Below are 46,635 nucleotides of genomic sequence, written 5' to 3' on the forward strand. Positions count from 1 at the left end.
ATAGTTCACTGGTGATCGCCGCCGCTGCCGGTATAATCGCCGGTCTTGCCGTTTGCCCTGCCTGTTTGTGAGCCTATGCACCTTATTCCCGAAATTGATGCGTTCCTTGGTTGCCGTACTCCCGATGCCTGGGTCCAGGCGGCGCTTGCCGACCAGGAAACCCTGCTGATCGACCACAAGAACTGCGAGTTCAAGGCCGCCAGCACCGCGCTGAGCCTGATGGCCAAGTACAACACGCACCTGGACCTGATCAACATGATGTCGCGCCTGGCCCGTGAAGAGCTGGTGCACCATGAGCAGGTGCTGCGCCTGATGAAGCGCCGCAAGATCGCCTTGCGCCCTTTGTCGGCCGGGCGCTATGCCTCGGGCCTGCGCCGGGTGGTGCGTACCCATGAGCCGGTGAAGCTGGTCGATACCCTGGTGGTCGGTGCTTTTATCGAGGCGCGTAGCTGCGAACGTTTTGCCGCGCTGGTGCCGCACCTGGATGAAGAGCTGGGCAAGTTCTATCACGGCCTGCTCAACAGTGAGGCCCGGCACTATCAGGGTTACCTGAAGCTGGCTCATCAATACGGTGAGGCGGCGGATATCGAACGGGTGGTGGAGAAGGTCAGGGCGGTTGAGGCCGAATTGATCAGTAGCCCGGATGAAGAGTTCCGCTTTCATAGCGGTATCCCGGCCTGAATCAGGGCTGCTTTTGCAGCCCTTTTTATCGGCAAATTAGTAAGCAGGCTAATCAATGTCTTGACGTTAGCTGTCTAGGCAGTAACATTATGTTACTAACTGCCTAAGCAGGTATCGCCTTCATGCCGCACTTCACCCCCGAAAACTTCCAGACCTGCATCATCGGCATGCTCCTGGGCCGTGCCGCGATGGTCAAAGACCGCATTCTCGACAGCCACCTGCAGGACTTCGGCGTTACCGCCGCGCAGTTCAAGGTGCTGATCATCGTCGCCCAGTACGGCGTCGATACGCCTGCCGAATTGTGTCGTTTCCTGTCCCTGGACAGTGGCTCGATGACCCGCATGCTTGATCGCCTAGAGCAAAAAGACCTGATCCTGCGCCGCCGCTGCCCGGATGATCGCCGCCAGGTGCGCCTGGCGCTGAGCGAGGAGGGCCAGAAGCTCGCTGATCAGTTGCCGCAGATCGGCGCGGCGGCGATGAATGAACTGGTAGGTGTGCTCGCCGCAGATGAACTGGCAACCCTGGAAAATCTGCTGAGTAAGGTGCTGCTCGCGGCTGGCGACACCCTGACAGCCCAGCGTATAGGTGCCAAATGAACACGCCGGAAAGTGCCAGCACAGCGCAAGACCTCAACAACACCGGTAAACGCAAAGCCTGGCTGCTTGGCCTTGCTTTGCTGGTGGTCGTCGGTGGTGGTGCAGTCTGGGCCTGGCACGAGCTGTACGGGCGCTGGAATGAAGAGACCGACGATGCCTATGTCAACGGCAACGTCGTGGAAATCACCCCGCTGGTGACCGGTACTGTGGTCAGTATCGGTGCCGACGACGGTGATCTGGTGCATGCCGGGCAGGTGCTGATCGAGTTCGACCCCAGCGATGCCGAAGTCGGGCTGCAGTCCGCCGAAGCCCAGCTGGCCCGTGCAGTGCGCCAGGTACGCGGCCTGTACAGCAATGTCGATGGCATGAAGGCCCAGGTGGCGGCGCGTCAGGCCGAGCAGACCAAGGCCCAGGAAAACTACAACCGGCGCAAGACCCTCGCTGCCGGTGGGGCCATTTCCCTGGAAGAGCTGTCCCACGCCCGTGACGACCTGTCTTCGGCGCAGGGCGCGCTGCTCAACGCCAAGCAGCAGCTCAACACGACCAGCGCGCTGGTCGATGACACCGTGGTTTCCTCGCATCCGCAAGTCATGGCCGCAGCTGCCGACTTGCGCCAGGCCTACCTGGCCGTCGCCCGCACCACCCTGGTGGCACCGGTCACCGGCTACGTGGCCAAGCGCACCGTGCAGTTGGGGCAGCGTCTGCAGCCGGGTACTGCGACCATGGCGGTGATTCCGCTGGACCAGCTGTGGATCGACGCCAACTTCAAGGAAACCCAGTTGCGCAACATGCGCATCGGCCAGTCGGTGGATATCGTCGCCGATCTGTACGGCAGCGAGGTCAAGTACAGCGGCACCATCGACAGCCTCGGCGCCGGCACTGGCAGTGCCTTCGCCCTGTTGCCGGCGCAGAACGCCACCGGTAACTGGATCAAGATCGTCCAGCGGGTGCCGGTGCGCATCCACATCAATGCCGAACAACTGGCCGCCCATCCGTTGCGTATCGGCCTGTCGACCCAGGTCACGGTCGATCTGCACGACCAGAGTGGGCCGGTGCTGGCGCAGTTGCCGCCACAGAAGGCATCGTTTGCCACCCAGGTGTATGACCGCCAGCTGGTCGAGGCCGATACCATGATCGCACGGCTGATCCATGACAACAGCCAAGGCCCTGGCAAGACGGCGCAGCGATGAGCGGCAACGCTTCATTCAGCCCGCCAAGCCTGCTGTTGACCACCATCGGGCTGTCGCTGGCGACCTTCATGCAGGTGCTCGACACCACCATTGCCAACGTCGCGTTGCCGACCATTTCCGGCAACCTGGGGGTGAGTGCGGAGCAGGGCACCTGGGTGATTACCTCGTTCGCGGTGAGCAACGCCATTGCCTTGCCGCTGACCGGCTGGCTGAGCCGGCGTTTTGGTGAGGTGAAGCTGTTTATCTGGGCCACGCTGCTGTTTGTGCTGGCGTCGTTTCTCTGCGGTATCGCCCGCTCGATGCCGGAACTGGTGGGTTTCCGGGTGCTGCAAGGTATCGTTGCCGGCCCTCTGTACCCGATGACCCAGACGCTACTGATCGCCGTCTATCCGCCAGCCAAGCGCGGTATGGCGCTGGCGTTGCTGGCGATGGTCACGGTGGTGGCGCCGATTGCCGGTCCCATCCTCGGTGGCTGGATCACCGACAGCTACAGCTGGCCGTGGATTTTCTTCATCAACGTACCCATTGGCCTGTTTGCCGCAGCGGTGGTGCGTCAGCAGATGCGCACCCGGCCGGTCACGACCCAGCGCCAACCCATGGACTATATCGGCCTGCTGACCTTGATCATTGGCGTCGGTGCCCTGCAGATCGTGCTGGACAAGGGCAATGACCTGGACTGGTTCGAGTCGAGCTTCATTGTCGTCGGCAGCCTGATCTCGGTGGTGTTCCTGGCGATTTTTATCATCTGGGAACTGACCGACAAGCACCCGGTGGTCAATCTGCGGCTGTTCGTGCACCGCAACTTTCGTATCGGCACCATTGTGTTGGTCGGCGGCTATGCGGGTTTTTTCGGCATCAACCTGATCCTGCCGCAGTGGCTGCAGACCCAGATGGGCTACACCGCCACCTGGGCCGGGCTGGCGGTGGCGCCGATCGGCTTGCTGCCGGTGCTGATGTCGCCGTTTGTCGGCAAGTACGCGCATAAGTTCGACCTGCGTTTATTGGCAGGACTGGCGTTCCTGGCGATCGGCACCAGCTGCTTCATGCGTGCCGGGTTCACCAATGAAGTGGACTTCCAGCATATCGCCCTGGTGCAGCTGTTCATGGGTATTGGCGTGGCGCTGTTCTTCATGCCGACCTTGAGCATCCTGCTCTCGGACCTGCCACCGCACCAGATCGCCGATGGCTCGGGGCTGGCCACCTTCCTGCGCACCCTGGGCGGCAGCTTCGCGGCCTCGTTGACCACCTGGATCTGGATTCGCCGGGCTGACCAGCATCATGCCTATCTCAGTGAAAGCATCAGCACCTATGAGCCTGCCACCCGTGAGGCACTCAATCAGCTGGGCGGTGCGAACGTGCAGTCTTACGCGCAGCTGGAGCGCATGCTCAGCAGTCAGGCGTACATGATGTCGACGGTGGATTACTTCACCCTGATGGGCTGGGTGTTTGCTGGGTTGATTCTATTGGTGTGGCTGGCCAAGCCGCCGTTTGCGGCTAAAGCAGGACCGGCGTCGGCGGGGCACTGAGCAAAAGCATCGCTGGCAAGGCCAGCTCCCACAGGGATTGCATGCACTGAACCATTGTGGGAGCCGGCCTTGCCGGCGATAAGGCCCGAAGGGCCTTCAATCAGGGAAACGCAAACGGCTGCAACTGAAACCCTTGCTCATCCACCTGCAACGCCCAACCCTGACGGTCCCAATCCCCCAGTACGATACGTCGCGCCGGTTGGTCCTCGACCATCAGCTTGTGGATCGCCGGTCGGTGGGTGTGCCCGTGGACCAGGGTGTGCACGCCATATTCGGCCATGATCCGCGGCACTTCTTCCGGCGTTACGTCGACAATGTCGTTGGCCTTCATCCGCGTCTGCGCCTTGCTTTCGCTGCGTAGCTTGCGCGCCAGCTTCTGCCGGGTGCCGAGGGGTAGGTGGCGGAGGATCCACAGGCTCAGGGGATTGCGCAGGTATCGGCGCATCTTCATATAGCCGATGTCCAGGGTGCACAGGCTGTCGCCATGCATCAGCAACACCGATTCGCCGCCCATGCGCACCACGCTGGGGTCGGCCAGCAGGGTGGCGCCCGCCGCCTTGCAGAAGGCGTCGCCGATCAGGAAATCACGGTTGCCATGCATCAGGTAGACCTGCGTGCCGCTGTCGCTCAAGGCGCGCAGGGCCTGGCAGATCGTGCTCTGGAACGGCGTCATGGCATCGTCGCCGATCCAGGCTTCGAAAAAGTCACCGAGGATGTACAGCGCCTCGGCGTGGCGCGCACGACCGTCGAGCAGATCAAGAAACGCCCGGGTAATGTCCGGGCGTTCTTCTTGCAGGTGCAGATCAGAGATCAGCAGTATCACTCAATGATCTCGGCTTTCTCGATGATCACGTCTTCAACCGGTACGTCCTGGTGGCCGGACTTGGAACCGGTGGCAACGGTCTTGATCTTGTCGACAACGTCGGTGCCTTCGGTGACTTTACCGAATACCGCGTAGCCCCAACCCTGAACGTTCTTGCCGCTGTGGTTGAGGAAGCTGTTGTCGGTGACGTTGATGAAGAACTGCGCCGAAGCCGAATGCGGCTCCATGGTGCGGGCCATGGCGATGGTGTACTTGTCGTTGCTCAGGCCGTTGTCAGCTTCGTTCTGGATGCTTGGGCGCTTGTCTTTCTTTTCTTTCATGCCTGGCTCGAAACCGCCGCCCTGGATCATGAAGTTACCGATGACGCGGTGGAATACGGTGTTGCTGTAGTGACCAGCGTTCACGTACTCGATGAAGTTGGCCACGGTGATCGGGGCTTTCTCGGCATTCAGTTCGATGACGATGTCGCCATGATTGGTGCTCAGTTTGACTTTGGACATGCTGGAATTCGCTCTTTCAAGGCATTTGAAATAGGGGTCGCGCAGGATCGCGATACAAACCTGACGCACAGTCTACAACCCGCGATACGTGGCTTGCGGCAGTTTTTTTGCTGCCAGTACCGAATATAGGGCCAGTTTGTCGGCCGGACGCTGTCGGCAGCTCGACCGCTTCGGCTATGATAAGCGCTTTGATTCAGTCGGCCTACCCAGGCCGTGTACCCGTATTTCAAGGATCCTATGAGCAAGCCCACTGCCGACACCGCTCCCAACGCCGCTGCCAAAGGCGCTCCCGCCGTCCCTGCGAACTTCCTGCGTCCGATCGTGCAGGCCGACCTGGACTCGGGCAAGCACAGCAGCATCGTCACCCGTTTCCCGCCTGAGCCCAACGGTTACCTGCACATCGGCCATGCCAAGTCGATCTGCGTGAACTTCGGCCTGGCCCAGGAATTCGGCGGAGCCTGTCACTTGCGTTTCGATGACACCAACCCGGCCAAAGAGGACCAGGAGTACATCGACGCCATCCAGAGCGATGTGCAGTGGCTGGGTTTCCAGTGGACCGGCCCGGTGCGCTACGCCTCCGAGTATTTCGACCAGTTGCACGACTGGGCTGTGGACCTGATCAAGTCGGGCAACGCCTACGTCTGCGACCTGACCCCGGAGCAGGCCAAGGAATACCGTGGCAACCTGACCGAGCCGGGCAAGAACAGCCCGTTCCGCGAGCGCAGTGTCGAAGAGAACCTCGACCTGTTCGCCCGGATGAAGGCTGGCGAGTTCAAGGACGGCGAGCGTGTACTGCGGGCCAAGATCGACATGGCCTCGCCGAACATGAACCTGCGCGACCCGATCCTCTATCGCATCCGCCATGCCCACCACCACCAGACCGGTGACAAGTGGTGCATCTACCCCAACTACGACTTCACCCACGGTCAGTCGGACGCCATCGAAGGCATCACCCACTCCATCTGCACCCTGGAGTTCGAAGGCCATCGTCCGCTGTACGAGTGGTTCCTCGAGCACCTGCCGGTGCCGGCCAAGCCGCGCCAGTACGAGTTCAGCCGCCTGAACCTGAACTACACCATCACCAGCAAGCGCAAACTCAAGCAACTGGTCGACGAACAGCACGTCAACGGCTGGGACGACCCGCGCATGTCGACCCTGTCCGGTTTCCGCCGCCGCGGCTACACCCCGGCCTCGATCCGCAACTTCTGCGAAATGATCGGCACCAACCGTTCCGACGGCGTGGTCGACATGTCGATGCTCGAGTTCAGCATCCGTGACGACCTCGACCGTACCGCGCCACGCGCCATGTGCGTGCTGCGTCCGCTGAAAGTGGTCATCACCAACTACCCGCAAGGCCAGGTCGAGAACCTCGAACTGCCTCGCCACCCGAAAGAAGACATGGGCGTGCGCGCGCTGCCGTTCGAGCGCGAGATCTACATCGATCGCGACGACTTCATGGAAGAGCCGCCAAAAGGCTACAAGCGCCTGGAGCCCGCCGGTGAAGTGCGCCTGCGTGGCAGCTACGTGATCCGCGCTGATGAAGCAATCAAGGACGCCGACGGCAACATCGTCGAACTGCGCTGCTCCTATGATCCGGACACCCTGGGCAAGAACCCTGAGGGCCGCAAGGTCAAAGGCGTGATCCACTGGGTGCCGGCTGCGGCCAGCGTCGAGTGCGAAGTGCGTCTGTACGACCGCCTGTTCCGCTCGGCCAACCCCGAGAAGACCGAAGATGGCGGCAGCTTCCTCGACAACATCAATCCCGATTCGCTGCAGGTACTCACTGGTTGTCGTGCGGAACCTTCCCTGGGCCAGGCCCAGCCAGAAGACCGCTTCCAGTTCGAGCGCGAAGGTTACTTCTGCGCCGACCTGAAAGACTCCCAGCCGGGTCGCCCGGTATTCAACCGGACTGTGACCCTGCGCGATTCGTGGGGCAGCTGAGGAACGCTCGTGCTTACCATCTACAACACGCTTAGCAAGACCAAGGAAGTTTTCAAACCGCTCGACGGCAACAAGGTGCGGATGTACGTCTGCGGCATGACCGTGTACGACTTCTGCCACCTGGGCCACGGCCGCAGCATGGTCGCCTTCGACCTGGTCACCCGCTGGCTGCGTTACAGCGGCTACGACCTGACCTACGTGCGCAACATCACCGACATCGATGACAAGATCATCAACCGGGCCAACGAAAACGGCGAGTCGTTCGACGCGCTGACCGCTCGCATGATCGACGCGATGCACGAAGACGAGCGCCGCCTGAACATCCTGCCGCCGGACCAGGAACCGCGTGCCACCGACCATATCGCCGGCATGCACGCGATGATCCAGACCCTGATCGACAAGGGCTACGCCTACGCGCCAGGTAATGGTGACGTGTACTACCGGGTCGGCAAGTTCGTCGGCTACGGCAAGCTGTCGCGCAAGAAGATCGAAGACCTGCGCATCGGTGCGCGGATCGAGGTCGACGAAGCCAAGCAGGATCCACTCGACTTCGTCCTGTGGAAGGGCGTCAAGCCGGGTGAACCGAGCTGGGAGTCGCCTTGGGGTCCGGGGCGTCCGGGTTGGCACATCGAGTGCTCGGTGATGTCCACCTGCTGCCTGGGCGAGAGCTTCGATATCCACGGCGGTGGCAACGATCTGGAGTTCCCGCACCACGAGAACGAGATCGCCCAGAGCGAAGCCGCCACCGGCAAGCAGTACGCCAACTCGTGGATGCACTGCGGCATGATTCGCATCAATGGCGAGAAGATGTCCAAGTCCTTGAACAACTTCTTCACCATTCGCGACGTGCTCGACAAGTATCACCCGGAGGTGGTGCGCTACCTGCTGGTGTCGAGCCACTACCGCAGCTCGATCAACTACTCCGAAGACAGCCTGCGTGAGTCCAAGGGCGCCCTGGAGCGTTTCTACCATGCGCTGCGTGGCTTGCCGCGCGTCGAAGCCAAAGGTGGCGAGACTTACGTCGAGCGCTTCACCCTGGCAATGAACGACGACTTCGGTACGCCTGAAGCCTGCGCCGTGCTGTTCGACCTGGTGCGTGAGATCAACCGTCTGCGCGAAAGTGATCCAGAGGCAGCGGCTGGCCTGGCCGGTCGTCTGCGTCAGCTGGGTGATCTGCTCGGTGTGCTGCAGCTGGATGCTGACGACTTCTTGCGCGCCGGTGCCGAAGGCAAGGTCGATGCGGCTGAAGTCGAAGCCTTGATCCAGGCGCGCCTGCAGGCGCGTGCGGACAAGAACTGGGCAGAGTCGGATCGCATCCGTGACCAGATCACCGCCATGGGTGTGGTGCTGGAAGACAGCAAGGGTGCCACTACCTGGCGTCTGGCTGACTGATCGGCGGGGCATTCATCGCCGGCAAGGCCGGCTCCCACATGGGTCCTGTAGACACTGCCCTTGTGGGAGCTGGCTTTGCCAGCGATGAGGCCCTAGCTGACAACTCCTGTACGGCAGTGCAACACCAGTTTCGCCCCTCCCAGCTCACTCGCCCCGACCTCAAGCGCAAAGCCATGCAGGTCGACAATCGCCGCAACCACCGACAGTCCTAGCCCGAACCCCGGGTGACGATGGCCTTCCTCGCTGCGATAGAAACGCTTCAACACCGCCTCACGCTCATCCTCGGGAATCCCCGGCCCGCTGTCTTCCACCGCGATTTTCACCACACCGTCTTCGCTGCTGGCGCCCATGCGCACCTGTCCGCCCGCAGGGGTGAACTTGATGGCGTTGCCGAGCAGATTGGCCAAGGCCTCGAACAACAGTTCGCGGTCACCATTGAGCGGCGGCAGTTGGGCAGGCACATCAAGGCCCAGGCGAATATCGCCATCTTCAGCCAGCGGAAGGTAGAAATCGTGCATTTCCACCAGCAGGGCGCGCGGGTCGAGCTCGACAAACCCGGCCCGGCGTTGACGATCCTCCAGCTCGCTGATGCGCAGCAAGCCGCGAAAGCGCGCCATCAGCGTATCGGTTTCACCAATGGCCTGTTGCAGCGCTTCAGCCTGCGGAGATTCGTCGCCAGCCTGCTGGCGGATCCGGTAGAGCTGGGCGCGCAGGCGGGTCAGCGGGGTGCGCAGGTCGTGGGCGATGTTGTCACAGACGCCCTTGACCTCATGCATCAGGCGCTCGATGCGGTCGAGCATGGCGTTGACGATGGCAGCGAGCATGTCCAGTTCATCGCGGCGCTGGGACAGCGGCAGGCGCTGGGTCAGGTCGCCAGCGACGATCTGTTCGGCGGTGGCCTGGATTGCGCGGATGCGCTTGAGCGGCCGGCGGCGCAACAAGTACCAGCCTGCGATGCCGGGGATGATGGTCAGCGACAGGCCCCAGAGCAGGGCGTGCAGAATGATACGGGTGACCACGAACAGTGAGCCGTTGTCACGTACCAGCACCAGCCAGCGGCCATCACGGACCTTGATCGCCACAGCGTCGCAGCTGTCGCGCGGCAGGTGCGGGTCGTCGGCGTCGAGGCAGCGGCTCAGTTCGTGGATCTTGCCGTCCAGACCCAGCTCGGTTGGCAGTTGGCGGATCTGCCCGCCCAAGGGGTTGAACTGGGCGTCGAACAGGCCATAGGCGTCGAAACTGCGCTCTTCGAAGGCCTGGCTGGCGATCAGTGCGTCGTCCAGTTGTTTACCGCTCATGTGCGCAAACAGGTGCTGGCGTTGCAGCAGCGAATGGCGGGTGAGCTTGTTCAGATAGCCCGAGACCTCGAAGTACAGCACCCCCATGAGGATGCTGCTCCAGGCCACGAACAGAAAGCTGTACAGCGCCAGCAGGCGGCTGGTCGAAGAACTCCAGCCCTTAGACGGGTTCGGCAATGGCATAGCCCGAGCCCCGCACGGTCCGAATCAGCGGGGTCTGGCCAGCGGCATCGATCTTCTTGCGCAAGCGTCCGATGTGCACATCGATCAGGTTGGTGCCGGGGTCGAAGTGATAGCCCCAGACTTCCTCGAAGATCATCATCCGGGTGATCACCTGGCCAGCATGGCGCATGAGGAACTCAAGCAACTTGTACTCGGTGGGCAGCAGGTTGAGGGTCTGCTCGCCGCGCCGCGCCTCGTGGCTGATCAGGTCCAGTTCCAGGTCGGCGACCTGCAGGCGGGTCTGCGCCATCGGCACGCTGTTGCGCCGCAGCAGTACTTCAACGCGGGCGGCCATTTCGTCGGAGGCGAAAGGCTTGGTCAGGTAGTCGTCGCCACCGGCACGCAGGCCGCGCACCCGTTCGTCGACATCGGACAGGGCGCTGATCATCAGGATCGGCGTGGCGATCTTCAGATTGCGCAGGGTGGTGACGATGGTCAGACCGTCGAGCTCGGGGAGCATACGATCGAGGGTGATCAGGTCGTAACCGCCGGCAATCGCCTTGGCCAGGCCTTCGCGGCCGTTGTCGGCCCAATCCACTTCCAGGCCATGGCTGGAAAGCTCGGCGACGATCTCCTGAGCGGTCACGGCGTCGTCTTCGATAGTCAGTACGCGGGGCATGCTAATACCTGGGCGGCGAGTAGAGACTTGATTGTGCCAAAGAATAGGCGGTGCCCGGGTTAAAGAAAAATTCATCTGCGCTGTGGGTTGGGTGGCAGGGCGCTGGGGCGGCATCCCAATGCCGAAGAATTAATCCTTGGAGCAAGCCTACTCGATGCTCGGAAGGCTCCTACATCTTCGCATTGGGTGTTCTTGCTAGATTGCGGTTTTTACCACTTTACAAGAGCTCATGAGCATATTTTGACCGTACTTGCTAAAGGTCGGCTGCATGGGCGCCGACTTCCAGGAGTAGTTGTCTCTCGCTTAATTTAAAGGCATGCCGTAGATGTAAATATGCATGTCCTTGCTGGATCATACTCATGGATTATGAATACACACTGGTTGTACTGGGCTTCTTTGCATTTTGTGGTGGCTTAATAGATGCGGCAGTGGGTGGGGGAGGGCTTGTTCAAGTGCCCGCGCTCTTGCACGCTTTGCCGCAATATAGCTTGTCTACCGTTTTTGGAACTAACAAGCTGGCGGTTTTGGCAGGAAATCTTTCATCCGTTCTCAGCTACACAAAAAGAATAGAAATTGCATGGAGGCTTCTGCTGCCTACTCTAGTTTCGGCATTCATTTTCGCGTTGCTAGGTGCTTTCTCCATCTCGCTCGTCCCGAAAGCGCTTATGGAACCCGTTGTTTTTGTGGTTTTGATTGTGATGGCGGTTTATACCTTTATAAAAAAGGATCTAGGGCGGGTTCATGCGGAAATACAGTGTGGAGCCAAAGAAGTGTTGTTGGGGGTGTTTTTTGGAGGGTTGATTGGTTTCTACGACGGAGTTTTTGGGCCGGGGAGTGGGAGCCTGTTGCTTTTTTTCTTTGTGAAAATTTTTGGCTTCGACTTCTTGAATGCGTCAGCTTCGGCAAAGCTGGTTAATCTAGGGACATTTAGTGCGGCGTTGCTCTTTTTTATTCCCTCGGGAAATGTGCTGTGGGCGATCGGTGGAGTGGTAGCTATCTGTAATATCGCAGGCTCTGTCACAGGGGTCTTTTTGGCATTGCGATATGGTAGCGGTTTTATTCGGGTGTTCTTTTTGATCTTGCTGATATTTCTTATCGGTAGAATGGGCGTGTCCATGTTGATATGAAAAAGGGCATGCCATCTCTGGCATGCCCTTCGCTTATCGCTCGGTAGCGTTTCAGGCGACCTTGACGATCCAGCCCGCCGGGCCTTCGATGTCGCCGCTCTGGATGCCGGTCAGCTCGTCGTAGAGCTTGCGGGTCACCGGGCCGACTTCGGTCTCGCTGTGGAACACATGCAGCTCGCCGTTGTAGTGGATGCCACCGATCGGCGTAATGACAGCTGCGGTGCCGCAGGCACCTGCTTCTTTGAAGCGCTTCAGGTCATTGATCAGCACGTCGCCTTCGATCACCTTCAAGCCAAGACGCGACTCGGCCAGCTCCATCAGCGACAGGCGGGTGATCCCCGGCAGCACAGAGGCGGATTTCGGAGTAACGAATTCGTTATTGGCGGTGATGCCGAAGAAGTTGGCCGAACCGACTTCCTCGATCTTGGTGTGGGTCAGCGGATCAAGGTAGATGCAGTCGGCAAAACCGGCTTGCTTGGCCTTGTAGCCCGGTTGCAGGCTGGCCGCGTAGTTGCCACCGACCTTGGCGGCACCGGTGCCCTGAGGCGCGGCACGGTCGTAATCGGAAATCAGGAACTTGTGCGGGGTCATGCCGCCTTTGAAGTACGAGCCGACCGGGATGGCGAAGATCGAGAAGATGAATTCCGGCGCGGTGCGCACACCGATGTTGTCGCCTACGCCGATGACGAACGGACGCAGGTACAGTGCACCTTTGCCGTATGGCGGAATGAAGCGTTCGTTGGCCTTGACCACCTGTTTGCAGGCGTCGATGAACTGTTCGGTCGGCACCTGTGGCATCAGCAGGCGGTCGCAGCTGCGCTGCATGCGCAGGGCGTTCTGGTCCGGGCGGAACAGGTTGATCGAGCCGTCCTTGCAGCGGTAGGCCTTCATGCCTTCGAAACATTGCTGGCCATAATGCAGCGCGGTCGAACCTTCGCTGATGTGCAGCACGTTGTCTTCGGTCAGGGTGCCCTTGTCCCACTCGCCGTTACGGAAGTAGGACAGGTAGCGCTTGTCGGTCTTGATGTAGTCGAAGCCCAGCTTGTCCCAGTTAATGCTTTCGTTACTCATGGCACCCTCGAATCGGTTTGCATATGCCTGATCGCTCAGGCGTCTGTTATCGCGCACGCAGCCACGATAATACATCCCGTGCGGATCGGGAACGCCCAGTCATAGGATTGGACCATGGTCGCAGTGAAATTTTCAGCCCGCCAGCTCACGCAGCAGCACCAGGCGCGCGCCGAAGCCGATCAGCAAGGTGCCGAACAGGCGGTTTTGCAATTTCTGTTTCCACGGGCTGGCGGCCAGCCAGCGGCCGATGCGATCACCGCTCAGGGCATAGAAGCTGTCAAAAGCCAGGCCAACGACCACCAGCACGGCACCGAGAATGGCGAACTGATGCCCGACCGGGCCTGCCTCCTGGCTGATGAACTGCGGCAGCAACACCGAACAGAACAGCAGCGCCTTGGGGTTGAGCAGGTTGGTCAGCAGGCCCTTCTTCAGCGCCGCTGACCAATGGCCGCAGCGACGCGTGATACCAGTGCTCGCTGGTAACGGGGTGACTGGCGCGCACAGCAGTTGCCAGCCGAGCCATGCCAGGTACAGGCCGCCGGCGATACTGAGCAGATCAAACGCCCAGGGGTGACTGCGCAGCAGGGCGGCGAGGCCCAGGGCTGCCAGGCTGACATGCGCCGCGCGGGCCAGGGCCAGGCCCAGCGCGGTCATCAATGCCTGACGTCGGCCTTCGCTGGCGCCGGTATTGAGCAGCAGGAACATGTCCGGCCCCGGCACCAGGTAAACGACCAGAAGGGCTGCGCAAAACAAGCTGTATTGAGTCATCGGACAATCCCCAGTCAAGCAACAGGCTGGAGAAAATTCTAAGCCCGAAGGGGCTGGCAGGTGCTTGCGTTTGTTGCGCTGGCATGGGGCTGTATTGATATAAACTGCCAGGATCAGTAATGGAAAATACAGATCATGCCAAAAATTACCCTGGATGCTTTTGACCGCAAGATTCTCGATGCCCTGCAGCGCAACGCGCGCCTGAGCAATGTCGAATTGGCCGAACTGATCGGTCTGTCACCGTCACCCTGCCTGCGCCGGGTGCGGTTGCTGGAGGAGGCGGGGCTGATCAAGGGCTACGCCGCGCAACTGGACCGTGATGAAGTGGGCCTGGGCCTGACGGTGTTTGTCGGGGTCAAGGTCGAGCGTCATCACGAGCCGGCGGCCCAGGCCTTTCAGCAGGCGGTACTGGCGTTGCCGGAAGTCATTGCTGCGCACCTGGTGTCCGGCGAGTCGGATTTTCTCCTGCAGGTGGTGGTGCCGGACCTGCGCAGCTATGAGCGCTTTCTGATCGACACTTTGCTCAAACTGCCGGGGGTGAGCGATATTCGCAGCAACTTCGCCATCCAGACGGTCAAGCCTCATGGGCCTTTGCCGCTGTCTCATCTGCAGGCTTGACGTGCTGTAAAGGCAGGCGCAGTATGAAGTCAAGACGATTTGCCTGCTGACCTCGATGCGTACCACGACCACCGCCAATCGCGGGGCGGGTACCAATGATTGACCTTAGGCAGTAGGTAAAACAAGGCCCCGCCAGCAATGACGGGGCCTTGTCTTTTCTGGGGGCTATGCACCGTGTGGCCAGCTCAGCCTTCGATCTGCTGACAGAAACGCAGACGATTGCCGAACGGATCGGCGATCTCCATCTGCAGGCCCCAGCCGACGTGGATCGCTTCAGGGCGGGAATAGCCGTAGCGCTTGTCTGTCAGCTCGTTCTGCAAGGCGACGATGTCCTCGACGCGGGCAAACACCGTCGAGCCGGGGGTGGCATCGCCATGATGTTCGCTCAGGTGCAGGATCAGGCCGTCGCGGTGCACCTGGGCATACAGGGGTAGTTCGGGCTCGAAACGGTGTTCCCAGTCCAGGGTGAAGCCGAGGAACTCCAGGTAGAACTCCTTGGCTTTGTCGACGCAGAAGATGCGCAGGACCGGGATGGCGGGGGCGAGCGGGATCGGTGATGGCATGGGCATTCCGTGCGGTGAGTGGGCCAGCCGGCAGTGTGACAGGCGCTCAATTACCGGGCAATTGTGAACTGACGTTGTCGGAAAAGTGCAAAGGCCGGTGTGGGAGCCGGCTTTGCCGGCGATGGGGTCGCGGCGGTGTCAGGCAGTGCGCGGCGTCTGCATCGCTGGCAATGCCAGCTCCCACAGGTGACTGCAGTCCTGCTGGCAGTCGCATGTTCGTGCTTGACCTCTACCTAACTCGAGGTATGAAACTTCCCGCTCTTTCGTAATGGAGTGCACCATGACCCTTGCCACGACCTCGTCACCCTTCGAGTTGTCCAACCCTGAAGGCCTCTACGACCCCAGCGCCAACGCCTATTCCCATGTCGCCGAAATCAACCCTCAGGCCCGGCTCCTGTACATCGCTGGGCAGGGTGGAGAGGACATCGAAGGGCGGCTTTCAGCAGACTTTGCCGAGCAGGCCAGGCAAGCCCTGGCCAATCTGCAAACGGCGTTGCGCAGCAGAGGCGCAGGGCTTGAGGATGTGTTCAAGTTGACGCTGCTGATCGTCGATCACTCGGAAGAAAAGCTGCGCCAGTGGGTGGCCGAAGCGGATCGCGCCTGGGGGCCTCATATGAAGCCCACCTGCACCCTCATCCCGGTTCCGCGGCTGGCGCTGGACGCCATGCAGATCGAGATCGAAGCTACTGCTGCGCTCAGAACGTAGCCTTGACCTGCAAGCCCAGAACCAGCGCATTGTCGATCTGCTCACCGGAAAACGCGCCTGGCTCGATGATGTACTGCACGTCCGGGCGCAGTGTCAGCCAGGGTGTGGCCTGGTAGCCGTAGCTGAGTTCGATCAGCTGTTCGGCGCTGTCCAGGTTCGGGAAGGCTTTGCCATTGGCCACGGCGGCGTCCTGCTGGACGTCGCGGCTGCGCGGGTTGGGTACGGCGCGCCCGTAACCCAAGGCAACGGTGTCGCGCGGTCGGCCTGCGAAGGGCTTGTACAGGACCATGCCGACGCCATACCAGGTGCTGAACGGCGATGCGGCGCTGCTCGCCGCCGAGTACTGGCCGAAGGCATGCAGGCTACGGCCCGTTGTGGCTTGCGAGTTCCATAGCGCCTGGTCGATCAGCAGGTAGTGACCCTCACGGCCGGCTACTTCCTTGTCGCTGCCGATGCGTTTGGCATCGGAACTGTCGTAGTAGTAGCCCAGTTTGTATTCCCCGGGCAGTTCACCCTGCAGTTTGTACACCAGCTCGATCGGCACTACGGTGCCGGTGCTGTGTTTGGGCCCCAGGTGCCAGGCGCGGCTGGAATTGCCGTTGCTCTCGGGGTCGACGTTGAAGGCGGCGACCCGCAGTTGCCAGGCCGCGGATAGGTCGTACTTCACCCGCACGCCGAGATGCGCGTTGGGGTAGTTGGTCCAGCCGCTACCGCCCGACATGTTCAGCGGATGGCCGCAGAAGCCGGCGTTCATGAAGTTGCAGAGGATGCCGCTGTCGAGGCCGCCGAGGTCGTTGCCCATGGCCATGTAGCCGAGCTTGACGTTGAGTGCTGGGGTGAACAGTGTGCGCTCGTAGCTCAGTTCGGTCAGGCGGGTATAGAGGCCGCCGTAGTTTTCCTGGATTGGCAGACGGTTGCCGACCAGATCTTCCGAGGCACTGTTGCCGCGACGGTCGTTGACGGTCAGCTGGACCTTGTCGCCGTTTTCCAGGCCATACAGCTTGCCCAGATCGAATTGCACACCCAGCTTGATGTTCTGCGAGTAGCGCGCTGAACGGTGCAGGCCACCAGCGGCGTTGTAGGCGGTCTCGCCACTGTAGTCGCCGGTGAACGTGATGCCTTGCTCGTTCAGTTGCTGGCGCAGACCGCCCCAGTCGCCGGTAAGCGTGCTGCGGGTCAGAAGATCTGAGTCATTCGCCAGTGCGGGGAGGGTGGTGGTACAGCACAGACCGAGCAGCAGGCCGGTGATCGGGCGGGGATGATAAAAACGAAAAACGCGGGACATGCACAACCTATCTGACGGAAACGCGAGGGATACAAGGCGGAAGGGGGCGCGGTGCCAGGGCACCGCGCCAATGCAGCGAGGGGGTGTTACGGCAGGGCGTAGGCCATGACGTAATCGCCACGATCAGTCGACTGACGTGCGCCGCCAGCGGTGATGACGATGTACTGCTTGCCGGTTTTCGGCGACACGTAGGTCATCGGGCCGCCCTGGCTGCCCACCGGCAGGCGGGCTTTCCAGACTTCCTCACCGTTGCCGCTGTTGAAGGCGCGCAGGTAGAAGTCCTGGGTGCCGGCAATGAACACCAGGCCGCCCTGGGTCGACAGGGTGCCGCCGAGGGTCGGCAAGCCGACCTTGATCGGCAGGTGCATGCGGATACCCAGAGGGCCGGTGTCTTCGACGGTGCCCACCGGCACCTGCCAGGCAATTTTCTGCGTCTTCATGTCGATGGCGGTCAGGGTGCCGAACGGTGGCGCCTGGCAGGGAATGCCGGCAACCGAGAGGAAGCGGTTCTTGTTCACCGCATATGGCGTGCCTTTGAGCGGCACGGCGCCCATGCCGGTGTTCAGCGCTTCACCGCCGGAACTGGCCTGGCCGCTGTTCTGCGACGGGATCATCTGGATCCACAGGCCCAGGCGCATGTCGTTGACGAAGATAAAGCCATGCACCGGATCCGTGGAAATGCTGCCCCAGTTCATTCCACCCAGCGAGCCCGGGAAGCTCAGCGACAGATCCGTGCCGGGCGCCGTGTAGAGCCCGTCATAGCGCATTTTCTTGAAGTCGATGCGGCACAGCAGCTGGTCGTACGGCGTGGCGCCCCACATGTCCGACTCGGTCAGTTGCTGGGCGCCGATCTGCGGCATGCCCACCGATTTTGGCTGGGTCGGCGAGTAGGGCTCGTTGGGAATGTTGCCCGCTTTGACCGCGACTTCTTCGACCCGGGTCAGCGGTTTACCGGTGGCGCGGTCGAGGACGAAGATCTGCCCGGCCTTGGTGCCGATTACCAGTGCCGGAACAGACTGACCGTCGGCCTTGGTAAAGTCGATCAGGCTCGGCTGCATCGGCAGGTCGAAGTCCCAGAGGTCGTTGTGTACGGTCTGGTACACCCATTTCTCTTCACCGCTGCTGGCGTCCAGGGCCAGCACTGAAGCGCCGTACTTGTGGTTCAGCTCAGTGCGCTCGACTCCATAGATGTCGGTGGAAGAGCTGCCCATCGGCAGGAACAGGGTGTTCATCGCCGGGTCATAGGACATCGGCGCCCAGCTGTTGGGGGTGCTGCGTACGTAGGTGCTGTCGCCGCTCGGGGCGTTCCTGTCCTCGGGGTTGCCCGGATCGAAGGCCCAGCGCATTTGCCCGCTGATAACGTCGAAACCACGGATCACACCGCCTGGCATGTCGGTCTGGACGTTGTCGGCAATACGCCCGCCGACGATCACGGTAGTGCCGGCCATCAGCGGTGCCGACGACAGTTGGTAGTAGCTGTCCGGGACGTTGCCCAGGCCCGTCTTGAGATCGACTTGGCCGTTGTTGCCGAAGCCCTGGCAGAACTCACCGGTATCGGCGTCGACGGCGATCAGGCGGGCGTCGATGGTGTTGGTCAACAGGCGGCGCTGGCAGTTGGCGCCGGCCGCTACGTTGGTGGCGATGATCGCCGAAGCGTTGGCCTGGGTCGGTTGTGCGATCGGCGCGCTGGCGTCGAAGTAGGCCATGCCGCGGCAACGCTGCCAGACCTTCGACTTGGCGTTGATTGCGTTCTTCCACAGCTCCTTGCCGGTGTCGGCATCGAGGGCGATCAGGTTGTTGTGCGGGGTGCAGATGAACACCTTGTTGCCGACTTGCAATGGCGTCAGCTGGTCTTCGGCACCGTTGCCGTCGCTGAAGGCCACATCACCGGTGTGATAGGTCCAGGCCACCTTTAGTTGGTTGACGTTGTCGCGATTGATCTGGTCCAGCGCGGCAAATCGGCTACCGCCTTCGGTGTTGCCGTAGTGCGCCCAGTCTTTCTGGGCATTTGCCGGATCAACTGCGGTTACGCCAGGGCCATTGCCAGTGGGGGCGACGCTGGGGTGGGCGACGAACATGTTGCCAGCGGCAATGACCAGCGCTACGGCCAGCACGCCGGCCACACCATAGGCACTGCGGCCAGGGGTATTGCCCGCAGCGCGGGCCAGCAACGGGTAGACCAGCGCCAGCGCCAGGCCGACGGCGCTGAACATGAACAGGCGCGAGAACAGCGGCCAGAACACCAGCCCGACATCCGCCAGGGCCCAGATCGCGGTACCGACCAGGAACGCGGCGTACAGCCAGGCACCTGCCGGCTTGCGGCGCGCGATCAGCAGGCCGGAAACGGCCATCAGCAGACCGCCGATCAGGAAGTACCAGGAACCACCCAGGCTGACCAGTTTCACGCCGCCAGCGGCCAGCGCCAGGCCGAGCAGGGCGATGATCAGCCCCAGGCCAACCAGGATGAATATTGAGGCGCCAGAGGTGCGCGGTGCGTGCTTCATACCGAAAAAAACTCGAAGTGGGGGAGTGGCCGAATTATACCCTTAGCAAGCTAATTAACAAGTTAGTACATTTTAGACCATGGGATCATTGGCTGCTCTGTTGCTTTCAAGGCAGCGTCAGGGTTTCATGGTGGCCAATGCGCGGAATCGCGTAATGGCGTGCAACGAGACCCGATATGAAAACCCGTTTTGAGAGATGTGGTGTGCCTGTGCTCAGTATTCAGTGTGATGACAACCTTCATGGCGTCAACCTTCAGCCATCGGTGATAAACGCATGATCGAAGTGACCGAAGTTTCCATTGCCCAGCTGCGCGCGGCGCTCGAATCCGGCCAGACCACCGCGGTCGAGCTGGTTCAGGCCTATCTTGCCCGTATCGATGCCTATGACGGTCCCGCCACGGCCACTGCACTTAATGCAGTGGTAGTGCGCAACCCCGAAGCGCTTAAGGAGGCCGAGGCCTCTGATGCGCGTCGGGCCAAGGGCGAAACCCTCGGGCCGCTCGATGGCATCCCCTACACGGCCAAAGACAGCTACCTGGTCAAAGGGCTCACCGCTGCTTCCGGTAGCCCGGCGTTTGCCGAACTGGTCGCCTACCGCGATGCGTTCACCATCGAACGCCTGCGTGCTGCCGGCGCCATCTGCCTGGGCAAGACCAACATGCCGCCGATGGCCAATGGCGGCATGCAGCGTGGGGTGTATGGCCGGGCCGAGAGCCCGTACAACGCTGAATACCTCACCGCACCGTTCGCCTCGGGCTCGTCCAATGGTGCAGGTACTGCCACGGCCGCGAGCTTCTCGGCATTCGGTCTGGCCGAAGAAACCTGGTCGAGCGGGCGTGGTCCTGCTTCGAACAACGGCCTGTGCGCTTACACCCCTTCGCGCGGGGTGATCTCGGTGCGCGGTAACTGGCCGCTGACGCCGACCATGGACGTGGTCGTGCCGTTTGCCCGGACCATGGCCGACTTGCTCGAAGTGCTCGACGTGGTGGTCGCCGAAGACCCCGACACCCGCGGCGATCTGTGGCGGATGCAACCCTGGGTGCCGATTCCGAGCGTCGCCTCGGTGCGTCCGGCTTCGTACCTGGAACTGGCGGTCAACGCCACGGCACTGGCAGGCAAGCGCCTGGGCATCCCGAAGATGTACATCAATGCCGACCCCGAGGCGGGCACCAGTGAAGCGCCGGGCATCGGCGGGCCGACCGGCCAGCGCATCAACACCCGCCCGACGGTTATCGATCTCTGGGAACAGGCGCGCAAGGCCCTGGAAGCCGCAGGCGCCGAAGTGATCGAGGTGGATTTCCCGCTGGTCTCCAATTGCGAAGGCGACCGTCCAGGCGCGCCGACGGTGTTCAACCGTGGCCTGGTGTCCAAAGAATTCCTCCACCATGAGTTGTGGGACCTGACCGCCTGGGCCTTCGATGATTTCCTCCAGGCCAACGGCGACCCGAAACTCAACCGTCTGGTCGATGTCGATGGTCCGAAGATCTTCCCTCACGATCCGGGCACGCTGCCAAACCGCGAAGGCGATCTTGCCGCGGGCATGGACGAGTACGTACGCATGGCCGAGCGTGGCATTACCCCTTGGGATCAGATCAGCACGGTGCCTGACGGCCTGCGCGGGCTGGAGAAAACCCGCCGGATCGATCTGGAAGACTGGATGGATCGCCTCAAGCTCGATGCCGTGCTGTTCCCGACGGTCGCCGACGTTGCCCCGGCCAATTCCGATGTCGACCCGGTATCGGCGGATATCGCCTGGAGCAACGGCGTCTGGGTGGCCAACGGCAACCTGGCGATTCGTCACCTGGGTGTGCCGACGGTCACCGTGCCGATGGGCGTGATGGCTGACATCGGCATGCCGGTCGGGCTGACCTTTGCCGGGCGCGCCTATGACGATTCGTCGTTGCTGCGGCTGGCGTCGGCGTTCGAATCGACAGGGTCCAAGCGCTTGGTGCCGCCGCGCACGCCGCCATTGGCTGCTGGCAATTAAATAGAGAGAGCGGGGTTGGTGCTACGTAGCGTCAATCCCGGTCTTGAGTTGACCGTGCATTGTGCTTGGAAGTGCGCGTGTGATTACGACAGAGATGTCGTGAGATGGGTTTGGATCAGAAGAAGAAAATGGCAGGGGCGGCTGGATTCGAACCAACGCATGGCAGGATCAAAACCTGCTGCCTTACCGCTTGGCGACGCCCCTGTAGCTGTTGCGACGAGTGTCTGGCACTCGTTTGAAGAGATAGCATTCGCTGCCGTTGCAGGAATGCGCGGAAATTTATCAACTTTTTTGCCGTCTGGGAAGAGCCAGAGCAAATAAATTGTTTTTAAAACAGCCGGTTACTGTTGTGCCCGGTCAGGCATCATAGTGTTTTATCCCATCCAGCAGGAAATTCGCCATGGCAAACCACGACATCACCTTCGTTCCCGACCCCGACCCGGAATCCATCTCCAGCGACGTAGCCGGTTTCGGCGGCATGCTGGTTTCCACCCAGATCCCGACCCGCGCCGACGGCAGCCTGGAGCTGGGCGATATCACCCTGCAGAGCGAATGTACCCTGCAAGCGCTGAAGGTTGCGCTGGAACGTGCTGGCAGCTCGATGGACCGGGTTCTGCACCTGACCATCTATCTCACCGACATGGCAGACCGCGCCGCCTTCAACGAGGTCTACCAGCGCTTCTTCGCCAAACCCTGGCCGGTGCGCGCCGCTGTCGGCGTGGCCTCGCTGGCGGTAGAAGGCATGCGTGTGGAAGTGACGGCGATGGCTGCCAAGGCCTAAAGCCGCCGCCGATCCTTGTAGGAGCGGGCCTTGCCCGCGATCGGCCGCGCAGCGGCCGTAATCCAGCCTGCTCGGTATCTGCATGCTGCATTGGCCTCATCGCCGGCTCCGCCAGCTCCCACAACGGCATGCAGCTCGGCAGCCAGCGGGTGCGAGTCACGCGTTTCGCGCTACAATGCGCGCCTTGACCGTGACAAGCCTGACTAAAAAAACATGTCCTTACCCAAGCATCACCTGGAACTGCTCAGCCCCGCCCGCGATGTGGCCATTGCCCGTGAGGCCATCCTGCATGGCGCCGACGCCGTGTACCTCGGTGGCCCAAGCTTCGGCGCCCGCCACAACGCCTGTAACGAGGTGAGCGATATCGCTCAGTTGGTGGAGTTCGCCCATCGTTACCACGCACGGGTGTTCACCACCATCAACACCATCCTCCACGACAACGAGCTGGAGCCGGCGCGCAAGCTGATCCACCAGCTGTACGATGCCGGTGTCGATGCGCTGATCGTCCAGGACCTGGGGGTGATGGAGCTGGATATTCCGCCGATCGAGCTGCACGCCAGCACCCAGACCGACATCCGCACCCTGGCGCGGGCGAAGTTCCTCGATCAGGCCGGTTTCTCGCAACTGGTCCTCGCTCGCGAGCTGAACCTCAAGGAAATTCGTGCCATCGCCGACGAGACCGATGCGGCGATCGAGTTCTTCATTCACGGTGCGCTGTGTGTGGCCTTCTCCGGTCAGTGCAACATTTCCCACGCCCAGACCGGTCGTAGCGCCAACCGCGGCGACTGCTCCCAGGCGTGCCGTCTGCCGTACACCTTGAAGGACGAAAAAGGCGGCGTGATCGCCTATGAAAAGCACCTGTTGTCGATGAAGGACAACAACCAGAGCGCCAACATCCGCGCCCTGGTCGAGGCCGGTGTGCGTTCGTTCAAGATCGAAGGCCGTTACAAGGACATGGGCTATGTGAAGAACATCACCGCCTATTACCGCCAGCGCCTGGACGAGGTCCTCGAAGACCGCCCGGACCTGGCCCGCGCTTCCAGCGGCCGCACCGCGCACTTCTTCGTGCCCGATCCGGACAAGACCTTCCACCGTGGCAGCACCGATTACTTCGTCAGCGAGCGCAAGATCGACATCGGCGCTTTCGACTCGCCGACCTTTACCGGTCTGGCAGTGGGCGTGGTGGAGAAAGTCGGCAAGCGTGACCTGCAGGTTGTCACCCATGAGCCGCTGTCCAACGGCGACGGCCTCAATGTCCTGGTCAAACGTGAAGTTGTAGGTTTTCGCGCCAACATCGCCGAGCCCAAGGGCGAGTTCGATGAAGACGGCGAAAAGCGCTACCGCTATCGCGTCGAGCCGAACGAAATGCCCAAGGGTCTGCACCAGCTACGGCCCAACCATCCGCTGAGCCGTAACCTCGACCACAACTGGCAGCAAGCCCTGCAGAAAACCTCTGCCGAGCGCCGCATTGGCCTGGCCTGGACGGCATGCCTGCGTGAAGAGCGTCTGCAACTGACTGCCACCAGCGAAGAGGGCGTCAGTGCCAGCGTCAGCCTGGACGGTCCGTTCGGTGCGGCCAACAAGCCGGAGCAGGCGCTGGAACAACTGCACGACCTGCTCGGCCAATTGGGTACCACCCAGTATCACGCCACCGCCATCGAGCTGGATGCGCCACAGGCGTTTTTTATCCCCAACTCGCAGCTCAAGGCATTGCGCCGTGAAGTGATCGAAGCGCTGACTGAGGCGCGTATCAAGGCGCACCCACGCGGCGGGCGTAAAGCAGAAAGCAATCCGCCACCGGTGTACCCGGAATCGCACCTGTCGTTCCTGGCCAACGTCTACAACCAGAAGGCACGCGACTTCTACCACCGTCACGGCGTCAAGCTGATCGACGCGGCCTATGAGGCCCATGAAGAGAAGGGCGAAGTGCCGGTGATGATCACCAAGCACTGCCTGCGCTTCTCCTTCAACCTCTGCCCGAAACAGGCCAAGGGCGTCACCGGCGTGCGTACCAAGGTCGCGCCGATGCAGCTGATTCACGGCGACGAGGTGCTGACTCTGAAGTTCGACTGCAAACCTTGCGAGATGCACGTTATCGGCAAGATGAAGGGGCACATCTTCGATCTGCCGCAACCGGGCAGCCAGCAAGTGGTCGGCCATATCAGTCCCGAAGACCTGCTGAAAACCATCCCCCGCGCCCCGCACTGAGTGACCATGAGCGCGACGTTACGGCGTCGCGCTCGTCCTCAGCCGCGCAGCTCCATTCCCGCTTTGTCCAGCAGCCAGCTACGGAACGCCTCCAGCGCTGGCAGCGCCTGGTTGCGCGGCGGATACACCAGGTAGTAACTGCGTGCACTGGCAAAGGGCAGGGCGGGGCTGCTCAGTTCGCCGCTGGCCAGTTCGTCGCTGATCAGGATGCGTGGCACCAGGCCGATGCCGATATCGGCGCGCACCGCCTGGATCAAATGCGAAGTCAATTCGAAGCTCGGCCCCAGGCGCATGGCCTGGTGCGCCAGGCCGTGGTGGGTGAACCATTCGCCCCAGGCATTGGCGTTGTTGGCGACACTGAGCAGTACCTGCTGGCTGATGTCTTTCGGGCTCCAGCTGGGGCGGGTGGCTGCCAGGGTCGGTGACAGGATCAGCATCAGTTCTTCGGCGTGCAGGCGATGGCAGATCAGCCCGGGCAGTTCGCTGGTGGCGACCACGATGGCGGCGTCGATGCCGCTGGTGGCGAAGTCCACCGGTTCGATCCGTGAATTGATATGCACCAGCACGTCGGGATGGCTGCGATAGAACTCGTGCAGGCGTGGCAACAACCATTTCGAACCGAAGGTCGGCAGGGTGGCCAGACGCAGGCTGCCGCCACCGGCCTGGTGGGCGATGGCGTGCAGGGTGGCGCTGCGCACACGCCCCAGGGCCTCGCTGATTTCACGCTGGTACAGGCGCCCGACATCGGTGAGCTTGACCGTGCGGCCTTCGCGACGGAACAACGTCACCCCCAGCTGTTGCTCCAAGGCCTGGACCTGACGGCTGACAGCGCTCTGGGTCAGCGCCAGTTCCACCGCCGCGCGGGTATAGCTTTCATGGCGCGCCGCAGCTTCAAATGCCAGCAGCAAGGACATCGACGGGGTGAGGTTGCGGTAATTCATTCGTAAAAGTCATCAAAGGCTGCGGGAATATCCGTTTGTGCCTGGCGCAAGGCTGCGGGATCATTGGCATCATCCACTACCTGGCGGTGTACTGACCATACCGTTTCAGCAAGTATTCTCGATTAGCCTGACATAAATGAGGCCATCCCCCGATGATCGCCCGACTGACCGGCACTGCACCGGCCACGCTGTACCCTGATTTTCTCGATGCCCTGCGCGCTGCCGGTTTCCGTGGCCAGCTCAGTGCCGACTACGCTACGCGCACCGTGCTGGCGACCGACAACTCGATCTACCAGCGCCTGCCGCAGGCGGCGGTGTTTCCCCAGGACGCCGAGGACGTTGCGCGCATTGCCGCGCTGATGGCCGAGCCGCGCTTCAACGCGGTCAAGCTGACCCCGCGAGGTGGCGGTACCGGTACCAACGGCCAGTCGCTGACCGACGGCATCGTTGTCGACCTGTCGCGACACATGAACAGCATCCTCGAAATCAACGTCGAAGAGCGCTGGGTGCGGGTCCAGGCCGGTGTGGTCAAGGACCAGCTCAACGCCGCGCTCAAGCCGCACGGGCTGTTTTTCGCCCCGGAACTCTCCACCTCCAACCGCGCTACCGTCGGCGGCATGATCAACACCGACGCCAGTGGCCAGGGCAGTTGCACCTACGGTAAAACCCGTGATCACGTGCTGGAGCTGCACAGCGTGCTGCTGGGTGGCCAGCGCCTGCACACCCGGCCGCTGGACGAGGCTGAACTGGAACAGGCCTGTGCCGAACCTGGCCGTGCCGGCGAGGTGTACCGCACTGCGCGGCAGATCCAGGAAACCCAGGCCGAGCTGATCGAGCAGATTTTCCCCAAGCTCAACCGCTGCCTGACCGGTTACGACCTGGCGCACCTGCGCGATGAGCAGGGCCGCTTCAACCTCAACAGCGTGCTGTGCGGCGCCGAGGGCTCGCTGGGTTATGTGATCGAGGCCAAGCTCAATGTGCTGCCGATCCCCAAGTATGCAGTACTGGTCAACGTCCGCTACACCAGCTTCATGGACGCCCTGCGTGACGCCAATGCACTGATGGCGCACAAGCCGCTGTCGATCGAGACTGTCGATTCCAAGGTGCTGATGCTGGCGATGAAAGACATCGTCTGGCACAGCGTCGCCGAATATTTCCCCGCCGATGCCGAGCGTCCGACCCTGGGCATCAACCTGGTGGAATTCTGTGGTGATGATCCGGCCGAAGTGAATGCGCGGGTGCAGGCCTTTGTCGCCCACCTGCAGGCCGACCAGGGTGTCGAGCGCCTGGGTCACACCCTGGCCGAAGGCGCCGAGGCGGTGACGCGGGTCTACACCATGCGTAAACGCTCGGTGGGCCTGCTTGGCAACGTCGAGGGCGAAGTGCGTCCGCAGCCGTTCGTGGAAGATACGGCGGTGCCGCCGGAGCAACTGGCGGATTACATCGCCGAGTTCCGCGCCCTGCTCGACGGCTATGGCCTGGCCTACGGCATGTTCGGTCACGTCGATGCCGGTGTGCTCCATGTGCGCCCGGCGCTGGACATGAAAGACCCGGCCCAGGCGGCGTTGGTCAAACCGATTTCCGATGCGGTGGCGGCGCTGACCCTACGCTATGGCGGCCTGCTCTGGGGTGAGCACGGCAAGGGCCTGCGCTCGGAATACGTGCCGGAGTACTTCGGTGAACTGTACCCGTCGCTGCAAGCGCTCAAGGGCGCCTTTGATCCGCACAACCAGCTCAACCCCGGCAAAATCTGCACCCCGCCGGACAGTGCCCAGGGCCTGATCAAGGTCAACGAAGCGCCGCTGCGTGGCGACTTCGACCGGCAGATCGACGAGCGCGTGTGGCAAAGCTTCGGCAGCGCCGTGCACTGCAACGGCAACGGCGCCTGCTACAACTACGATCCCAACGACGCCATGTGCCCGTCGTGGAAAGCCACCCGCGAACGCCAGCACTCGCCCAAGGGCCGCGCCTCGCTGATCCGCGAATGGTTGCGTTTGCAGGGCGCCGCCAACATCGATGTGCTGGCCACCGCCCAAGGCAAGTTGAACTGGCTCAAAGGCCTGCCGGCGCGTCTGCGCAACAACCTCTCGCGCAGCAAAGGCGAGGCGGATTTTTCCCATGAAGTCTACGACGCCATGGCCGGTTGCCTGGCCTGCAAATCCTGCGCGGGTCAGTGCCCGATCAAGGTCAACGTGCCGGAATTCCGCTCGCGCTTCCTGGAGCTGTACCACGGGCGTTACCAGCGACCGCTGCGTGACTACCTGATTGGCTCGCTGGAATTCAGCATCCCGTACCTGGCCCATGCGCCGGGGCTGTACAACGCGGTGATGGGTTCGAAGTGGGTCAGCAACCTGCTGGAGCGGCATGTCGGCATGCTCGACAGTCCGCTGATCAGCCGTTACAACCTGCAGGCCACCCTGACCCGTTGCAACGTGCGCATGGCCAGCATCCCGGCCCTGCGCGAACTGACCCCGGCCCAACGCGAACGCAGCATTGTCCTGGTCCAGGATGCCTTCACCCGCTATTTCGAAACCCCGGTGCTGGCGGCGTTCATTGATCTGGCTTACCGCCTTGGCCACCGCATCTACCTGGCGCCCTACAGCGCCAACGGCAAGCCGCTGCACGTCCAGGGGTTCCTTGGTGCCTTCAACAAGGCGGCCATCCGCAACGCGCGTCAGCTCAGTGCCCTGGCCGACTGCGGTGTGCCGCTGGTGGGCCTGGACCCGGCCATGACCCTGGTCTACCGCCAGGAGTACCAGAAGGTGCCGGGCCTAGGCGATTGCCCGAAAGTGTTGCTGCCACAGGAGTGGCTGATGGATGTGCTGCCCGAGCAGCCGACCCGGGCAACCACTACTTACCGGCTGATGGCGCACTGCACCGAGAAGACCAACGTCCCGGCCAGTACCCGCCAGTGGGAGCAGGTGTTCGCCCGTCTGGGCCTGAAGCTGTCCACCGAGGCCACCGGCTGCTGCGGCATGTCTGGCACCTACGGCCACGAAGCGCGCAACCAGGAAACCTCGAAGGTCATCTTCGAGCAATCCTGGGCGGGCAAGCTGGACAAGGAGGGTGAAGCGCTGGCCACCGGATACTCATGCCGTAGTCAGGTCAAGCGCCAGGCGGATCGCACCTTGCGCCATCCGCTGGAGGTGCTGTTGCAGCAGCTCAGCCGCTGAAACATCGGGGTCTCAAGCAGATTGGCGGAGCGGTCAAGGGTAAAAGAGCACCAGCCCGAACACTGCGAATACCACCAGATGCATGAGGCCCTGGATCGGTGAGGTTTTCTGGCTGTTGAAGCTCAGCATGGTCAGCACCACGGTGACGACGAAGAGCAGGATTTCGGTATTGGAAATGCCCATCACCACCTGCTTGTTGGTGACCATGCCGATCACCAGCACAGCCGGCACCGTGAGGCCGACGGTCGAAACGAATGCCCCCAGGCACAGGTTGATCGCGCGTTGCATTTCGTTGTTGATCGCCGCCTTCACCGCGGTAATCGATTCGGGGGTGAAGACAATGATTGCAATCAGCACACCGCCCACTGCGGTCGGTGCGCCGACTGCCTCGATGCCGTAGTCGGTCACCACCGCCAGGTAATGCGCCAGCAATACGATCGGCAGTATCAAACCGAGCAGCACCAGTGAACGTACCAGGATCTCTTTGCTGTCGAGTGGCGTCTGCTCGCTGCTGGCGGGGGCATCGCTGTGCGCTTCAGGCTGGGCGATGCTCATCTGGCCGGCTGGCGGCTGCATGAAGAAGCGTCGGTGGCTGCGCATCTGCATCCACAGGAACGCTGCGTACAGCACCAGGGTCAGCGCAGAGATGCCAACCGCCTGGGTGACGCTGAACTCGCCCGTGCTGGAGGTGTAGTTGGGGAGGATCAAGGCGACCGCGGTGAGCAGCACGATCATCGAAATGTACGCGTTGGCACCCTGGATATTGAACGCCTGCTCGCCATTGCGCACCGCGCCGGCGATCAGGCAGATACCGATGACCAGGTTCATGATGATCATCATCACGGCAAATATCGAGTCTCTGCCAATGGTCGGGAAATCACCTGGCCCCAGCAGGACCGAGGCGATAAGAATCACTTCGATCGACACAATCGACAGCGTCAGAATCAGTGTGCCGTAGGGTTCGCCAAGCTGTTGCGCCAGGTGGTCGGCCTCGTGCACTACGCCGAAAGACGCCATCAGGATGGTAAAGAACAGCAGCAGAAACACCCAGGTCGAGGTCAATGAATTCAAGGTGCTGCCCAGCAGCTCTGCGCCCACCAGCATGAACAGGCCTACCACCAGCCAGGCGCCGGCAAGCCTCATCCAGGTCGAAAGGGCAATCAGTGGAGGTTTTTTGATAGCGTCGCTTAGCAGGACGTCTTGGCTTGGTGCGATGTTCATGTTGTCAGTCTCCCCGTGAACACGATGGATGTTTTTCGTCTACGGCGTTCACCTGGCGCTTTTTCGCAACGCCGCCATTGAGGGCGCCCATCGAGCCTTCATAGACCAGCCCGAGCAACAGGATGGCGGCGAAGATAAACGCCCCGATGAACCCTGCCCAACCGGTTTCCCTGACCGACACGGCGTAGGCAAACAGGAACAGTGCTTCGGCCTCAAAGATCACAAAGAGAATCGCAACTAGATGGAATTTGGCCGATAGCCGCAGGCGGGCGTCACCGACGGGCAGCATGCCCGACTCGAAAGGTTGGTTCTTGCTCCGCCCCCAGGCCTTGCCGCCGAGAAATCTGGAAACGCCCAGCATCAGCAGGCAAAGGGTGACAACGCCGAGCAGAAAGACGCCGAACGCCCAGTTGTGCGAGATAGTGGCTGCAGTGTCTGTCATTGGTCAGCCCCGGTATGAATTTCCAGAGGGGAACTGGCTAACCACAGGCGCACGGCGCTGACGGGCAGTGTTGAATACGCTGCACGCGTGAAAAGGGAAGGGGGAGAGATGGAGGGTGCTGATAAGTCGGTCACAGCCTGCTTCCTTGGAAGTGCAGGGCCGTCCCCGATCGGTATTCGAGCCTGAGGTCGTCCTCAGGTGAGCGTGTCATGTAGCGGGTGAGACTGTACTGATTTTTGCCGCCGATGCCAACGCTCGTGTCCGTTTACCTTCAGTCGCGCCGCTCGGCCACCAGCAGCAGCGACTGCGGTACAAGGCTTTGCGGGTGCTGCGGCTCCTGCAGGCTGACCAGGCGAAAACCGGCCATGTCCAGCGCATTGAGCCAACTGGACAAGGTGCGCATGTACCACGGCATGGGTTGCCACTGGCCCTGGAAGTCGGCAAAGGTCTCCACGCGCCAACCATCCTGATAGTCGCCCGCCGCCGCAGTCCAGGGATGAAGGGTCTGGATCAGCAACGCACCGCCAGGAACGAGCAGGGCGTTCATCGCCGCGAGCAGCGGGATGATGTCCTGGTGCAGCAGGGCGAAGTTGGCGCAGATCAGGTCGTAATCGCTACCGATGTTTACCTGGGCCGCAGCCAACGCATCGTAACTGGCCTGATGCACCGGCGAACTGCCTGCTGCCCGCGCTGCTTCGACCAGGGTTGCGTCGCCATCCACCCCGACCGCCTTGATGCCCCGTTCGGCCAGGGCACGCAGCAGCCAGCCCTCACCACAGCCGAGGTCGAGCACATGCTCGGGCTGGCGGCCCAGCACGGCCAGGAGGATGGCCTGGTCGGTGACTTTCAGGCGGCTTTCGATGGCGCCGCTACGGATCGCTTCGATCCAGGCGCGGGCGTTGTGATGCCAGCTTTGCAGGAGGGTGGATTCGTGGCTGCTCATTGCTATATCCACTGTGGCGGGTCGCCTGCAAGGTTAGGCCAAATGTCGATGCGGCGGAGCTTGGTCCGCCATTCCCTCCCGCTCGTGTGACCACGTCAGGCGCGGTTAAGCATCAGCCCATGCAGCACCCCAAACCGCAACCCAGGCTCGGACGGCATCATTTCGGTGATGCCAAACGCCTTGAACGCCGCCAGCATGATCGCCAGGCCACCCGGCAACGCGCTTTGGCGATGAGGCTGCAAGCCACCCAGACGGGTGCAGTTAACGTGACCGGCCTCCAACAGCAGCACCGACAGGCGCAGCAGGCCGCGGTAGGTGATGCCACCTTCGCCGCAGTCGTTCAGGGCATTGGCCCTGAGCACTTTGGCCAGCATTCGCGCAGTACCGGAAGAGCCGATGGCCTGCTGCCAACCCAGGTGGCGATAACGCCGGGCGACTTTCTCGAACTGCAAGGTGGCGGTGCGCTCGGCGTCCAGCAGGGCCTGGGCGCGAACCACGCCGCCAGGGAAATAGCGCGTGCTCCAGATGCCACTGCCGATGTTCAGGCTTTCGGTCAACAGTGCCTGTTGGCCGCGGCCCAGAATCAATTCAGTGGAGCCGCCGCCGATATCCACCACCAGGCGTCGGGTATCGGCAGCAGGGATGCGATGGCTGACACCGGCATACACCAGCTGGGCTTCCTCCTGGCCGGAGATGACGTCGATGGGAAAACCCAGGTGGCGCTGGGCATCGCTCAGAAAAAATTTGGCATTGGCGGCTTCACGCACAGCGCTGGTGGCCACTGCGCGTACGCGTCCAGGCTCGAAGCCGCGCAGCTTTTTGCCAAAGCGGGCGAGCGCTTGCCAGCCTCGGTCCAGCGCCAGTTCGTCCAGGGCGCCATCGTGCAGACCTTCGGCCAGGCGAACCGGCTCGCGCAAGGATTTCACTTCTTCGATAACCCACTGGCGGTTCCGTTTGACCGGCTGGCCGATCATCATGCGAAACGCATTGGACCCCAGGTCAATCGCCGCAAACAGGGAGGTATCGCTTTTCATCGAGTGTTCCTTGCAGGTTCATCAGGCAACGCTCAAAAGCGTTTGCGATGATCTTGCCACTCGATCGATGACGCGAAGATGACAGCCAGTACCCGCACCTACGGCTTTTTTACAACGGCGAAATCGTCCCTAACGCGCCAATCCCAATAGCCAGCACCAGAAACCCAACGACGAAAAGCGCAAGCTTGCCCATATGAACTCCGAATTGAACAGGAAAGAGGCAACAGGCGCTGCAGATAACCCAGTCACCTGATCAGACACGCTGTGAAAGGTGTCTGTTAGGGCCTTCATTGTCCGAGTGTCAGGGTTTTCATTACAGATGCAGATGAAGCAGAAAAATACGGATCAGAATAAAAACGCCCCGACCTGAACATCCAGGGCGGGGCGTTTTTTGTGGCTGTGTCAGGCTGCGGCGTTGCTGTTACGCCAAGTCAAAACGGTCCAGGTTCATCACTTTGCTCCAGGCAGCAATGAAGTCCCTGACGAACTTGTCCTTGCCATCGTCGCTGGCATACACCTCAGCCAGCGCACGCAGTTGCGCATGCGAGCCGAACACCAGATCGACGCGGCTACCGGTCCACTTCAGCTCGCCGGTTTTGCGGTCGCGGGCTTCATAGCTGTCGTTGGCGCTGGAGGCCGGCTTCCATTCCACGCCCATGTCCAGCAGGTTCTGGAAGAAGTCGTTGGTCAACGCTCCTGGCCGTTTGGTGAACACACCTTGTGCGTTCTGCCCGACATTGTTGCCCAGCACCCGCAGGCCGCCGATCAACACGGTCATCTCCGGCGCGCTGAGGTTCAGCAGTTGCGCCTTGTCGACCAGCAGCGCCTCGGGTTTGGCCTTGGCCCCGGCTTTGATGAAGTTGCGAAAACCATCGGCAACCGGCTCGAGCAAACCGAAAGACTCCACATCGGTCTGTTCCTGCGAGGCGTCGGTACGGCCTGGGGAGAAGGGCACGGTGAGGTTGTGGCCAGCGTTTTTCGCCGCTTGCTCCACACCCGCGTTACCCGCCAGAACGATCAGGTCGGCGAGGGAGATTTTCTTGCCGCCGCCCTGGGCGTTGAAGTCGTTCTGGATGCCTTGCAGCTTGACGAGCACTGCGGCCAGCTGCGCCGGCTGGTTGGCTTCCCAGTCTTTCTGCGGTGCCAGGCGCAGGCGGCCACCGTTGGCGCCGCCGCGTTTGTCCGAACCGCGGAAACTTGCGGCAGCGGCCCAGGCGGTGGATACCAGTTGCGCCACCGACAGGCCCGAAGCCAGAACCTTGGCCTTGAGTGCGGCGACGTCGGCGTCGTTGACCAGGACGTGGTCGACTGCCGGAATCGGGTCTTGCCAGAGCAGTTCTTCACCGGGCATTTCCGGGCCGAGGTAGCGTGACAGCGGGCCCATGTCGCGATGAATGAGCTTGTACCAGGCGCGGGCGAAGGCGTCGGCCAGTTGCGCGGGGTTTTCCTTGAAGCGGCGGGCGATCGGCTCGTAGATCGGGTCGAAGCGCAGTGCCAGGTCCGAGGTCAGCATCCGCGGTTCCTGTTTTTTCGCCGGGTCGAAAGCGTGGGGGATGCGGTCGGCACCGGCACCGCCTTTTGGCCGCCACTGGTGGGCACCGGCCGGGCTCTTGGTCAGCTCCCAGTCGAAGCCGAAGAGGTTTTCCAGGTACTCGTTGCTCCATTTCGTGGGGGTCGAAGTCCAGGTCACTTCCAGGCCGCTGGTGATGGCGTCGGCGCCTTTGCCGCTGCCGAATTTGTTGCGCCAGCCCAGGCCCTGTTCCTCAAGGCCGGCGGCCTCGGGTTCAGGGCCGACGTTGTCGGCCGGGCCGGCACCGTGGGTCTTGCCGAAGGCGTGGCCGCCGGCGATCAGCGCCACGGTTTCTTCATCGTTCATGGCCATGCGGCCGAAGGTGTCGCGGATGTCCTTGGCGGAAGCGACCGGGTCGGGATTGCCTTCAGGGCCTTCGGGGTTTACGTAGATCAGGCCCATCTGTACTGCGGCCAACGGGTTATCGAGGTTGCGCTCGCCGGCTGGGAGGTTACGGCTTTGTTCCTCACCATGTTTGGAAGGTTCAGCCACCAGCGGTACGTCGCCTGGCGGTTGCGCTTTGCCATAGCGGATATCGCCACCCAGCCAGACGGTCTCGGCACCCCAGTTCACCGCTTCATCCGGCTCCCAGACATCGGCGCGGCCGCCGGAGAAGCCGAAGGTCTTGAAGCCCATGGATTCCAGGGCGACGTTGCCGGTCAGCACGATCAGGTCGGCCCAGGAAATGTTCTTGCCGTACTTCTGTTTGATCGGCCAGAGCAGGCGCCGGGCCTTGTCCAGGCTGACGTTGTCGGGCCAGCTGTTGAGCGGGGCGAAGCGCTGCTGGCCGGAACCGGCACCACCACGGCCATCACCGATGCGATAGGTGCCGGCGCTGTGCCAGGCCATGCGGATGAACAGCGGACCATAGTGGCCGAAGTCGGCAGGCCACCAGTCCTGGGAGTCAGTCATCAGCGCCCGCAGGTCTTGCTTGAGGGCGGCAAAATCCAGGCTCTTGTAGGCCTTGGCGTAATCGAAATCCTCGTCCATGGGATCGGAGAGGCACGAGTGCTGATGCAGGATTTTCAGGTTCAGCTGGTCGGGCCACCAGTCGCGGTTACTGGTACCACCGCCGGCAGCAGGATTGAACGGGCATTTTGACTCGTTTGACATGACTGTTTCACCTCTGGATGGACTCACCCCACAATCCGACCCGTTCTATCAACCGGGTAGAGATGAGTGAAATCAATGACATAGGTTCAAGGCCAGCGGTTCGATCAACGAATCGGGGATGGCCATCACGGACAGTTCAGCGTAGCGGCAATCTCGTTATCGGAAAGATGAATCACTGCGGGAAGGGCAGCTGTAGCCGCTTTGTTACCGCCTTCCCAGAAGCCATCCGGCCGGATCAGTGCAGCGATAAATATAGGCTAGACCTGGCGAAGAGCGAGGGCTAATAGCGGGAGTATTGGGGGTTGATAGAGTGACTCTCTCAGCTGGCCGGTGGGAGCGGGCATACCCCGCGATGCGAGGTGACTGACAAACCGCAATCGCGGGGCAAGTCCGCTCCTACCGTCAAGCCGTTGCCTCAAACGCGTCGTGGTACTTGACCACGCCGGTTGGTGCAACATCCCTGAAAGACAATGCCTGGAAGTACTCAGGGGGGACGCCGGGCAGCTCAAGGCCGGGGTACGTCTTGAAGCCGAAGCGCCCGTAGTAGCCTGGGTCGCCAAGCAGCACGCAGCCGGCACCGCCAAGACGCTGCAACTGCGCCAGCGCGGCGTTCATCAATGACGAACCAATGCCTTGACCCTGGCGCTCAGGGTGCACCGAAATCGGCCCCAGGCCGTACCAGCCGGTTGCCCCCGACGACACCGTAACGGGTGACAGGGCAACGTGACCGATGATTTCGCCATCTTCCACCGCCACCAACGAGACGCTCAGCTGATTGGCCTTGCGCAGGGCATTGACGATGAAATGCTCGGTGTGGCTTGAGTGCTCCTGATTTTTGAATGCGGCCTCGGTCAGGCGTGCAATGCTGTCGATGTCTGCAGGTTGTTCATTGCGAAGGGTGATGTTCATGTTGATCCTGGCTTTGCTGTCCTGGTCGATAGTCTTGCGCAACGCTTGGTAAAGCGCATCAGGTTGAACTACAAGGCAGTGAACGACAAGGCGGCTGTTACCTTGCGTCAACTCGGCAAACGACTGCCACTCTGCGCTGCCAGTCCCTGTAACATGCATCACCTTCCCACCACGCCCGAGTCTGAAAAATGGATGCTCACTCGATACTTGCTTATGTGCTGGTTGCAGCGATTGCCATCGCCAGTCCAGGTCCTGCCACGTTGATGGCGATCAACAACAGCCTGGCCTATGGTCCGCGTTCTGCACTGTGGTCTTCTCTGGGCAATGCGTGCGGACTGTTCTGCCTGTCGGCAGCGGCAATGCTGGGCCTGGGCGCTTTGCTCGCCAGTTCCGAGTGGATGTTCAACGTGGTGAAAATTGCCGGGGCCGGCTACCTGTTCTATCTGGGCGCCAAGCAGTTGTTCAAGAAGACGCCGATGCTTGCGGCCGATGGTCTGGCCGATCAGAAAGTCAGCAAACCATCGCGTCTGAAGCTGTTCAAATCGGCCTTCCTCACCGCAGCTACCAACCCCAAGGCGACGATGTTCTTTTCGGCACTGTTCCCGCAGTTCATTGACCAGAGCGCCGCATTGCTGCCGCAGTTTCTGCTGCTCACGTCGATCTTCATGGGCTTGTCGCTGACGTCCCTGAGCTTGTATGCCGCGTTGGCCTCGCGGGCCAAAGGCGTACTGAAACGGCCACGGTTTTCGCTGTGGGTGAGCAGGGCGGTAGGCTCGACGTTCATCTTCTTCGGGGCCGCCATTCTTACCATGCGCAGGCAAGGTGCATAGAGCGTCTGAGCATTTGCGCTCTGTTGATCGCCAGCTCGACGCGCTACCTCATCGCAACACGCGTCGATACTGCTGAACCGCAAACGCCCCTGCACACACTCCCCAGACCGCCCAGGCAACAGCCACCTGCCAATGAGTCATTACTCCCTGGGCGTCTCCCATAAAGAACACGGCAGCGATCAGGAACATCATCAATGAACCTGCCGCCAGCACTGTCCGCAAAATACCCATCATTGTTCGCCACCAGATTCCGGGTTCATACCGCCCTTCGATCCAGCGCGTCAGTACTGTCAGCCCCGCGAGAATCAACGCCGATAGCACCAGCAGAATAGGCACGCCAATGATTGCCATTGACGGCTCAAACTCTCCACCATCCTCGCCAGGGGTATAGAAACTGGCGGTCCAGATATTCCGGCACAGAGCCGAGATCAGGCAGATCGCCGCGATAGGGGCGACGGGGAATATCAGGCCGCTGAGCAGTTGTGTTCCAAGGCGCTTCACGAGGGTCTCCTGAGTTCGCTGCTTCAGGTAAGAAGTCAGCAGTTACATCCTGTGGGCATAATCTGATGTGTATTTGTCGTGAGGGCAACTCTCTGTGCATGGTGCAGGGATCGTGCAAAGCTGGAGAACACTGCTATTCCTATTGGTTGATGCCTTCGGATAGCCGTTGATGCTGGTCGTCGAACAGTTACACAAGTCGTTCACCACCGCCCAGGGCACGCTGCCGGTGCTGCAGGGCGTCGACTTGCGTCTGGCGCGGGGCAGCAGCCTGGCGTTGATGGGCGAGTCGGGCAGCGGTAAAAGTACCTTGCTGCACCTGCTCGCAGGGCTCGACCGCGCTGACAGCGGGCGCATCCTGATCGACGCCGAACCCCTCGACGCGCGTTCGGAGTCTGGCCTGGCGCGCTGGCGCCGGGAAGGCATCGGTCTGGTGTTCCAGCAGTACAACCTGATCAGCAGCCTGGATGTGGCAGCCAACCTGGCGTTTCAGGCACGGCTGGCCGGGCGCTTCGATCAGCAATGGCTGGACTGTCTATGCGAGCGCCTGGGGCTGGCGGATGTGTTGCAGCGCTACCCGGAGCAACTGTCCGGCGGCCAGCAACAGCGCGTCGCCATCGGCCGGGCACTGGCGGGGCGACCTGCGTTGCTGCTGGCCGATGAGCCCACCGGCAGCCTCGACGAGGCCAGTAGCGATCAAGTGTTGAGCCTGCTGCTGCAACTGGTTGCCGAGGCCGGCAGCAGCGTGCTGATGGTGACCCACAGCCAGCGCCTGGCTGCGCGCCTGCAGCAACGTTGCTTCCTGCATGCCGGCCGGGTGCAGGTCGAGACGGCTTGATGAACGCCTTGCTGATGACCTTGCAGGCGCTGCTGAGCCATTGGTGGCGCCATCGTTTGCAGTTCTTCAGCCTGTTTACCGGATTGTGGCTGGCCACTGCGCTGTGGACCGGAGTCCAGGCCTTGAACAGCCAGGCACGCAATGACTACGCCCGTGCCAGTGCGCTGTTGACCGGCCCTGTGCAGGCGCAACTGGTGGCCCGCGATGCAGAGCGATTCGAGCAGTCGTTGTACCTGCAACTGCGCCAGTCGGGCTGGTCGGTATCCCCGGTCGTGGAAGGGCGCGTGCGTTTTGCCGGTGAGCGGCCGCTGACGGTGCGCCTGATCGGCATCGAACCGTTGAGCCTGCCAGCGGCAGCGAGCGTCGCCGGCACGCCGATGCAAGACTTCGACCTGCAGGCGTTCATCGGCACTCCGGGGCAAGCCTGGGTTGGTCCGGACACCCTGCAGCAACTGGGTATGCAAGCGGCGGATCAAGCACTCAGCAGTGACGGCCAGATGTTGCCCCCTTTCGTCCTCAAGCCACAGCTGGCACCGGGCGTGATCATCGTCGACATCGGTCATGCCCAGGCCTTGCTGCAAGTGCCGGGGCAGCTATCGCGGTTGCTGCTGGCGGATGACAAGGCGCCATTGCCCGCGGCCATTGCTGCCCGCCTCAAACTGCAACCAGCCGGCGACGATGGTGGCCTACAACGTCTGACCGAGAGCTTTCACCTCAATCTCACCGCGCTCGGCCTGCTGGCCTTTGTCGTCGGGCTGTTTATCGCTCACGCCGCCATCGGCCTGGCGCTTGAACAGCGTCGTGGTCTGATTCGCACCCTGCGTGCCTGCGGCATCAGCTTGAACTTGGTGTTGGTCGGCCTGACGCTGGAACTGGGTGTGTTCGCGGTGCTCGGCGGTTTGGCCGGGGTCGCCAGCGGCTATGTGCTGGCCGCCTTGCTGTTGCCCGATTTCGCCGCCAGCTTGCGCGGTTTATATGGCGCCCAGGTCGCCGGGCAACTGAGTCTGCCGACCTGGTGGTGGTTGGCCGGGGTGCTGGTGAGCGTGTGCGGCGCGCTGATCGCCGGGTTGAGCAGTGTTTTGCGCGCAGCCCGCCTGCCACTGCTGGTGCTGGCGCAACCTCAGGCCTGGCGGTTGGCCCAGGGCCCGTGGCTGCGACGTCAGGCCATTGCAGCAGGGCTGTTGCTACTGGTGGCGCTCGGCTGTTGGCACTACGGGGCCAGCCTGCCCAGTGCATTCATCCTGCTTGCGGCGCTGCTGCTGGCTTTTGCGCTGCTGTTGCCGACGTTGCTCGATGGCGCGTTAGCCTGGCTGGCACGCTTCTGTCGGCGACCATTGGCGCAGTGGTTCATCGCCGACAGCCGCCAGCAATTGCCCGCATTGAGCCTGGCGCTGATGGCCTTGCTGCTGGCGCTGGCTGCCAGTGTCGGCGTGGGCAGCATGACCGAGGGCTTTCGCAAGACCTTTAGCGGCTGGCTCGATCAGCGCCTGGCCGCCGATCTCTATGTCACCCCCCGGGATAACGCGCAGGCTGCGCAGATCAGCGAATGGCTCGGCGAACAGCCGGGAATCAGCGCGGTGCTGCCCAGCTGGCGCCTTGAGCTACGCCTGCAGGAGTGGCCGGTACAAGTCCAGGGCATCATCGATCACCCCGGCTATCGCACACGCTGGCCGTTGCTGGAACACAGCGCGCGGGTCTGGGAGCAACTGGCGAGCGGTCGCGCAGTCATGCTCAGTGAACAGTTGGCGCGGCGTTTGCGCGTGCAGTTGGGCGACAGTCTTCAACTGCCGGTGGAGCCTGCACAAGCCATGACCGTGGTCGGCATCTACGCTGACTATGGCAATCCCAAAGGCCATCTGCTGGTCAATGCCGACTGGCTGCGCAGGCATCGGCCTGAGGCGAGCCTGAACAATATCAGCCTGAACCTGGTTGCCGAGCGTGTCCCGGTGCTCAAGGCCGAGCTGCAACAACGCTTTGCCCTGGACGACAGCCGCGTGGTCGAGCAAGCCACCTTGAAGCGCTGGTCGACTGAAGTTTTCAGTCGCACCTTTGCCGCTACGTCCGCGCTCAACAGCCTGACCCTCGGTGTCGCTGGCATCGCGCTGTTCATCAGTCTGCTGAGCTTGAGCCAGAGTCGCCTCGGCCAACTGGCGCCGCTCTGGGCGCTGGGTGTGCAGCGCAGGCAACTGGTGTGGCTGTCGCTCGGTCAAACCCTGATGTTGAGCTGCCTCACCGTGCTGCTGGCGATACCCCTGGGCTTGCTGCTCGCCTGGTGTCTGGTGGCGGTGGTCAACGTCCAGGCGTTTGGCTGGCGCTTGCCGCTGCATGTGTTTCCCGGGCAACTGCTGCAACTGGCCATGCTAGGTCTGTTGACCAGTCTGCTGGCCAGTGCCTGGCCGCTATGGCAATTGGCACGGCGCCAGCCGAGCGAGTTATTGAGGCAATTTGCCGATGAAGCCTGAAGCCTGGGGGTTGATTGTCTTGTTGCTGCTGAGCGGTTGCGATCAGCCTGAGCCAGCAGACAAAAGTTTTGCCGGCTTGGGTCAGGAGGCGGACGCCTTCAGGCAGGTGACGCGCAATCATGTACTGGAGTTTCCTCGCGATCACGCTGCGCACAATGGCTTTCGCATCGAGTGGTGGTACGTCACCGCCAATCTCAAGGACGCTCAGGGGCGTGAGTGGGGGGCACAGTGGACCTTGTTCCGCTCGGCCCTGCGCACCGGCGCGGAAACTGCCGACTGGAGCAGCCCCAACCTGTGGATGGGGCATGCGGCGCTGACCGGCCCTGGTGGCCATCAATCCAGCGAAACCCTGGCGCGCGGCGGCATCGGCCAGGCGGGTGTTGCCAGCCAGCCGTTCCGGGCCTGGATAAATGACTGGTCGCTGCAGGGTAGCGATGACATCGGGCAATTGCAGATGGTCGCCCGCGGCGAAGGTTTTGCTTACCGCTTGAACCTGCTGAGCACGGGGCCGCTGGTGCTGCATGGCGCACAGGGCTACAGCGAAAAATCCGGCAAGGGTCAGGCGTCTTACTACTACAGCCAACCGTTCTACCAGGTCAGTGGCGAGGTCGAGCGCGAAGGCCAGCGCGTTGCGGTCACCGGCAACGCCTGGCTTGATCGGGAATGGAGCAGCCAGCCGCTGGCGGCCGGACAATCGGGGTGGGACTGGTTTTCCCTGCACCTGGACAGCGGCGCGAAACTGATGCTGTTTCGCGTGCGTGAGGCTGCGGGCACGCCCTACCGGGCAGGCACCTGGATCAGCGCACAAGGGCAGACCCAGGTGCTGCAAGGCGAACAGATCCAGCTCCAGGCCCTGGCCTGGTCAAAGCAGGACAACGGCGTTGAAATGCCCACTCGCTGGCGGGTGCAGGTGCCGAGCCAGGGTGTTGATCTACAGGTTGATGCGCTGGAACCGAAAGCCTGGATGCACACCAGCTTCCCGTATTGGGAAGGGCCGGTGCGCATCAGCGGCAGTGTGGGCGGCAGGGGCTATCTCGAAATGACCGGCTACTAGCTGTAATGCGCCTTCTCGGTGGTATCTCACCTCACGCCAACAGCGAAACTGCCTTGAGCAGATCGTGCAGTCCTTCCGGAACCAGCGGTGATGTATCCGTGAAGCTTGAACTATCACGCCATGTGGCCTTGAACGCTGCGCCATCGCTTTCGTGACCAATCAGGCAGGGTTGTTGGTAAAGGCTCATGTCGCTGAATTTAGCGTCATAGACCTGGACAATCTCGTGCCCTGGTTTGCCGGCATAGGTAAAGATGCTCTCCAGAGTGCCAAGCAGACGCACATCGCTGATCGACTGGTTCAGTTCTTCCTGCACTTCTCTGGCAATGGCATCAACGCTGCGCTCACCGAAATCGATGCCACCGCCGATGGGGCGAAACAGGGTCTGATCAGATTCAGCGTCGTAAAACTGGTTAACCAGAATCTTTCCCTGGTGATGAAAGACGCACAGAGCGAGAGCGCGAATGCGGTGCTCGGACACGAGTCAAATTCCTTTTGTGAGTGAGTGGGCGCGCGACGATACGTTTGTGCTCGTGTTCAGGCAAATTTCTCAACGCGCACCGACGGTCCTGTACTGCGCAAAAACCGGCATTGCGAGGAACAAGATAACGGACGTAATTTATTACGGCGAGCGAGGGAGAGGTCCTGATGACCCTCCGATGGATTGCCTGGGAGCCGAGACATGCGCGAACCAATCTATCTGCAAGACCTGGCGGTGGGCGATACCTTCAGCAGTGATCAGCATCTTCTGGATGCCGAACAGATCATCCGCTTTGCCAGCGAATACGATCCGCAGCCGTTTCACCTGGATGAGCATCTGGCGCAGGACAGTTTTTTCCAGGGGCTGGCTGCGAGCGGTTGGCAGACCAGCGCCATCACCATGAAGCTATTGGTGGGTAGCCTTGCGTTCGCCGGGGGTGTAATTGGTGCGAATGCCGAAGTGACCTGGCCACAGCCAACCCGCCCCGGCGATATACTGCGTGTCCAGAGCACGGTCGTTAGCGTTGCACCTTCCCGATCCCGGCCAGACCGGGGGACGGTGGTGCTCGAGAGCATCACCTCGAATCAGCGCGGTGAGACGTTGCAGCGCATGACCAGCAGGATTCTGTGCTTCAAGCGCGAGGAGTAAGCCAGCCCAGTGTCAAGCACCGGGCTGGCCGAGTGTGCGCTACTGGCTGTGGATTCAAGCGCTCGACACTACTCCAGCCTACAGCGACACCAGCACATCACACTGGGATTCGTTGAGCACATGCTTGGTAACGCTGCCGATCAACAGTTCTTCCAGAGCGCTTTCACCCTGCTTGCCGATCACGATCAGGTCGCAGTCCAGCTCCTGTTCCTGCTCAACGATCCGCCAGGCGGCATCACCGTGCACCACGATTTGCCGGGCATTGCTCAGCCCGGCGGCTTCGCTCAATGCCGCGAGTTGTTGCACGGCGTCTTTCCTGATGACATTGCGGTAGTGATTGAGGGTCTCCTGGTCAATGTGGGCGAAGCGCATGCTGCCCTCGAAGGGGGCTTCGTACACGTGCAGGAGAATGATCTCGGCCTGCGGCGCAACAGCCTTTGCCAGTGCGATGGAACGCAGCGATGCAGGCGAAAAATCAACCGGGACGAGCAAGGTACGGTAGGCATCGCGAGGTGCGTGCTTGACCACCAGCAAAGGGCAGGGCATGCGGCTGAGCATTCTTTGCACGGTAGAGCCGAGCAGCAGGCGACGGGCCAGGCTTTGGCCCTTCGCCCCGCAGACCAACAGGTTGCTGTGTTTGTCCTGCACCACCCGGGTGATTTCCGTGACAACCGAGCCGGGCGCTACCTGTACACCAGCGCTGGTGTCATAGCGCTGGAAGAGCATGTCGGCCAGTTCATGAGTTTTTTCTCTTGCAGTCTCCAGCACGTCTTTCAACAGGTCTTCATCCGGTACCACCAGATGCTTGAGGCGCTCGAAGGGGGCTGGATTGGCGACGTAGAGCAGATCCAGCGATGCGTGCTGCTCCTTGCTCAACAGTGCGGCCCGCTCTGCTGCGTTGCGGGCAGCGCTGGACAGGTCGGTGGCAACCAGTACGTGGTTCAACGAGGTCATATCGTTTTCCTTATGCAATGCTGTGCACATGAATCTTAGGCGTTGGCCTGTTATCGATCCGTTCCCTGCTTGCAGCCATCCTCTCGCGAACCACGTCCGGCGTTTTGATTTGCGTCAAATACAGTGGTTATAGCATCCGCTGGCCACGGTTGCGGGCAGCGCGCTTGATTCGACCATCTCCGGCGCTGTTGCCGTGAAGTTTAAAGTTGCCAATTTTTATTTCTAATTTGGTATCTATTTGTTTTGGGTAAAATATTGCAAGTGTAAGAATACTCAACTAGTGCATTGATCCTGTCGGTCATGCCGATCGTAATCGCTAGCTGAATACTCGCATCAGCTGGCAGCTGTTGCGTTTACGCCTGACGTAAGGCTTACCTGCGCATTGCCCTCAGTACCCACTGCCTGAAACCCGCCTGAACAAAGGCTTTGGCGTGGATCTGCCGCCAGCCGCAGTGCTGGCGGCACTGCGGCGACCTGGAACCGGTCAGCGGCCATTGCTGAAAGCACAAGACTTTCGCCTGAAAAACCGGATAATGGCGGCCAAATCGTTTTGCACGTTATTATGGTGTTCCCGCATGGAAATCAAGGTCAACTTTCTCGACAATCTTCGGCTTGAAGCCAAGTTTGATGACTTCACCGTGGTCGCCGATCAGCCTATCCGCTATAAAGGCGATGGTTCGGCACCGGGTCCGTTCGATTATTTTCTGGCGTCGTCGGCGTTGTGTGCGGCTTACTTTGTGAAGTTGTACTGCCAAACGCGCGATATTCCCACCGATAATATTCGCCTGTCGCAAAACAATATTGTTGATCCGGAAAACCGTTACAACCAGATCTTCAAGATCCAGGTCGAGCTGCCAGCCGATATCTCCGCCAAGGATCGCCAGGGCATTTTGCGTTCCATCGACCGTTGTACGGTGAAGAAGGTGGTGCAGACCGGCCCTGAGTTTGTGATCGAGGAAGTCGACAGCCTTGACGCCAATGCCCAGGCATTGCTGATGCTGGACCCGGCGTCCGACGCCAGCACCTATATCGTCGGCAAGGATCTGCCGCTGGAGCAGACCATCGCCAACATGTCGGGGATTCTCGCCGGCCTGGGCATGAAGATCGAAATCGCCTCGTGGCGCAACATTGTCCCCAACGTCTGGTCGCTGCATATCCGCGATGCGCAGTCGCCGATGTGTTTTACCAACGGCAAGGGCGCGACCAAAGAAAGCGCCCTGGCTTCGGCGCTGGGCGAATTCATCGAACGCCTGAACTGCAACTTCTTCTACAACGATCAGTTCTGGGGCGAAGAGATCGCCAACGCGGCGTTCGTGCATTACCCGGACGAGCGCTGGTTCAAACCTGGCCGCAAAGATGCGCTGCCGGCGGAAATCCTCGACGGCTACTGCCTGGAAATCTACAACCCCGATGGCGAGCTGCGCGGCTCGCATCTGTACGACACCAACTCCGGCAATGAAGCGCGCGGCATCTGTTCGCTGCCTTTTGTGCGCCAGTCGGACGGCGAGGTGGTGTATTTCCCCTCCAACCTGATCGAAAACCTGTACCTGAGCAACGGCATGAGCGCTGGTAACACGCTGGCCGAAGCGCAGGTGCAATGCCTGTCGGAAATCTTCGAACGCGCGGTCAAACGCGAAATTCTGGAAGGTGAACTGGCACTGCCGGATGTGCCGCAGGAAGTGCTGGCCAAGTACCCGGCGATCCTCGCCGGCATTCAGGGCCTGGAAGAGCAGGGCTTCCCGGTGCTGGTGAAGGATGCGTCGCTGGGCGGGGAATTCCCGGTGATGTGCGTCACCTTGATGAACCCGCGTACCGGCGGCGTATTTGCCTCGTTCGGCGCGCACCCAAGCTTTGAAGTGGCGCTGGAGCGCAGCCTGACGGAACTGCTCCAGGGCCGCAGCTTCGAAGGCCTGAACGATCTGCCGCAGCCGACGTTCGAAAGCCACGCGCTGACTGAGCCGAACAACTTTGTTGAACACTTCATCGATTCCAGCGGTGTCGTATCGTGGCGCTTCTTCAGTGCCAAAGCCGACTTCGAATTCGTTGAGTGGGACTTCTCCGGCCAGGGTGAAAACTCCAACGCTGAAGAAGCCGCGACCTTGTTCGGCATTCTCGAAAGCATGGGCAAAGAAGCGTACATGGCGGTGTACGAGCACCTCGGTGCAACCGCCTGCCGCATTCTCGTGCCGGGCTATTCGGAAATTTACCCGGTCGACGACCTGATCTGGGACAACACCAACAAAGCCCTGTTTTTCCGCGAAGACATTCTCAACCTGCATCGCCTGGACGAGAGCGAGCTGCGCGCACTGGTTGAGCGTCTGGAAGAAAGCGAGCTGGATGACTACACCGACATCACCACACTGATCGGCATCGAGTTCGATGACAACACGGTCTGGGGTCAGTTGACGATTCTGGAGTTGAAGCTGCTGATCCATCTCGCCTTGCAGCAGTTCGAAGAGGCCAAGGAACTGGTGGAAACCTTCCTGCAGTTCAACGACAACACTGTCGAGCGTGGGCTGTTCTATCAGGCCCTGAACGTGGTGCTGGAAGTGCAGCTCGACGACGACCTGGAGCTGGACGACTACGCGTTCAACTTCCGCCGGATGTTTGGCGACGAGCGGATGGACGCGGTGATCGGCTCGGTGGACGGCAGCGTGCGCTTCTATGGCTTGACGCCTACGAGCATGAAGCTGGAAGGGCTCGACAGGCACCTGCGGTTGATCGACAGCTATAAAAAGTTGCACGCGGCGCGGGCCAAAACATTGGTTTGATTCCGCTAACTGCACTGACAAAAAAGCACCTTGGGTGCTTTTTTTGGTTCTTCACGCAATCCCGGGGAGCATGATCTTGAGGCTGGGCTGGGCTGGGCTGGGCTGGGCTGGGCCGGGCCGGGCTTCGGATGCGGGGATCCATTCCCTGCGGCGCCGCTGATGGCCCCTTCCGCCTTTACGGCGGCCTACTTTTTTCTTGGAAAAAGTAGGCAAAACCGCCTGCTCCTACATACGGCCCTACGCTGCGCTCCGGGTCCCTTCGCTCCGGTGTCCTCCAGGGGCATCGCGGCCTACGACTTGCTGCGCCAAGTCTACGGCTCGCGAACTTCGGCTAAGGCCGAAGGGTGCTG

Annotated in this window: 38 protein-coding genes and 1 tRNA gene; 19 read left to right on the forward strand and 20 right to left on the reverse strand. The window is 61.4% G+C overall.

Translation table 11 applies throughout. The features are described from left to right. Nucleotides 1–75: 75 nt before the first annotated feature. From AC07OF_RS11945 to AC07OF_RS11960, 4 genes are all read left to right on the forward strand, one after another. A complete protein-coding gene (locus AC07OF_RS11945) occupies nt 76–681 on the forward strand; it encodes a MiaE family protein (RefSeq protein WP_157191906.1) in 606 nt (201 codons plus the stop codon). A 122-nt stretch (nt 682–803) separates the two neighbouring features. Then, the gene (locus AC07OF_RS11950) at nt 804–1,277 is read left to right on the forward strand and encodes a MarR family winged helix-turn-helix transcriptional regulator (RefSeq protein WP_157191907.1); all 474 of its coding nucleotides are present in this window, start codon (nt 804–806) and stop codon (nt 1,275–1,277) included. Further along, the gene (locus AC07OF_RS11955; protein WP_157191908.1) at nt 1,274–2,467 is read left to right on the forward strand and encodes an HlyD family secretion protein; all 1,194 of its coding nucleotides are present in this window, start codon (nt 1,274–1,276) and stop codon (nt 2,465–2,467) included. Before AC07OF_RS11950 ends, AC07OF_RS11955 begins: the two co-directional genes overlap by 4 nt. Then, complete coding sequence (locus AC07OF_RS11960; protein ID WP_157191909.1) at nt 2,464–3,993, forward strand: DHA2 family efflux MFS transporter permease subunit; 1,530 nt, start codon at nt 2,464–2,466, stop codon at nt 3,991–3,993. The genes AC07OF_RS11955 and AC07OF_RS11960 overlap by 4 nt, the downstream gene beginning before the upstream one ends. A gap of 100 nt (nt 3,994–4,093) precedes the next feature. Here the strand turns inward: AC07OF_RS11960 and AC07OF_RS11965 are convergent, their stop codons facing one another. Both AC07OF_RS11965 and AC07OF_RS11970 read right to left on the reverse strand, forming a co-directional pair. Continuing rightward, nucleotides 4,094–4,816: a UDP-2,3-diacylglucosamine diphosphatase gene (locus AC07OF_RS11965; protein WP_157191910.1), complete on the reverse strand. Its 723-nt coding sequence runs from the start codon at nt 4,814–4,816 to the stop codon at nt 4,094–4,096. Beyond that, nucleotides 4,813–5,316: a peptidylprolyl isomerase gene (locus AC07OF_RS11970; protein WP_038609267.1), complete on the reverse strand. Its 504-nt coding sequence runs from the start codon at nt 5,314–5,316 to the stop codon at nt 4,813–4,815. Before AC07OF_RS11970 ends, AC07OF_RS11965 begins: the two co-directional genes overlap by 4 nt. 237 nt (nt 5,317–5,553) lie before the next feature. Here AC07OF_RS11970 and AC07OF_RS11975 point away from each other — a divergent pair, with 237 nt between their 5' ends. Together AC07OF_RS11975 and cysS are read left to right on the forward strand one after the other, a co-directional pair. Beyond that, complete coding sequence (locus tag AC07OF_RS11975) at nt 5,554–7,257, forward strand: glutamine--tRNA ligase/YqeY domain fusion protein (protein WP_157191911.1); 1,704 nt, start codon at nt 5,554–5,556, stop codon at nt 7,255–7,257. A gap of 9 nt (nt 7,258–7,266) precedes the next feature. Continuing rightward, the gene (gene cysS, locus AC07OF_RS11980; RefSeq protein WP_157191912.1) at nt 7,267–8,649 is read left to right on the forward strand and encodes a cysteine--tRNA ligase; all 1,383 of its coding nucleotides are present in this window, start codon (nt 7,267–7,269) and stop codon (nt 8,647–8,649) included. 92 nt (nt 8,650–8,741) lie between these two features. On the opposite strand, the gene AC07OF_RS11985 is transcribed toward cysS, so the two are convergent. Beyond that, the gene (locus AC07OF_RS11985; protein ID WP_157191913.1) at nt 8,742–10,130 is read right to left on the reverse strand and encodes a sensor histidine kinase; all 1,389 of its coding nucleotides are present in this window, start codon (nt 10,128–10,130) and stop codon (nt 8,742–8,744) included. Beyond that, entirely contained in the window at nt 10,108–10,788 is a 681-nt protein-coding gene (locus AC07OF_RS11990) for a response regulator transcription factor (RefSeq protein WP_038609277.1), read from the reverse strand. The genes AC07OF_RS11985 and AC07OF_RS11990 overlap by 23 nt, the downstream gene beginning before the upstream one ends. Before the next feature lie 359 nt (nt 10,789–11,147). Between AC07OF_RS11990 and AC07OF_RS11995 the strand changes: the two genes are divergently transcribed. Next, a complete protein-coding gene (locus AC07OF_RS11995; RefSeq protein ID WP_157191914.1) occupies nt 11,148–11,915 on the forward strand; it encodes a sulfite exporter TauE/SafE family protein in 768 nt (255 codons plus the stop codon). A gap of 51 nt (nt 11,916–11,966) precedes the next feature. On the opposite strand, the gene AC07OF_RS12000 is transcribed toward AC07OF_RS11995, so the two are convergent. Both AC07OF_RS12000 and AC07OF_RS12005 read right to left on the reverse strand, forming a co-directional pair. Beyond that, nucleotides 11,967–12,986: a branched-chain amino acid aminotransferase gene (locus tag AC07OF_RS12000; protein ID WP_038609278.1), complete on the reverse strand. Its 1,020-nt coding sequence runs from the start codon at nt 12,984–12,986 to the stop codon at nt 11,967–11,969. Between the two features lie 132 nt (nt 12,987–13,118). After that, nucleotides 13,119–13,754, reverse strand: a complete 636-nt coding sequence (locus tag AC07OF_RS12005; RefSeq protein ID WP_495072915.1) for a LysE family translocator — start codon at nt 13,752–13,754, stop codon at nt 13,119–13,121. 144 nt (nt 13,755–13,898) lie between these two features. Between AC07OF_RS12005 and AC07OF_RS12010 the strand changes: the two genes are divergently transcribed. Continuing rightward, nucleotides 13,899–14,372 (forward strand): Lrp/AsnC family transcriptional regulator, encoded by a 474-nt coding sequence (locus AC07OF_RS12010; protein ID WP_198325430.1) that lies wholly within the window; start codon nt 13,899–13,901, stop codon nt 14,370–14,372. 185 nt (nt 14,373–14,557) lie between these two features. Here the strand turns inward: AC07OF_RS12010 and AC07OF_RS12015 are convergent, their stop codons facing one another. Continuing rightward, nucleotides 14,558–14,923: a glyoxalase superfamily protein gene (locus AC07OF_RS12015; protein WP_157194709.1), complete on the reverse strand. Its 366-nt coding sequence runs from the start codon at nt 14,921–14,923 to the stop codon at nt 14,558–14,560. A gap of 292 nt (nt 14,924–15,215) precedes the next feature. Here AC07OF_RS12015 and AC07OF_RS12020 point away from each other — a divergent pair, with 292 nt between their 5' ends. Continuing rightward, entirely contained in the window at nt 15,216–15,641 is a 426-nt protein-coding gene (locus AC07OF_RS12020) for a RidA family protein (RefSeq protein WP_476445565.1), read from the forward strand. Here the strand turns inward: AC07OF_RS12020 and AC07OF_RS12025 are convergent. Together AC07OF_RS12025 and AC07OF_RS12030 are read right to left on the reverse strand one after the other, a co-directional pair. Continuing rightward, on the reverse strand, nt 15,631–16,926 hold the full coding sequence (locus AC07OF_RS12025; protein ID WP_495072916.1) for a carbohydrate porin: 1,296 nt from the start codon (nt 16,924–16,926) through the stop codon (nt 15,631–15,633). The two genes, AC07OF_RS12020 and AC07OF_RS12025, sit on opposite strands and share 11 nt — an antisense overlap. Nucleotides 16,927–17,012: 86 nt before the next feature. Beyond that, nucleotides 17,013–19,430, reverse strand: a complete 2,418-nt coding sequence (locus AC07OF_RS12030; RefSeq protein WP_495072917.1) for a glucose/quinate/shikimate family membrane-bound PQQ-dependent dehydrogenase — start codon at nt 19,428–19,430, stop codon at nt 17,013–17,015. 274 nt (nt 19,431–19,704) lie between these two features. On the opposite strand from AC07OF_RS12030, the gene AC07OF_RS12035 reads away from it, so the two are divergent. Further along, nucleotides 19,705–21,417: an amidase gene (locus AC07OF_RS12035; RefSeq protein WP_495072918.1), complete on the forward strand. Its 1,713-nt coding sequence runs from the start codon at nt 19,705–19,707 to the stop codon at nt 21,415–21,417. 129 nt (nt 21,418–21,546) lie between these two features. On the opposite strand, the gene AC07OF_RS12040 is transcribed toward AC07OF_RS12035, so the two are convergent. Continuing rightward, a tRNA-Gln gene (locus tag AC07OF_RS12040) sits at nt 21,547–21,621 on the reverse strand. Between the two features lie 196 nt (nt 21,622–21,817). Here AC07OF_RS12040 and AC07OF_RS12045 point away from each other — a divergent pair. Next, a complete protein-coding gene (locus AC07OF_RS12045; RefSeq protein ID WP_461531069.1) occupies nt 21,818–22,198 on the forward strand; it encodes a RidA family protein in 381 nt (126 codons plus the stop codon). 213 nt (nt 22,199–22,411) lie between these two features. Continuing rightward, entirely contained in the window at nt 22,412–24,406 is a 1,995-nt protein-coding gene (locus AC07OF_RS12050; protein WP_157191921.1) for a peptidase U32 family protein, read from the forward strand. Nucleotides 24,407–24,444: 38 nt separating this feature from the next. Here the strand turns inward: AC07OF_RS12050 and AC07OF_RS12055 are convergent, their stop codons facing one another. Further along, a complete protein-coding gene (locus AC07OF_RS12055) occupies nt 24,445–25,347 on the reverse strand; it encodes a LysR substrate-binding domain-containing protein (RefSeq protein ID WP_038609298.1) in 903 nt (300 codons plus the stop codon). 152 nt (nt 25,348–25,499) lie between these two features. On the opposite strand from AC07OF_RS12055, the gene ydiJ reads away from it, so the two are divergent. After that, on the forward strand, nt 25,500–28,520 hold the full coding sequence (gene ydiJ / locus AC07OF_RS12060; RefSeq protein WP_495072919.1) for a D-2-hydroxyglutarate dehydrogenase YdiJ: 3,021 nt from the start codon (nt 25,500–25,502) through the stop codon (nt 28,518–28,520). Nucleotides 28,521–28,553: 33 nt separating this feature from the next. Here the strand turns inward: ydiJ and AC07OF_RS12065 are convergent, their stop codons facing one another. The 6 genes from AC07OF_RS12065 to AC07OF_RS12090 all read right to left on the reverse strand — a co-directional run bounded on the left by AC07OF_RS12065 (nt 28,554) and on the right by AC07OF_RS12090 (nt 35,752). Further along, nucleotides 28,554–29,741 carry a calcium:cation antiporter gene (locus AC07OF_RS12065; protein WP_157191923.1) on the reverse strand — a complete coding sequence of 396 codons (1,188 nt, stop codon included), beginning with the start codon at nt 29,739–29,741 and terminating at the stop codon, nt 28,554–28,556. A 4-nt stretch (nt 29,742–29,745) separates the two neighbouring features. Beyond that, the gene (gene ndhC, locus AC07OF_RS12070) at nt 29,746–30,183 is read right to left on the reverse strand and encodes an NADH-quinone oxidoreductase subunit A (protein WP_038609304.1); all 438 of its coding nucleotides are present in this window, start codon (nt 30,181–30,183) and stop codon (nt 29,746–29,748) included. A 271-nt stretch (nt 30,184–30,454) separates the two neighbouring features. After that, complete coding sequence (locus AC07OF_RS12075) at nt 30,455–31,126, reverse strand: class I SAM-dependent methyltransferase (RefSeq protein ID WP_191833767.1); 672 nt, start codon at nt 31,124–31,126, stop codon at nt 30,455–30,457. Nucleotides 31,127–31,221: 95 nt separating this feature from the next. Next, entirely contained in the window at nt 31,222–32,160 is a 939-nt protein-coding gene (locus AC07OF_RS12080; protein WP_495072920.1) for a Ppx/GppA phosphatase family protein, read from the reverse strand. 421 nt (nt 32,161–32,581) lie between these two features. Next, nucleotides 32,582–34,843, reverse strand: coding sequence for a catalase/peroxidase HPI (gene katG, locus AC07OF_RS12085; protein ID WP_495072921.1), 2,262 nt, complete (start codon nt 34,841–34,843; stop codon nt 32,582–32,584). Nucleotides 34,844–35,245: 402 nt separating this feature from the next. Next, entirely contained in the window at nt 35,246–35,752 is a 507-nt protein-coding gene (locus tag AC07OF_RS12090) for a GNAT family N-acetyltransferase (RefSeq protein ID WP_495072922.1), read from the reverse strand. 188 nt (nt 35,753–35,940) lie between these two features. On the opposite strand from AC07OF_RS12090, the gene AC07OF_RS12095 reads away from it, so the two are divergent. Further along, complete coding sequence (locus tag AC07OF_RS12095) at nt 35,941–36,582, forward strand: LysE family translocator (RefSeq protein ID WP_157191928.1); 642 nt, start codon at nt 35,941–35,943, stop codon at nt 36,580–36,582. A 48-nt stretch (nt 36,583–36,630) separates the two neighbouring features. Here AC07OF_RS12095 and AC07OF_RS12100 read toward each other — a convergent pair whose 3' ends face one another. After that, nucleotides 36,631–37,083 (reverse strand): hypothetical protein, encoded by a 453-nt coding sequence (locus AC07OF_RS12100; RefSeq protein WP_157191929.1) that lies wholly within the window; start codon nt 37,081–37,083, stop codon nt 36,631–36,633. 169 nt (nt 37,084–37,252) lie between these two features. Here AC07OF_RS12100 and AC07OF_RS12105 point away from each other — a divergent pair, with 169 nt between their 5' ends. The 3 genes from AC07OF_RS12105 to AC07OF_RS12115 are packed head-to-tail and all read left to right on the forward strand — an operon-like array spanning nt 37,253 to nt 41,434. Continuing rightward, nucleotides 37,253–37,918 (forward strand): ABC transporter ATP-binding protein, encoded by a 666-nt coding sequence (locus tag AC07OF_RS12105; protein WP_157191930.1) that lies wholly within the window; start codon nt 37,253–37,255, stop codon nt 37,916–37,918. Beyond that, the gene (locus tag AC07OF_RS12110) at nt 37,918–40,380 is read left to right on the forward strand and encodes an ABC transporter permease (protein WP_495072923.1); all 2,463 of its coding nucleotides are present in this window, start codon (nt 37,918–37,920) and stop codon (nt 40,378–40,380) included. Before AC07OF_RS12105 ends, AC07OF_RS12110 begins: the two co-directional genes overlap by 1 nt. Continuing rightward, nucleotides 40,370–41,434: a lipocalin-like domain-containing protein gene (locus AC07OF_RS12115; protein ID WP_476445556.1), complete on the forward strand. Its 1,065-nt coding sequence runs from the start codon at nt 40,370–40,372 to the stop codon at nt 41,432–41,434. The genes AC07OF_RS12110 and AC07OF_RS12115 overlap by 11 nt, the downstream gene beginning before the upstream one ends. A 31-nt stretch (nt 41,435–41,465) precedes the next feature. Here AC07OF_RS12115 and AC07OF_RS12120 read toward each other — a convergent pair whose 3' ends face one another. After that, nucleotides 41,466–41,912, reverse strand: a complete 447-nt coding sequence (locus AC07OF_RS12120; RefSeq protein ID WP_157191933.1) for an NUDIX hydrolase — start codon at nt 41,910–41,912, stop codon at nt 41,466–41,468. A gap of 201 nt (nt 41,913–42,113) precedes the next feature. On the opposite strand from AC07OF_RS12120, the gene AC07OF_RS12125 reads away from it, so the two are divergent. Next, nucleotides 42,114–42,560 carry a MaoC family dehydratase gene (locus AC07OF_RS12125; protein WP_157191934.1) on the forward strand — a complete coding sequence of 149 codons (447 nt, stop codon included), beginning with the start codon at nt 42,114–42,116 and terminating at the stop codon, nt 42,558–42,560. Nucleotides 42,561–42,638: 78 nt separating this feature from the next. Here AC07OF_RS12125 and AC07OF_RS12130 read toward each other — a convergent pair whose 3' ends face one another. Further along, the gene (locus AC07OF_RS12130; RefSeq protein ID WP_157191935.1) at nt 42,639–43,514 is read right to left on the reverse strand and encodes a universal stress protein; all 876 of its coding nucleotides are present in this window, start codon (nt 43,512–43,514) and stop codon (nt 42,639–42,641) included. A gap of 575 nt (nt 43,515–44,089) precedes the next feature. On the opposite strand from AC07OF_RS12130, the gene AC07OF_RS12135 reads away from it, so the two are divergent. Then, on the forward strand, nt 44,090–46,285 hold the full coding sequence (locus AC07OF_RS12135; RefSeq protein ID WP_157191936.1) for an OsmC domain/YcaO domain-containing protein: 2,196 nt from the start codon (nt 44,090–44,092) through the stop codon (nt 46,283–46,285). Nucleotides 46,286–46,635: the final 350 nt, after the last annotated feature.

Source organism: Pseudomonas sp. GW821-FHT10B02 (genome assembly GCF_059415665.1).

Excerpts from the sequence above, each read along its gene's own strand:
- AC07OF_RS12095 (WP_157191928.1), top strand. The coding sequence starts at position 35,941 with ATGGATGCTCACTCGATACTTGCTTATGTGCTGGTTGCAGCGATTGCC.
- AC07OF_RS12075 (WP_191833767.1), bottom strand. The coding sequence starts at position 31,126 with ATGAGCAGCCACGAATCCACCCTCCTGCAAAGCTGGCATCACAACGCC.
- AC07OF_RS12125 (WP_157191934.1), top strand. The coding sequence starts at position 42,114 with ATGCGCGAACCAATCTATCTGCAAGACCTGGCGGTGGGCGATACCTTC.
- AC07OF_RS11955 (WP_157191908.1), top strand. The coding sequence starts at position 1,274 with ATGAACACGCCGGAAAGTGCCAGCACAGCGCAAGACCTCAACAACACC.
- AC07OF_RS12065 (WP_157191923.1), bottom strand. The coding sequence starts at position 29,741 with ATGAACATCGCACCAAGCCAAGACGTCCTGCTAAGCGACGCTATCAAA.
- AC07OF_RS12055 (WP_038609298.1), bottom strand. The coding sequence starts at position 25,347 with ATGAATTACCGCAACCTCACCCCGTCGATGTCCTTGCTGCTGGCATTT.
- AC07OF_RS11995 (WP_157191914.1), top strand. The coding sequence starts at position 11,148 with ATGGATTATGAATACACACTGGTTGTACTGGGCTTCTTTGCATTTTGT.
- katG (WP_495072921.1), bottom strand. The coding sequence starts at position 34,843 with ATGTCAAACGAGTCAAAATGCCCGTTCAATCCTGCTGCCGGCGGTGGT.
- AC07OF_RS11970 (WP_038609267.1), bottom strand. The coding sequence starts at position 5,316 with ATGTCCAAAGTCAAACTGAGCACCAATCATGGCGACATCGTCATCGAA.
- ndhC (WP_038609304.1), bottom strand. The coding sequence starts at position 30,183 with ATGACAGACACTGCAGCCACTATCTCGCACAACTGGGCGTTCGGCGTC.
- AC07OF_RS12135 (WP_157191936.1), top strand. The coding sequence starts at position 44,090 with ATGGAAATCAAGGTCAACTTTCTCGACAATCTTCGGCTTGAAGCCAAG.
- AC07OF_RS12115 (WP_476445556.1), top strand. The coding sequence starts at position 40,370 with ATGAAGCCTGAAGCCTGGGGGTTGATTGTCTTGTTGCTGCTGAGCGGT.
- AC07OF_RS12005 (WP_495072915.1), bottom strand. The coding sequence starts at position 13,754 with ATGACTCAATACAGCTTGTTTTGCGCAGCCCTTCTGGTCGTTTACCTG.
- AC07OF_RS12030 (WP_495072917.1), bottom strand. The coding sequence starts at position 19,430 with ATGAAGCACGCACCGCGCACCTCTGGCGCCTCAATATTCATCCTGGTT.
- AC07OF_RS12090 (WP_495072922.1), bottom strand. The coding sequence starts at position 35,752 with ATGAACATCACCCTTCGCAATGAACAACCTGCAGACATCGACAGCATT.
- AC07OF_RS12035 (WP_495072918.1), top strand. The coding sequence starts at position 19,705 with ATGATCGAAGTGACCGAAGTTTCCATTGCCCAGCTGCGCGCGGCGCTC.
- AC07OF_RS12105 (WP_157191930.1), top strand. The coding sequence starts at position 37,253 with ATGCTGGTCGTCGAACAGTTACACAAGTCGTTCACCACCGCCCAGGGC.
- AC07OF_RS12050 (WP_157191921.1), top strand. The coding sequence starts at position 22,412 with ATGTCCTTACCCAAGCATCACCTGGAACTGCTCAGCCCCGCCCGCGAT.
- AC07OF_RS12110 (WP_495072923.1), top strand. The coding sequence starts at position 37,918 with ATGAACGCCTTGCTGATGACCTTGCAGGCGCTGCTGAGCCATTGGTGG.
- AC07OF_RS12000 (WP_038609278.1), bottom strand. The coding sequence starts at position 12,986 with ATGAGTAACGAAAGCATTAACTGGGACAAGCTGGGCTTCGACTACATC.
- AC07OF_RS11990 (WP_038609277.1), bottom strand. The coding sequence starts at position 10,788 with ATGCCCCGCGTACTGACTATCGAAGACGACGCCGTGACCGCTCAGGAG.
- AC07OF_RS12025 (WP_495072916.1), bottom strand. The coding sequence starts at position 16,926 with ATGTCCCGCGTTTTTCGTTTTTATCATCCCCGCCCGATCACCGGCCTG.
- AC07OF_RS11960 (WP_157191909.1), top strand. The coding sequence starts at position 2,464 with ATGAGCGGCAACGCTTCATTCAGCCCGCCAAGCCTGCTGTTGACCACC.
- ydiJ (WP_495072919.1), top strand. The coding sequence starts at position 25,500 with ATGATCGCCCGACTGACCGGCACTGCACCGGCCACGCTGTACCCTGAT.
- AC07OF_RS12080 (WP_495072920.1), bottom strand. The coding sequence starts at position 32,160 with ATGAAAAGCGATACCTCCCTGTTTGCGGCGATTGACCTGGGGTCCAAT.
- AC07OF_RS11985 (WP_157191913.1), bottom strand. The coding sequence starts at position 10,130 with ATGCCATTGCCGAACCCGTCTAAGGGCTGGAGTTCTTCGACCAGCCGC.
- AC07OF_RS11975 (WP_157191911.1), top strand. The coding sequence starts at position 5,554 with ATGAGCAAGCCCACTGCCGACACCGCTCCCAACGCCGCTGCCAAAGGC.
- AC07OF_RS12020 (WP_476445565.1), top strand. The coding sequence starts at position 15,216 with ATGACCCTTGCCACGACCTCGTCACCCTTCGAGTTGTCCAACCCTGAA.
- AC07OF_RS11945 (WP_157191906.1), top strand. The coding sequence starts at position 76 with ATGCACCTTATTCCCGAAATTGATGCGTTCCTTGGTTGCCGTACTCCC.
- AC07OF_RS12130 (WP_157191935.1), bottom strand. The coding sequence starts at position 43,514 with ATGACCTCGTTGAACCACGTACTGGTTGCCACCGACCTGTCCAGCGCT.
- AC07OF_RS12045 (WP_461531069.1), top strand. The coding sequence starts at position 21,818 with ATGGCAAACCACGACATCACCTTCGTTCCCGACCCCGACCCGGAATCC.
- AC07OF_RS11950 (WP_157191907.1), top strand. The coding sequence starts at position 804 with ATGCCGCACTTCACCCCCGAAAACTTCCAGACCTGCATCATCGGCATG.